Origin of the sequence: Neobacillus canaveralius (assembly GCF_047237705.1) — a bacterium.
GTDB classification, from domain to species: Bacteria; Bacillota; Bacilli; order Bacillales; family Cytobacillaceae; genus Neobacillus; species Neobacillus niacini_K.
The window spans coordinates 5,295,857-5,353,527 of sequence record NZ_JBDFLL010000001.1 but is presented as its reverse complement, the minus strand read 5'-3'; the positions used below and the strand labels follow the sequence as shown (position 1 = coordinate 5,353,527).

46 protein-coding genes, 3 pseudogenes and 1 riboswitch (2 of these 50 running past the window's edge) are annotated in these 57,671 nt (G+C 38.2%); of the genes and pseudogenes, 36 read left to right on the top strand and 13 right to left on the bottom strand.

Annotation, left to right across the window (positions count from 1 at the left end; genetic code table 11):
* The 5 genes from ABC255_RS26230 to ABC255_RS26210 all read left to right on the top strand — a co-directional run.
* Positions 1-532: the 3' portion of a sugar phosphate isomerase/epimerase family protein gene (locus ABC255_RS26230; RefSeq protein ID WP_412998066.1), read on the top strand. Its footprint begins 356 nt before the window's first position; 532 of the gene's 888 nt are visible here — the last part of the coding sequence; its start codon lies off the left edge, out of view; the stop codon is at positions 530-532.
* Between the two features lie 2 nt (positions 533-534).
* Positions 535-1,695, top strand: coding sequence for a Gfo/Idh/MocA family protein (locus tag ABC255_RS26225; RefSeq protein ID WP_412998065.1), 1,161 nt, complete (start codon positions 535-537; stop codon positions 1,693-1,695).
* A 68-nt stretch (positions 1,696-1,763) separates the two neighbouring features.
* Positions 1,764-2,774, top strand: coding sequence for a Gfo/Idh/MocA family protein (locus tag ABC255_RS26220; RefSeq protein ID WP_412998064.1), 1,011 nt, complete (start codon positions 1,764-1,766; stop codon positions 2,772-2,774).
* Positions 2,771-3,634: a sugar phosphate isomerase/epimerase family protein gene (locus ABC255_RS26215; RefSeq protein ID WP_412998063.1), complete on the top strand. Its 864-nt coding sequence runs from the start codon at positions 2,771-2,773 to the stop codon at positions 3,632-3,634. The genes ABC255_RS26220 and ABC255_RS26215 overlap by 4 nt, the downstream gene beginning before the upstream one ends.
* A gap of 646 nt (positions 3,635-4,280) precedes the next feature.
* A complete protein-coding gene (locus ABC255_RS26210) occupies positions 4,281-5,747 on the top strand; it encodes an MFS transporter (protein WP_412998062.1) in 1,467 nt (488 codons plus the stop codon).
* Between the two features lie 142 nt (positions 5,748-5,889).
* Here the strand turns inward: ABC255_RS26210 and ABC255_RS26205 are convergent, their stop codons facing one another.
* Entirely contained in the window at positions 5,890-7,062 is a 1,173-nt protein-coding gene (locus ABC255_RS26205; RefSeq protein ID WP_412998061.1) for an ROK family transcriptional regulator, read from the bottom strand.
* 268 nt (positions 7,063-7,330) lie between these two features.
* Here ABC255_RS26205 and ABC255_RS26200 point away from each other — a divergent pair, with 268 nt between their 5' ends.
* From ABC255_RS26200 to ABC255_RS26145, 12 genes and pseudogenes are all read left to right on the top strand, one after another.
* On the top strand, positions 7,331-8,599 hold the full coding sequence (locus ABC255_RS26200) for a nickel pincer cofactor-dependent isomerase, group 22 (protein WP_412998059.1): 1,269 nt from the start codon (positions 7,331-7,333) through the stop codon (positions 8,597-8,599).
* A 19-nt stretch (positions 8,600-8,618) separates the two neighbouring features.
* The gene (locus tag ABC255_RS26195; protein WP_412998057.1) at positions 8,619-9,389 is read left to right on the top strand and encodes an SDR family oxidoreductase; all 771 of its coding nucleotides are present in this window, start codon (positions 8,619-8,621) and stop codon (positions 9,387-9,389) included.
* Positions 9,390-9,467: 78 nt separating this feature from the next.
* Positions 9,468-10,268 carry an ATP-dependent sacrificial sulfur transferase LarE gene (gene larE / locus ABC255_RS26190; protein ID WP_412998055.1) on the top strand — a complete coding sequence of 267 codons (801 nt, stop codon included), beginning with the start codon at positions 9,468-9,470 and terminating at the stop codon, positions 10,266-10,268.
* Positions 10,269-10,352: 84 nt separating this feature from the next.
* Positions 10,353-11,825, top strand: a complete 1,473-nt coding sequence (locus ABC255_RS26185) for a gluconokinase (protein WP_412998053.1) — start codon at positions 10,353-10,355, stop codon at positions 11,823-11,825.
* A gap of 736 nt (positions 11,826-12,561) precedes the next feature.
* Positions 12,562-13,332 (top strand): nickel pincer cofactor biosynthesis protein LarB, encoded by a 771-nt coding sequence (gene larB, locus ABC255_RS26180; protein WP_412998051.1) that lies wholly within the window; start codon positions 12,562-12,564, stop codon positions 13,330-13,332.
* Positions 13,313-14,932 (top strand): annotated as a pseudogene (larC, locus tag ABC255_RS26175) (nickel pincer cofactor biosynthesis protein LarC). Before larB ends, larC begins: the two are co-directional and overlap by 20 nt.
* A 313-nt stretch (positions 14,933-15,245) precedes the next feature.
* Positions 15,246-15,743: a TRAP transporter small permease gene (locus ABC255_RS26170; RefSeq protein ID WP_335530525.1), complete on the top strand. Its 498-nt coding sequence runs from the start codon at positions 15,246-15,248 to the stop codon at positions 15,741-15,743.
* Position 15,744: 1 nt separating this feature from the next.
* Positions 15,745-17,040, top strand: a complete 1,296-nt coding sequence (locus tag ABC255_RS26165) for a TRAP transporter large permease (RefSeq protein ID WP_412998049.1) — start codon at positions 15,745-15,747, stop codon at positions 17,038-17,040.
* A 50-nt stretch (positions 17,041-17,090) separates the two neighbouring features.
* Positions 17,091-18,119 carry a TRAP transporter substrate-binding protein gene (locus ABC255_RS26160; protein WP_412998047.1) on the top strand — a complete coding sequence of 343 codons (1,029 nt, stop codon included), beginning with the start codon at positions 17,091-17,093 and terminating at the stop codon, positions 18,117-18,119.
* A 98-nt stretch (positions 18,120-18,217) separates the two neighbouring features.
* Entirely contained in the window at positions 18,218-20,047 is a 1,830-nt protein-coding gene (locus tag ABC255_RS26155) for a sensor histidine kinase (RefSeq protein ID WP_412998045.1), read from the top strand.
* Positions 20,044-20,814 (top strand): response regulator transcription factor, encoded by a 771-nt coding sequence (locus ABC255_RS26150; RefSeq protein ID WP_412998043.1) that lies wholly within the window; start codon positions 20,044-20,046, stop codon positions 20,812-20,814. Before ABC255_RS26155 ends, ABC255_RS26150 begins: the two co-directional genes overlap by 4 nt.
* Positions 20,815-21,027: 213 nt before the next feature.
* A complete protein-coding gene (locus ABC255_RS26145; protein ID WP_412998041.1) occupies positions 21,028-23,322 on the top strand; it encodes a glycoside hydrolase family 3 protein in 2,295 nt (764 codons plus the stop codon).
* A 51-nt stretch (positions 23,323-23,373) separates the two neighbouring features.
* On the opposite strand, the gene ABC255_RS26140 is transcribed toward ABC255_RS26145, so the two are convergent.
* Positions 23,374-23,859 (bottom strand): QueT transporter family protein, encoded by a 486-nt coding sequence (locus ABC255_RS26140; RefSeq protein ID WP_412998039.1) that lies wholly within the window; start codon positions 23,857-23,859, stop codon positions 23,374-23,376.
* Positions 23,860-23,867: 8 nt separating this feature from the next.
* Positions 23,868-23,912: riboswitch (PreQ1 riboswitch) on the bottom strand.
* Positions 23,913-24,193: 281 nt separating this feature from the next.
* On the opposite strand from ABC255_RS26140, the gene ABC255_RS26135 reads away from it, so the two are divergent.
* The 6 genes from ABC255_RS26135 to ABC255_RS26110 all read left to right on the top strand — a co-directional run bounded on the left by ABC255_RS26135 (position 24,194) and on the right by ABC255_RS26110 (position 28,515).
* Complete coding sequence (locus tag ABC255_RS26135) at positions 24,194-25,054, top strand: energy-coupling factor transporter ATPase (protein WP_412998038.1); 861 nt, start codon at positions 24,194-24,196, stop codon at positions 25,052-25,054.
* Positions 25,055-25,942 carry an energy-coupling factor transporter ATPase gene (locus tag ABC255_RS26130; protein WP_412998036.1) on the top strand — a complete coding sequence of 296 codons (888 nt, stop codon included), beginning with the start codon at positions 25,055-25,057 and terminating at the stop codon, positions 25,940-25,942.
* Positions 25,932-26,774: an energy-coupling factor transporter transmembrane component T family protein gene (locus tag ABC255_RS26125; protein WP_412998034.1), complete on the top strand. Its 843-nt coding sequence runs from the start codon at positions 25,932-25,934 to the stop codon at positions 26,772-26,774. The genes ABC255_RS26130 and ABC255_RS26125 overlap by 11 nt, the downstream gene beginning before the upstream one ends.
* Before the next feature lie 110 nt (positions 26,775-26,884).
* Positions 26,885-27,436, top strand: coding sequence for an ECF transporter S component (locus tag ABC255_RS26120; RefSeq protein ID WP_412998032.1), 552 nt, complete (start codon positions 26,885-26,887; stop codon positions 27,434-27,436).
* A gap of 211 nt (positions 27,437-27,647) precedes the next feature.
* On the top strand, positions 27,648-28,034 hold the full coding sequence (locus tag ABC255_RS26115; protein ID WP_412998030.1) for a VOC family protein: 387 nt from the start codon (positions 27,648-27,650) through the stop codon (positions 28,032-28,034).
* Between the two features lie 88 nt (positions 28,035-28,122).
* Positions 28,123-28,515: a globin domain-containing protein gene (locus tag ABC255_RS26110; protein ID WP_412998028.1), complete on the top strand. Its 393-nt coding sequence runs from the start codon at positions 28,123-28,125 to the stop codon at positions 28,513-28,515.
* 455 nt (positions 28,516-28,970) lie between these two features.
* Here ABC255_RS26110 and ABC255_RS26105 read toward each other — a convergent pair whose 3' ends face one another.
* From ABC255_RS26105 to ABC255_RS26090, 4 genes are all read right to left on the bottom strand, one after another.
* Positions 28,971-29,726 carry an SDR family oxidoreductase gene (locus ABC255_RS26105; protein ID WP_412998641.1) on the bottom strand — a complete coding sequence of 252 codons (756 nt, stop codon included), beginning with the start codon at positions 29,724-29,726 and terminating at the stop codon, positions 28,971-28,973.
* Between the two features lie 73 nt (positions 29,727-29,799).
* Positions 29,800-31,092, bottom strand: a complete 1,293-nt coding sequence (locus tag ABC255_RS26100; RefSeq protein ID WP_412998027.1) for an ABC transporter substrate-binding protein — start codon at positions 31,090-31,092, stop codon at positions 29,800-29,802.
* Positions 31,093-31,178: 86 nt separating this feature from the next.
* Complete coding sequence (locus ABC255_RS26095; protein WP_179602352.1) at positions 31,179-32,006, bottom strand: carbohydrate ABC transporter permease; 828 nt, start codon at positions 32,004-32,006, stop codon at positions 31,179-31,181.
* On the bottom strand, positions 32,006-32,974 hold the full coding sequence (locus ABC255_RS26090) for a carbohydrate ABC transporter permease (protein WP_412998024.1): 969 nt from the start codon (positions 32,972-32,974) through the stop codon (positions 32,006-32,008). The genes ABC255_RS26095 and ABC255_RS26090 overlap by 1 nt, the downstream gene beginning before the upstream one ends.
* A gap of 238 nt (positions 32,975-33,212) precedes the next feature.
* On the opposite strand from ABC255_RS26090, the gene ABC255_RS26085 reads away from it, so the two are divergent.
* The 3 genes from ABC255_RS26085 (at position 33,213) to ABC255_RS26075 (ending at position 37,612) form a co-directional block, all read left to right on the top strand.
* Positions 33,213-34,994, top strand: a complete 1,782-nt coding sequence (locus ABC255_RS26085) for a sensor histidine kinase (protein WP_412998022.1) — start codon at positions 33,213-33,215, stop codon at positions 34,992-34,994.
* Positions 34,991-36,580: a response regulator transcription factor gene (locus tag ABC255_RS26080; protein ID WP_412998020.1), complete on the top strand. Its 1,590-nt coding sequence runs from the start codon at positions 34,991-34,993 to the stop codon at positions 36,578-36,580. Before ABC255_RS26085 ends, ABC255_RS26080 begins: the two co-directional genes overlap by 4 nt.
* Before the next feature lie 204 nt (positions 36,581-36,784).
* Positions 36,785-37,612 (top strand): glycerophosphodiester phosphodiesterase, encoded by an 828-nt coding sequence (locus ABC255_RS26075; RefSeq protein ID WP_412998018.1) that lies wholly within the window; start codon positions 36,785-36,787, stop codon positions 37,610-37,612.
* A 45-nt stretch (positions 37,613-37,657) separates the two neighbouring features.
* On the opposite strand, the gene ABC255_RS26070 is transcribed toward ABC255_RS26075, so the two are convergent.
* A complete protein-coding gene (locus ABC255_RS26070) occupies positions 37,658-38,434 on the bottom strand; it encodes a helix-turn-helix domain-containing protein (protein ID WP_412998016.1) in 777 nt (258 codons plus the stop codon).
* Positions 38,435-38,562: 128 nt separating this feature from the next.
* Here ABC255_RS26070 and ABC255_RS26065 point away from each other — a divergent pair, with 128 nt between their 5' ends.
* From ABC255_RS26065 to ABC255_RS26045, 5 genes are all read left to right on the top strand, one after another.
* Positions 38,563-39,321 (top strand): sugar phosphate isomerase/epimerase family protein, encoded by a 759-nt coding sequence (locus tag ABC255_RS26065; RefSeq protein ID WP_412998014.1) that lies wholly within the window; start codon positions 38,563-38,565, stop codon positions 39,319-39,321.
* A 109-nt stretch (positions 39,322-39,430) separates the two neighbouring features.
* The gene (locus ABC255_RS26060) at positions 39,431-40,153 is read left to right on the top strand and encodes a ThuA domain-containing protein (RefSeq protein WP_412998013.1); all 723 of its coding nucleotides are present in this window, start codon (positions 39,431-39,433) and stop codon (positions 40,151-40,153) included.
* A 2-nt stretch (positions 40,154-40,155) separates the two neighbouring features.
* On the top strand, positions 40,156-41,187 hold the full coding sequence (locus ABC255_RS26055) for a Gfo/Idh/MocA family protein (RefSeq protein WP_412998011.1): 1,032 nt from the start codon (positions 40,156-40,158) through the stop codon (positions 41,185-41,187).
* Positions 41,188-41,256: 69 nt separating this feature from the next.
* Entirely contained in the window at positions 41,257-42,225 is a 969-nt protein-coding gene (locus tag ABC255_RS26050; protein ID WP_412998010.1) for a sugar phosphate isomerase/epimerase family protein, read from the top strand.
* Positions 42,226-42,248: 23 nt separating this feature from the next.
* The gene (locus ABC255_RS26045) at positions 42,249-43,919 is read left to right on the top strand and encodes a glycoside hydrolase family 13 protein (protein ID WP_412998008.1); all 1,671 of its coding nucleotides are present in this window, start codon (positions 42,249-42,251) and stop codon (positions 43,917-43,919) included.
* 61 nt (positions 43,920-43,980) lie between these two features.
* Here the strand turns inward: ABC255_RS26045 and ABC255_RS26040 are convergent.
* Positions 43,981-45,336, bottom strand: a pseudogene (locus ABC255_RS26040) (MATE family efflux transporter).
* Positions 45,337-45,523: 187 nt separating this feature from the next.
* Between ABC255_RS26040 and ABC255_RS26035 the strand changes: the two are divergent.
* Positions 45,524-47,728, top strand: a complete 2,205-nt coding sequence (locus ABC255_RS26035) for a sensor domain-containing protein (RefSeq protein WP_412998007.1) — start codon at positions 45,524-45,526, stop codon at positions 47,726-47,728.
* A gap of 270 nt (positions 47,729-47,998) precedes the next feature.
* On the opposite strand, the gene ABC255_RS26030 is transcribed toward ABC255_RS26035, so the two are convergent.
* Complete coding sequence (locus ABC255_RS26030) at positions 47,999-48,382, bottom strand: YuzC family spore coat inner layer protein (RefSeq protein ID WP_412998005.1); 384 nt, start codon at positions 48,380-48,382, stop codon at positions 47,999-48,001.
* A 189-nt stretch (positions 48,383-48,571) separates the two neighbouring features.
* Between ABC255_RS26030 and ABC255_RS26025 the strand changes: the two genes are divergently transcribed.
* Complete coding sequence (locus ABC255_RS26025; protein ID WP_412998003.1) at positions 48,572-49,552, top strand: bile acid:sodium symporter family protein; 981 nt, start codon at positions 48,572-48,574, stop codon at positions 49,550-49,552.
* A gap of 141 nt (positions 49,553-49,693) precedes the next feature.
* On the opposite strand, the pseudogene ABC255_RS26020 reads toward ABC255_RS26025, so the two are convergent.
* Positions 49,694-51,138 (bottom strand): annotated as a pseudogene (locus ABC255_RS26020) (RNA-guided endonuclease InsQ/TnpB family protein).
* 344 nt (positions 51,139-51,482) lie between these two features.
* On the opposite strand from ABC255_RS26020, the gene ABC255_RS26015 reads away from it, so the two are divergent.
* The 3 genes from ABC255_RS26015 (at position 51,483) to htpG (ending at position 54,329) form a co-directional block, all read left to right on the top strand.
* Positions 51,483-51,902 (top strand): SRPBCC family protein, encoded by a 420-nt coding sequence (locus ABC255_RS26015; protein WP_412998002.1) that lies wholly within the window; start codon positions 51,483-51,485, stop codon positions 51,900-51,902.
* The gene (locus ABC255_RS26010; protein WP_412998000.1) at positions 51,903-52,268 is read left to right on the top strand and encodes an ArsR/SmtB family transcription factor; all 366 of its coding nucleotides are present in this window, start codon (positions 51,903-51,905) and stop codon (positions 52,266-52,268) included.
* Between the two features lie 180 nt (positions 52,269-52,448).
* The gene (gene htpG, locus ABC255_RS26005; protein ID WP_412997998.1) at positions 52,449-54,329 is read left to right on the top strand and encodes a molecular chaperone HtpG; all 1,881 of its coding nucleotides are present in this window, start codon (positions 52,449-52,451) and stop codon (positions 54,327-54,329) included.
* A gap of 57 nt (positions 54,330-54,386) precedes the next feature.
* On the opposite strand, the gene adhE is transcribed toward htpG, so the two are convergent.
* The 3 genes from adhE to ABC255_RS25990 form a co-directional block, all read right to left on the bottom strand.
* Positions 54,387-56,990 carry a bifunctional acetaldehyde-CoA/alcohol dehydrogenase gene (gene adhE / locus ABC255_RS26000; RefSeq protein ID WP_412997996.1) on the bottom strand — a complete coding sequence of 868 codons (2,604 nt, stop codon included), beginning with the start codon at positions 56,988-56,990 and terminating at the stop codon, positions 54,387-54,389.
* Positions 56,991-57,081: 91 nt separating this feature from the next.
* Complete coding sequence (locus tag ABC255_RS25995; protein WP_412997994.1) at positions 57,082-57,309, bottom strand: hypothetical protein; 228 nt, start codon at positions 57,307-57,309, stop codon at positions 57,082-57,084.
* Positions 57,310-57,478: 169 nt separating this feature from the next.
* Positions 57,479-57,671, bottom strand: the 3' portion of a protein-coding gene (locus ABC255_RS25990) for an SET domain-containing protein (RefSeq protein WP_412997992.1). The gene runs 197 nt beyond the window's last position; the window shows 193 of its 390 coding nt (coding positions 198-390); the start codon falls outside the window, past its right edge — the gene reads right to left on this strand; it ends in the stop codon at positions 57,479-57,481.

Sequence of the window (57,671 nt, the reverse complement as noted above, 5' to 3'; positions counted from 1 at the left end):
GGATCAATATCGTAGCCTAGTTGTTAGCAAGCTAAAAGAATATGCTGCAATTGCAGAAAAATACAATGTGATATTACTGCATGAAAATGAAAAGGATATCTTTGGTGATATCGGCACACGCTGTCATGAAATTTTAACAGAAGTTGGATCTCCTTACTTTAAAGGAATATTCGACTTCGCTAATTTCGTACAGTGCGGTGATGACACACAGGAGTGTTACGATCTCTTAAAAGATGAGATTGTTTATATACACATAAAGGATGCTGTAACAACTGATAGCCAAAATGTTGTCTGTGGAACTGGTGATGGCAAAATTCCAGAACTCTTAGCTAAATTTATTAAGAGCGGCTATAAAGGCTTTTTAACTCTCGAGCCACATCTCGTTCTCTTTGATTCTCTAAAGGATTTAGAGCTCGAGGATGCGACCGAAATCATCAAGGACAACAAAGGGTTGGATGGTGCCGGCGGATACAAGCTTCAATATGAAGCTTTACTAGAAATTCTTAACAAAATTGAAAGCGAGGGAATGTAATTATGGCTAATGTAAGATTAGGGATTATTGGATTAGGTGCAGAAGGTGGAATGTATGCTAATTTCATTTCTGAAGGCAAAGTTAAAAATATGGTGATTGGTGCGATCTGTGACAATGATCCTGCTAAAAAACAAGTAGCAGAAGAGAAGTATCCTGGTGTTCCTTTCTACGATAATTATATCGAAATGATGGAAAGCGGTGACGTTGATGCGGTCGTTACAACTGTTCCGCATTACCTCCATCCAGAAATGGGAATTGAAGCATTAAAACGGAATATCCATGCATTAGTGGAAAAACCAGCTGGTGTTTATACAAAACAAGTTCAAGAGTTAAACGACTTTGCAGCAACAAAGCCTGAAGTTAAGTTTGCTATCTTCTTTAACCAGCGTACTAATCCACTTTATAAAAAAGTAAAAGAACTTATTGATAATGGTGAGATTGGCAGCATTCGCAGTACCAACTGGATTATTACTACCTGGTGGAGACCGCAAGGGTACTACGATCAAAGTGAATGGAGAGCAACTTGGGGCGGAGAAGGCGGCGGTGTCCTTGTAAACCAAGCGCCACACCAAATTGACTTACTTCAATGGATTTGCGGCATGCCGAAAAAGGTTTATGCAAAAATAAACTATGGCTCTCAGAGAGATATTGTGGTTGAAGACGATGTGACTGCAGTATTTGATTATGGAAATGGTGCTACTGGTGTATTTGTAACTCGTACACACGATGTAGTAGGGACAGACCGTTTAGAAATCGTTGGAGATAAAGGGAAAATTATTGTAGATAAAAGTAGTAAAGTTACCATTAAACGTCTTGTAAAACCTGAAAGTGAAATGAGCGCAACAATGAGCATGCAAGATGTGATGAAGATTTTCATGGGCGGCAGCCAAGATGATGTTTTCTCTGAGGAAGTACTAGATTTTGGTAATGTTTGGGGCGAACAGCACATTGCAGTATTAGAAGACTTTGCTTCTGCGGTTGTGGAAGGAACTCCATTATTAGCTCCAGGCAGCGACGGAATTAATGGTGTCAGACTTGCAAATGCTATGCACCTGTCAAGCTGGTTAGGCAAGGAAATCGAAGTACCATTTGATGAAGATTTATTCCTAGAAGAATTAAATAAACGTATTGCTGAAGAAGGTAAATATCCGGTTAGAAAGTAATCTGACAAATGAAACGAACTCATCGCTAATAGAGCCTTGAGTTCGTTTCAAATGAAGGGGAGAAGCAAATGCTGAAAGTAGCAGTTATAGGGCTGGGGACGATTTCACACATCCATATTCCAGCGATAAAAGCTAACCCAAATGCTGAATTGGTGGCTGTCTGTGATAATGATGAAACATTATCAAATTCAGTACCAGGAGCAAACTTTTACAGTAACTATGAAGTATTGCTAGAAAACGAAGACTTAGATTGTGTTCATATCTGTCTGCCCCATTACCTGCATTACCCTGTTACGAAGGCTTGTGTGGAAAAAGGTGTTCATGTTTTTCTAGAGAAACCATTGGGTCTGAACAGTGAAGAAGGGCTTGCTCTGGTGAAAATAGAGGAAGAGAACAAGAACGTTAAAATCGGTGTCTGCCTGCAAAATCGCAACAATGAATCATTTGAAAAGCTTCAAGAAATCATCCGCTCTGGTGAATATGGTCCTATTAGAGGAGTTAAGGGTCTAGTAGCTTGGTTTAGACCAAAACAATACTATGACATCCAGCCGTGGCGCGGGCAATGGAAATATGCTGGCGGTGGAGTGATGATTAACCAAGCGCTGCATACGTTAGACCTCATGCAGCTGGTTGGCGGTGAAATTGAATCGATTAGAGGTTCAGTTGATCAACTATTGGATTATAACATCGAAGTGGAAGATACGGCTTCCGCACGATTCCAGTTTAAAAGTGGAGCTAAGGGGTTATTCTTTGCTACGAATGCAAATGCAGATAATTCTAGTGTCGAACTTGAGGTTCTTTTTGAAAAAGAAAGGCTCATAATCAAGGATAGCATTCTGACAAGAGTGAATGAAGCAGGTGAAAAGGAAGAGTTGATGGAGGATGCCAAGCTGCCAGGTTCAAAACATTATTATGGAGCTAGTCATGCAAAAACCATTAATCAATTCTATTCCGCAATCGTCAAAAAAACAGAAGACTATATTCATGCAAAAGATGCACTAGCTTCAATTGCGATAATTGATGCGATTCATCTGTCATCAGAGAAAAAACAATCAATAAAAATGGAGGTATTTCAATGAATAAGGGAAAAATCGGCGTTCAAATGATGATGCTTAAGGGCAAAGTTGAAGAGCTAGGTGCCTATGAAACAATGAGAAAAGTAAGTGAGCTTGGATATCACGCTGTTGAAGTTTCTCAAATCCCTATGACACCAGAGAACGTAGCGGAGATAAAAAGGGCGAGCGAAGATTTTGATATTAAGATTGCGGCTCTTTCTGCTGCGGTAGAGCCAATGCTTCCTGGAATGCCTGGTGAGACATTAACAAATGACTTTGAAAAAATCGTAAACGATTGCAAGACCCTTGATTGTAATTATTTGCGAATTGGCATGATGCCGTTAATGGCTATGGGGAATAAAGATACAATTATGGAGTTTATTGGTAAAGCTGAAGCAATGGCTCACAGATTAGCGGAGCACGGAATTGAATTGTATTACCATACACACCACTTGGAATTCCAAAAATTTGATGGTGAATATTTATTGGATATTATTAAAAACAACACCGCTAAGCTTGGATTTGAATTAGATGTTCACTGGATTCAAAGAGCAGGCGTAAATCCTGTGGAATTTGTTAAAGGATATGCCGGCCGTATTTCACTCTTACACTTGAAGGATTATCGAATTGGACAAATGGATTTAAGTGAAATTGACTTCAAGAAGGATATGGCTAAATTCTTTAACATTTTCACGAATACAATTGAATTTGCTGAACTCGGTGAAGGAAACCTTGATATCGAAGCAATCATGGAAGCTGGACTTGAGAGTGGTGCACAGTATTTCTTGGTAGAACAGGATGATACGTATGGACGCGATCCATTCGAATGCCTTGAGGTTTCTGCTAATCACTTGAGAAAGCTAGGATATGCTAACTGGTTTTAACAGAGTGAAATAGGAAAATACACAAAAGGCAGTGCGTATCCGCTGCCTTTTGTGCTGGAATAATTCCACTGAAATATTTGTTTTATCATTAGAAAACAATATGAGTAAAAAAAATAGAATAATAAAGCAGGGTCAGATAATGATTATTGTATCTCGGTGCAATATAATTACCGTAGGTAAACAAAGAATTATATTTAGTAACGCTTACTTCTAAGGTCATTTTAGGGAACTAAATACGCTGATTGGTTTTAATATAGTAAAAAAATAAAAAACAGAAATGAAGTAGAATTTCGCCTCCTTTTTTTATCGGGGAAATTTGGTACCTTTATAGCATTTTTAGGTATTTTCTTACGAAAAAAGGTATTCTATCAATAAAATATTTAGAAAATTAAAAACATATTGACTAAATATAGCCGAGATGATATTCTTAGTTTAATAATTAGTTCATTAAACTAATTAAAAAATAGAATAATATTTTTCTAGCAATTATATTTTTTTATTCATAAATGAAAGGGTTTTCATAGAAGGGAGTGGCATGTAAAGGGGAATTATTTTTTTGATGAAATAAGTATAAACAGGGGAATGGTTGATTAATTTTTCTAACATTCAAAATAATGAAAGCGGTTAACTACAAGGGGGCGCAATTATGTCAAATGTAAAAGTGGATCAATACAACACTGCGAAATTATGGCAAATAGGGTTGTTTACTTTAAATAATACCTCATCAAATCTTCACTTATTTGTATTAGGTTTTGTCACTTATTATGCAACTGGAATAGCTGGACTAGCAGTTATGGTGGTAAGTTCACTATTAATGGCGGCGCGGTTATTCGATGGTATCATCGATCCGGCGATTGGCTATATCATCGATAAAACAGAGGGGAAATTCGGTAAGTTTACGCCGCTGATTGTTATCGGTAATATCATTTCAGCAGGTACAATCCTAATTATCTATAATGTAACGCATCATTTACCAGCGTCTGCACAATTTCTTTTCTTTACTGCGATGTTAATTGTGAATAAAATTGGTTATTCATTGCAAACAAGTGTTACAAAGGCTGCGCAAACGGTTTTAACAAATAATCCAAAGCAGCGCCCATTATATGCAATTTTTGACGGAGTTTATAATGCAGCACTTTTCACTGGCGGACAAATTTGGGTTTCAGCTGTTCTAGTAGCTAAGCATGGCGGGTTTAATCTTGGTTTGTTTACGGAATTAAATGGCTATGGACTCCTTCTTTCTGCAGTATTTGCGGTACTAGCAATCGTAGGGATTTGGTCAAAAGATAAGAAAGAATTCTATGGATTAGCGGAAGAAGGAACACAAACGACTCTTCGTGAATATTGGGGAGTTATTAAAGGAAACAAACAATTACAATTGCTTTCACTTTCGGCGTCTTTTGATAAATTAGCAACGAGTATCGGTCGTTATTCTGTAGTCGGAGTTATGTTGTTTGGTATTTTGCTAGGAGATTACGCACTAAGCGGAAAAATTGGTCTTATTACACTAGTACCAACATTAGTGATTACTTTCTTAGTAGTGGGAATTGCAAGAAAGACAGGTTTAAAGAAATCCTATGTTACTTCAGCATGGATTGGGATGCTTTCCTACTTGGCATTGATTGCTCTATTCTTACTAGTTGATCCTTCAGCGGTTTCACTATCTAGTATTGGAATTTCTACTATATTATTCTTAGCCCTATATTCTTTAGCCATTGGATTTGCAAGTATTCCAACAACGCTTGTTGTTCCTATGATTGCTGATGTTTCGGACTATGAAACACATAAATCTGGACGGTATTTACCAGGAATGATGGGCACGATTTTCTCATTCATTGATCAGCTCGTTTCATCATTAGCACCAACAATCGTAGGTGTAGTGGTTGGTTTCATTGGTTACAAAGAAAAATTCCCTGAGGTTGGGGAAGCGGTAACAACACCATTGTTTGTTGTTACCTTAATACTAGCATTCGGTTTACCAGCGCTATGTTTGTTAGTATCTATTACAGCAATGAAATTCTATAAACTAGATCATAAAGAAATGGAAAAAATTCAATCTGGTATTGCTGAAATGAAAGCAAATGGGAAAAAAGATAATAAAGTTGCAATTTAAATAATTGGAAATTTGAAACCCTGGCGAATGCTGGGGTTTTATTGCATAAAAAAACCAATTCACATTTTATTTTCGTGAATTGGTTACGATTGGTTTATGCTTTTCAAGTGGTAAGTAATCTGTGTTTTTCTCACGCTAACTTTTAATTTTGTGATTCATCAAAAGCTAAACTTAACTCTTTAACATCTAAAAAGTTCTTAATCGCTAAGGCACATGCACCCATACTGCAAGCATTTTTACCGAACTCTGAAATCTCTAGTTTTCGATATTGACCCACGGTAGATGTTAAATGGGCTTTAATTTCTTCTAATGCATTCGGATATAATCGAAGCAATTCACTATTAATTACTAAAATCTCTGGATTATAGAGGTTGATAATATTGTTAAGCCCATATGAAAGAAACTTAATATAATCTTTCATTAACTTTTTTGTAGCGGGATCCTCTTCGCTTAACCAATGATCAACTTCATCATAGGAGACATACTCTTCATGATGAAGTTTTGACAATTGCTTCAAAAAGCTTGATTCCGAAGCGTATTGTTCCCAACAACCGTGATTTCCGCATCTGCAGGGAAGACCATCAGGTACAATAATCATATGACCAATTTCACCAGCATAGCCATCGCAGCCCTTTAGCAGCTTACTATTTACCATAATTCCCAGCCCGATACCTGAATACAAACTAACAGATAATAAGTTTTCACTTTGATAATGTTTATAGACGATTTCAGCAAATGAACATAGGTTTGCGTTGTTTTCAATATAAATATTGATACCGGTTTCATTTTGTAAATCTGCCTTTAATTTTTTATTATGCCATTGATGATGTGGGACAAAATAAATACTTTCATCGTTATTGACGATACCATGTATTCCAATTACTGCTCCTATTAATCCATAGGGTGCATGGGAACATCTTTTTTTATAGTGTGCGATTCGTTCCACCAACAGTTCTACAATTAGGTTGTAATCAGATGCTTCTATTTCATTAGACTGTGTATCCACCGATGTGCCACTTAAATCAGATAAGGTGAATGTTATGACCCTATTATCTAAGTCTATTCCTAAAGAATATCCTGCTTGCTGATTAATCGATAACATAATAGGTCTTCGTCCTAGATTCTTATGTTCTTGGTGGGTTTCAATAATTAACTCTTCTGCTATTAATTCTGCTGCCTGCACAGAAATAGTAGCTTTGTTTAAGCCGGTAATTTTTGCTAAATCTGCTCTAGATATCATGCCATGTTCAATTATTTTACTAATAATTATGGATCGATTTATCTTTTTAATATATGAAGCATCTCCCGTGACCATATTAATCACATCCTTTTAAATTTCTAGAGAAAAGATAAATATTTTGGTCTGCATATTTATTGACGTAAACTATCCATAATGATATTATACAGGTAATTAGTTTGTTTGGTAAACAAATTAAATTGCTATTTTAAAAATTATTTTCCAAACAAATCATTTTTAATTCCTTTTGTAAGGGATTACACAATTTTTATTAGATGGAAAAAGTAAATACATGGAATAATATCCCTTGAGGAACACTTAAGTAGAAAAGGAGTGAAACAGATAAATGGGTATTCTGCAGGACTTATTAAAAGATATTCCAGTGCCAAAAATGGCAAAGGTAAAAGTGAGATTTGATGATAAGAAAATCGATAATTTAGAACAAGCTTTGATGGGGAAATTACAACAAGAGCATATTCAGGCATCGGTTCAGCCTGGAATGGAAATAGCTTTAGCAGTTGGAAGCAGAGGACTTGATCGTCTCGTAGAATTAACTGCAGTTACAGTTAAATTTCTAAAAGAACTTGGTGCAAAGCCATTTATTGTTCCTAGTATGGGCAGTCATGGCGGTGCCACAGCTGAAGGACAGCGTGAGGTACTGGCACATCTTGGTGTAACTGAAGAAAGTGTTGGCTGTGAAATTCGTTCTTCCATGGAAGTGGTAAAAATCGGGGAACTGCCAAATGGATTACCTGTTTATGTTGATCAATATGCGGCAAACGCAGATGGTATTGTCGTGATTAACCGCATTAAACCGCATACTGCATTTCGAGGCCCGGTTGAAAGTGGCATTATGAAGATGATCAGTATTGGGTTAGGGAAGCAGAGGGGTGCCGAGGCTTGTCACCAATTAGGCTTCAAGTATATGGCTGAAAACGTACCTGCGATGGCAAAGATGATTATGGAGAAAAAGCCATTTCTTTTTGGTGTAGCCACGATTGAGAATGCATTTGATAAAGTCGCAGTGGTGGATGTGCTTTCTCCTGAAGAAATTATTGAGAGAGAAGCAGACCTGCAGGCGAAGGCGAAAGAGTTATTACCAAAACTTTTCTTTGAACAATTAGAGGTTCTTGTCATTGATCAAATTGGAAAAAATATCTCCGGTGATGGGATGGATCCGAATATTACTGGTCGATATCCTACTCCTTATGCCCACGGAGGACCAGACGTAAACAAAATGGTCGTCCTCGGCTTAACACCGCAAACAGAGGGAAATGCCAATGGTGTCGGAACTGCTGATTTTACAACACAGCGTTTAGTTGACCGTATGGACTTGGAAGTAACTTATGCAAATGGGTTAACTTCTACTGTTGTAGCACCAACAAAGATTGCTACTACATTGCCAAATGATCGTGAAGCGATACAAGCGGCTGTTAAAACAAGTAATATCTTAGATTTTACAAAAGTAAAAATGGTCCGCATTAAAAATACGTTAGAGTTGAGTGAAATTGAAGTATCAGAAGCGTTAGTGGACCATGTGAAACAACATCCAAACATGGAACTCATATCAGAGCTTTTTGAACTTCCATTTGATGAAAAAGGAAACTTATTTTAAAACTAGGGAGAGTTGAAGCATGACAAATTTATTCGATTTATCAGGGAAAACCGCGGTAGCAATTGGAGGAAATGGCGTATTAGGTTCAGCGATGGCAAAAGGCTTGGCTGAACACGGAGCTAAAGTTGCCATCGTTGGCCGTAACTTAGAAACAGCAGAAAAAGTCGTTAAAGAAATCGTAGAAAATGGCGGAGAAGCAAAAGCATTCTCAGCAGACGTAAGCTCAAAGGATTCTTTAGTACATGTTGCTAATGATATTGAACAATGGTCTGGCGGCTGGGATATTCTATTGAATGCACCAGGAACAAACAGCCCAACACCGTTTTTTGATTTAGATATGGACGAATACGATAAAATTATGGATATTAACTTAAAAGGTATTGTAATGACTTGCCAAATCTTTGCAAAACGCATGATTGAGCAAGAAAGAAAAGGAAGCATTATTAATATTTCTTCTGTTTCTTCTACGACGCCATTATCAAGAGTATTTACCTATTCTGTTTCAAAAGCTGGACTTAATAGCGTAACTCAATTTTTAGCTCGTGAATTTGCTACAAGCGGAATCCGTGTAAATGCCATTATTCCTGGATTTTTCCCCGCAGAACAAAACCGTAAAATTTTAGACAAAGAAAGAATTGAATCCATCATGGGTCATACTCCAATGAAACGCTTTGGTGAAGCGGAAGAACTTCAAGGTGCTACCGTTTTCCTTGCATCTGATAAAGCATCAAGTTTTGTTACAGGTGCATTACTTCGTGTTGACGGCGGTTTCGGAGCGATGACAATTTAATTCTTGGACATATGGTGAATGTCCATTTAATATGTTAAATAGTGGATTATTCAGAAAGTACGTGGGGGAGATGAGACCTTGCTAACAGAGAAATATAATAAATTACAGTCCATTCTCCGGGACATGGAATCAGTCGTTGTAGCATTTTCAGGTGGCGTAGATAGTACATTTCTACTAAAGGCAGCTGTTGACACATTAGGGGAAGATCATGTCTTAGCTGTCACAGCAGATTCGGAAACCTACCCTTCCAGCGAATTGGAAGAGGCCAGGGTTTTAGCTGAAAAAATTGGTGTTCGGCATCAAGTCATTGAAACCTCTGAATTAGCGATTCCTGGTTATGCAGAGAATAACAAAAATCGTTGTTACTTTTGTAAAAGCAGCCTATTCGATCATCTGCTGCCAGTAATGGAAGAAAAGGGATTCCATAATGTGATTTATGGGGTTATCGCCGATGATATGAATGAACATCGACCAGGAATGCAAGCAGCGAAGGAGAAGGGCATACGAGGCCCGCTGCTAGAGGCAAATTTGTTTAAACAGGAAATCAGAGAGCTTTCACAGCAGTTTGATTTGCCTACATGGGATAAACCATCCTTTGCCTGTCTATCTTCAAGGATCGCTTATGGGGAATATATTACAAAAGAAAAGCTGACAAAGGTTGAGCGAGCAGAAAGCTTTTTAAAAAGTCTTCGTATTCGCCAGGTGCGTGTTCGCACCCATGATGAGATCGCTAGAATTGAAGTAGAACCAAATGATATGAAAATAGTTCTGGAAAATCATGATTCCATTGTTCAGGAGCTTCAGGATTACGGATATAAATATATTACTTTGGATTTGCTAGGGTATCAGAGCGGCAGTATGAACAAGGTGTTATCGTAATAAAAGAAGAAGGCTTTGGAAATTTCCAAAGCCTTTTCTAACATAAATGTCAACATTGATAGTTGAAAAGGAAGATGAAACGTTATGTCAAGAGAGTTTGTAATGGGACTAGATATTGGAACTACAAGCGTAAAGGCGTGTATATTTGATATCAAAGGAAAACTAATAGCGGAAACCGAGAAAATGAACAGCTTTCATTATCCAGAGCCAGCTTGGTCTGAACAAGATCCAATTGAAATCGAACGGTCTGCCGTTTTGGCCATTAAGGAAGCGATTGAAAAAGCAGGCATTAATAAAGATGAGTTAATTGCACTTGGGTTTTCAGCAGCAATGCATTCACTTCTTTGTGTGAATGAACAGGGTAAGCCGATTTCTCCTGGGATCATTTGGGCAGATGGAAGAAGCTATGCTCAGGCACAAGCAGTAAAAGGGACGATTGGGAGCAGCGTTTATTCAAAAACAGGAACACCTATACACCCAATGACTCCATTTAATAAGCTCTTATGGATGAAAGAAACAAACTATGAACCCTATAAAGAAGCGGCGTATTTTATGTCAATTAAGGAATATTTAATCCAATGTTGGTTTGGTCAAAGAGTCATTGATTATTCAATGGCTTCTGCTACAGGGTTATTTAATCCTGCTGCGCTTGATTGGGAGTCTGAATTGCTAGAAATGACAGGGATTACTAGGGACCAGCTTTCTGAAATCGTGCCGCCTACTAACGTGTTGTCCGGTATTAAAAGAGAAATTGCCGATGAGATGGGGATTAGTCCAGAAATGCCATTTGTAATGGGTGCGGCGGACGGCCAACTGGCAAACTTAGGAATTGGCGCCATTTTACCTGGAGAAGTGGCGGTTTCCGTTGGGACAAGCGGCGCAATCAGGCAAATCAATAAAGGGGTAAAAATTGATGTAAATCAAGAAACTTTTTGTTACTCCTTTACGGCTGATTCAACGATTGTAGGAGGACCGACGAATAATGGCGGCATCGTCTTACAATGGTTAAAAGATCTTCTCAATGACAAAAGGGATTTTTCAGATTTCTTAGGGGACGCAGAGAAGGTAGCTCCTGGTGCAGAGGGTATTCTGTTTCTGCCTTATTTGAATGGAGAAAGAGCACCAGTTTGGAATCAAAAGGCAAAAGGCAATTTTTATGGAGTTTCGATTACCCATAAGAAAGAACATTTTATCCGCGCTGTCCTAGAAGGGATTACCTTTAATCTTTATCAAATCGGCAAAGCGCTGGAAAGGTTGGCTGGCGAACCGGAAAAAATCTACGTTAACGGCGGATTGGCGAGGTCACCACTTTGGCTGCAAATGATGGCTGACATCTTTGAAGCGGAGATTTATGTATCCGAAAGCCACCACAGTGCCGCATGGGGAGCAGCCTGGACCGCTTTAGTTGGCATTGGCAAAGTAGATTCTTTTGAAGATATCAAAAAGAATATACCGATGGGTGATCCAGTGCTACCAGATAAGGAAAATAGTAAAGTGTACAAAGCGCTTTATGAAAACTATGAGAAGCTTGCTAGGGATATGGTGAAGTATTTTTAAATGAGCGTTATTGTTAAAAACTTTTTAGGGACAAATCTCGTATCGCGTGGTGGAGATTAGTCCTCAATAAGGGGTCTTGATGACAAATCTGTTTCGGGGGACTGGAGATTAGTCTTTAATAAAGGGTCTTGGGGACAAATCTTGTATCGCGTGGTGGAGATTAGTCCTCAATAAGGGGTCTTGAGGACAAATCTTGTATCGCGTGGTGGAGATTAGTCCTCAATAAGGGGTCTTGAGGACAAATCTTGTATCGCGTGGTGGAGATTAGTCCTTAATAACTGGTCTTGAGGACAAATCTTGTATCGCGTGGTGGAGATTAGTCCTCAATAAGGGGTCTTGAGGACAAATCTCGTATCGCGTGGTGGAGATTAGTCCTCAATAAGGGGTTTGAGGACAAATCTGTTTCGGAAGACTGGAGATTAGTCTTTAATAAAGGGCTTGGGGACAAATCACGTTACGGAACCAAAAGATTTGTCCTTCATCAAGATAATGAAGGACAAAACCCATCAAGAAACCCAAAGATTTGTCCCTCATTAAGGTCATGAAGGACAAAACTCATCAAGAAACCCAAAGATTTGTCCCTCATCAAGGTCATGAAGGACAAAACCTATCAAGGAATCAAAAGATTTGTCCATCATCAAGGCAATGAAGGACAAAACCCATCAATAAACCAAATGATTTGTCTTTCATCAAGGCTAATCTATAGAATCACATTAGAGTAAAAGGGGGGAATTCAATGCTTGAAGAGATTTTAAAACAAGTTCAAAAAGGAACCCTCAGTGTTGCGGAAGCAAAAGATCAATTAGCGACGTTTGAGAATTTGGGATTTGCAAAAGTTGACCACCACCGAAAGAAACGACAGGGCTTTCCAGAAGTGGTCTATGGCGAAGGGAAAACGGCTGAACAAATTATCTCCATCATCACAGCATTAAGGGCTAGAAACAATCAAGTCATGGTAACAAGAATTTCAGAAGAAAAAGCAGCAATCGTCCAGCAAGCTTGTCCTGAATTTACATATCATGAAATCTCTCAAATTCTTTTTTGGAAAAATCAAAAGGAAGCGATAGAAAACACTCAAGGTTACATTGCAGTTGTCGCTGCAGGAACCTCTGATTTACGGGTAGCAGAAGAAGCAGCGGTTACTGCAGAAATTCTAGGAAGTAAGGTCCATCGTATTTATGATGTTGGTGTAGCAGGAATCCATCGCCTATTAAATCATGCCGAAGAAATTCAAAAAGCCACAGTTTCTGTAGTGGTAGCTGGTATGGAAGGGGCACTGCCGAGCGTGGTTGGAGGACTTGTTTCTCATCCCGTCATTGCCGTCCCTACAAGTGTCGGCTACGGGGCTAACTTTAATGGGTTATCGGCTTTACTGACGATGCTGAATTCATGTGCTTCTGGAATTAGTGTTGTAAATATTGATAATGGTTTTGGCGGAGGATATAACGCTGTATTAATTCATCAACTTGCACAAAAAGGGGAAAGAAATGAAGACACTTTATTTTGATTGTTTTTCAGGAGTAAGCGGAGATATGGTGATTGGTGCACTCATAGACGCAGGTGCTGACCCGGTCAAATTAGTAGAAGAATTAAAGAAGCTAAATATTGAAGATGAATACGAATTAGCATGGAAAAAAGTCGTTAAAAATGGGATTACGAGTACAAAATTCGATGTGCTGCTAAAAAATCAACACCACCATCATCATGACCATGGACATTCACATAGCCACGATCACGATCATGACCATGGACATTCATTTAGCCACGATCACGTTCATGATCATGACCATGGACATTCGCATAGCCACGAACACGCTCATGACCATGACCACGAGCACGCACATACACATGATCATGCTCATGACCACGAGCACGTACATACGCATGATCATGCTCATGATCACGAGCACGCACATACGCATGGCCATGCTCATGACCAAGGGCACGTTCATACACATGACCACGATCATGACCACGGACACGCGCATACGCATGATCACGAGCATACCCATGACCACCATCATGACCATGCACACACACATACGCATGATCACAATCATGACCATGATCACCACCATCATCATGATCACCGATCATATAAAGATATTGTTCAATTAATTGAAGAAGCTGATTTTTCTCAACAAGTAAAAGATATTGCGTTAAAGGTATTTAAAAAGATTGCTGAGGCGGAAGGGCATATTCATGGTGTTCCATTGGAGAAGGTTCATTTCCATGAAGTGGGTGCAGTAGATTCAATTATTGATATTATTGGTGCTGCCATCTTAATTGATCAATTACAAATATCCGTCATCAAATCATCACCGATTCCTGTTGGCACAGGGAAAATTCGCATCGACCATGGAATCTATCCAGTCCCAGCACCAGCAACACTCGAGATTTTAAAAGGAGTCCCGATTGAACATTCAGAGGTGAGATTTGAGCTTACCACACCAACCGGAGCAGCAATCGTGGCTGTATTGGCCGAGGAATTCTGCTCTATTCCTTCAATGAAAGTTCGCTCAATAGGTTATGGTGCCGGGACAAAAACGTTTAAAGACCATCCGAATGTAGTTCGAGTCATCATTGGCGAATAAGAGTAACTGGGGATATCCCCACCTTGAAATGAGAGGAGTATTTAATTGAGTTCTCATCCTCCTAATTTTGAACATATAGATGACCAGATGATCAAAATGGAAGTTAACCTAGACAATATTCCTGGAGAATGGCTAGGTTATGTCATGGATTTGCTTTTTGAAGCAGGGGCAAATGATGTTTTTTATACCCCGATTTATATGAAAAAGAACCGACCAGGTATCTTGCTTCAGCTGCTTTGTTCTGTTGAAAATGTAAGTAAAATGAAGGAAATACTTTTTAAAGAAACAACCACACTTGGTGTACGCTATTATCCTTTAACGGTTCACCGCTTAGAAAGAGTTTTCAAAAAAGTGGAAACTGAGTGGGGACCTGTGACTGTAAAAGAAGGGATACTGAATGGAATTGCCGTGCAGCGTGCACCGGAGTATGAGGAATGTAAGAGCCTTGCACAACTCCACGATATCCCTTTAAAAAAGGTCTATGAACAGGTTTGGAAGAAAATCGATAGCTAACATAAACACAGAGGCTGTCCCAAAATATTTGGGGCAGCCTTTTGTTTTTAGCAATGTCACTTTTTACTGGATTTCCCCCTTTTAGACCATATTGACGCTATTGAAGGTGAATGTTAAACTGAAATTAATTAATTAGTTTATTAAACAAACAATAACTGTTCAATTCTGATTATAAATGAAAGGGTTTTCTGAATTTTCCCTAAACCTAAAAAAATCACAAATTTATCTAAAAAAACAATATTTTAAATCACCCCCTCGATTCGTAAAATGTTAAGTAAGAAGTAAACGTTTTCAAAGAGAAGGGGGGATTCACTTGGATTATATCAAAAAGCTATTTAAAGTTATTGACTCTATTTTCGAAAAATTCACTTTACTATTTTTAGTAGCGTTGATTTTTGTAGTAACAACACAAGTTATGACACGGAAATTATTTAATTTTGTATTCTTTTGGTCCGAAGAAATTACATTACTCCTGCTTGCTTGGTTTGCCTTTATGGCCATTGCAATAGGCTTTAGGGAATATATTCATTTAGGTATTGATTCCTTCACAAACCTATTTCCTAAATCGTTTAATAAAGTCTTAGATAAAATCATTAGTGCTTCTATTTTTGCTTTTGGTTTTTACCTGGTAGTTCAGGGGTGGGAATTTACATTGTTGACGGCAGAATCAACTCTTCCAGCAACAAAACTTCCAAGTAGTATCACATATTTGGCTATGCCAGTTACGGGTGTTATGATTTGCGGTTACTCGCTCCTGCAATTCTTCAATATTAACACAACCAGACATAAGGATTTGGAGGAGGGTTTATAAAATGGACACAAACACAATCGGAATTATTATCTTACTCTCAAGCTTTGTTATTCTAGTTCTGCTTCGGTTTCCGATTGCTCTTACGCTTGTGGCATCGTCCTTGCTAACAGTAATCTATATGAAAATTCCGCTTCCGGTTATTGGACAGCAAATGGTTCAAGGAATGAACTCCTTTTCCCTGCTAGCCATCCCATTCTTTATCCTGACAGGACAAATTATGAGTGAAGGGGGACTGGCATTAAGAATCGTAAATTTTGCGAGTTTACTAGTGGGTAGAATACGCGGTGGACTTGCAATGGTAAATAGTGTGGCTGCCTTGTTCTTTGGCAACATCTCAGGGTCTGCAGTCGCAGACGTTTCATCAGTCGGATCTGTCATGATTCCAATGATGAAAAAGAAAGGATATGAAGCAGATTATGCTGTTGGTGTTACCATCGCATCTGCTATCCAAGGTGTAGTTGTACCTCCGAGTCATAACTTGGTTCTTTACTCGTTAGCAGCCGGGGGCGTGTCCATCGCCAGTCTATTTATGGCAGGTATTGTACCTGGATTCATTATGTTAATTTCGCTTATGATAACAGGCTATATTATTGCTAGAAAAAGAGGATATCAGAAAGCGGACCCAGTGCCCAAATCACAAATCGGCGGTATTCTCCTTCACGGTCTTTTATCCTTAAGTCCAGCTGTCATTATCCTAGGCGGAATCATGAGTGGCTGGTTTACAGCCACTGAGTCAGGTGCGTTAGCATGCTTATATTCTTTTATTCTAGCATTTGTCATTTATAGAGAAGCACCAATCTCAAGTATTTGGAAAATACTCACAAATACAATGAGGACGGTTTCAATGGTATTTTTCTTAATAGCTGCATCCGCCTCCTTTGGCTGGATACTAGCCTATTTGCAAATCCCTGCTATGGTGACAGACCTGTTCTTAAGTGTTTCTGATAATCCAATCGTTATTTTATTGATTATTAATCTCTTATTGCTTCTTCTAGGTGCACCAATGGACATGGCTCCAATGATTTTGATTATGACACCTATTCTTCTTCCTGTTGTTACAAGTTTTGGGATGGACCCTGTCCATTTCGGGATTGTACTTATCTTAAACGCAGGTATTGGCTTATTAACACCGCCAGTTGGAACCGTTTTATTTGTTGGAGCGGCGATTGGAAAGGTCTCGATCCAGCAAGCAACGAAAGCGATGATGCCATTTTTCTATGCTTTACTAGTTGTTCTGTTAATTATCACCTATATTCCAGAGGTTGTTATGTGGCTGCCAAATATGTTAGTCGAGTAGCCTGGGAAAAATGGTGAAGATTATATAAAAAATTAAAAGGGGTGTAGATTTTGATCAGTAAAAAGTTTACAGGTATTTTAGCCGCAACACTTTTAATGGGCTCAATCCTTGCTGCATGCGGCGGGAAAGAAACAACTAATACAAAGAGCGAAGGGAACAAGGAAGAAGAAAAACCATCCTATACATTCCGTTTAGCAGACAATCAGCCGCCAGATTATCCGACAGTCCTTGGTGACAAAAAGTTTGCTGAATTAGTAGAGGAAAGATCAGAAGGCCGTATCAAAATTGAAGTCTATCCATCTGCGCAATTAGGCGATGAAAAATCAGTACTTGAACAGGTACAGCTTGGGGCTATTGAGTTTACTCGAATCAATTCCAGTCCACTTGCTGAATTCAATAATCAGTTTACGCCACTAGGACTTCCTTATGTATTTGAGAGTGAAGACCACCTTTGGAACTTCTTAAATGGAGAAATGGGAACTAAATTACTAGATGGACTTGAGCAATCTAAGATGAAGGGTCTTGCCTTTTATGATTCAGGATCACGTAGTTTCTACTCGACTAAACCACTTAAAGGTGTAGAGGATTTAAAAGGACAAAAGATTCGTGTACAACAAAGTAAAATCAATATTGATTTCATGGCGGCATTAGGAGCAAGTGCTACTCCAATGCCTTATGGGGAAGTATTCAGTGCCCTTCAAACTGGAATTATTGATGGAGCAGAAAATAACCTGCCAAGTTTAGACTCTTCTAACCATTATCAAGAGGCTAAAAACCTGATACTTGACCATCACCAACGTATCCCTGAAGTTCTTTTAATTAGTAAAGTAGCTTGGGATAAGCTTGACGCCGAAGACCAAAAGCTTATTAAACAAGCAGCTCTTGATTCTGTTGAAACACAAAGAGCAGAGTGGGATAAGTATGAAGAACGTTCTGAAAAGAAATTAAAAGATGCAGGTGTTACATTCACTGAAGTCAAGGATCTTAAACCTTGGACAAATGCTGTAAAGTCTATGAATGAAGAATATACAAAAGAATTTAAAGAAGTAATGGATGCAATAGAAAAAGCACGTCCATAATCCGAATCAATAAAAATGCCTAGCTGGTAAGTTTCACCAATTCCCGGCTGGGTCTTTTCTATTTTGATTTTAGGTAAGAATAGATAGGAAGTGAAAAAATGCAACAGCATAGGGGAAAAATAGCAGAATTTATTAAAGAGTATGTTCTCTTAAAGAATCAAACATTAATGGTGAAGCTTTGCATTTTTTCTAGCTTTCTCGTGATCTTGCCTGTTCTTTCAGTAGGAATTATCTCCTATCATCGATCCTCCGCTGAATTGGAAAACGAGCTCCGGCAATATAGCGGCCAAGTTATTGGTCAAGTAGAATCACATATTGAATATTATTTTCAAGAATTTGAGATTACAAGCTTAAAAATTATAAACTCTCCGGAATTATCCAGCCTATTTAAACATGAAAAAAGTGACCATATAGTGGTATCAGCCAGGGACACACTTAAGTATGCTGCGTATTCTCGAGCAGATATTTCTAACATCACTGTTTTAGTAGATGACGATATTGTTATCGATACCCTCGGGGTAAATAACTTCTATCCTTCTACGAAAATAAAAGAAGAATATTGGTATTCATCGGTTCCTATGAACGGGATGCCTATGTTAGTAACTAGAACCCTTAAACTAAAAAATAAAGATCAGCCGGTTATTTCTCTTGTTAGGAGATTATACAACCCTGATACTCTCCGGCCAGTGGGAATGCTCGTTATTGACATAAATTTTAGAAGAATTGAGGAGATCTCCAACAAAGTAACGATTAGTAAGAACGGATATTTCTTTATTTTGGATTCAAAAGGACATTATGTCTATCATCCTGATTATTCGAAGCTTGGAAAAAAAGTAGAATTTAGCCAGCTCTTACAACTCGAAAATAACGAAAGCAGCACGCAAATTTTACAGAACGAGAGGGAGGATTTTGTCACTTATACTTATTCCTCAAATATAGGATGGAGGTTTTTTACAGCCGTACCATATAAAGATTTAACGGGAGGAATTATTCAAATCGGAAGAACCATTGTTTTGACAATAATCATCTCGTTAATGATTGCCTACACGATAGGATTTGGATTTGCAACAAGTCTGATCCGCCCGATTCGGCGCCTGAAGAGGTTTATGAAGGAAGTTGAAATTGGAAACCTTAGCGGTCGAGTCCCAGTGGATTCAAACGATGAAATTGGACAGTTATCTGCTGGATTCAATCATACGGTTGAAAAACTATCAGATTTACTTGAAGAAGTATACGTTTCCAAATTGAAAGAAACAGAAATGTCCCTTAAACAGAAAGAGATTGAAATAAAAATGCTTCAGTCTCAAATGAACCCTCACTTTTTATATAACTCTCTTGAAACCATTAGAGGGATGGCATTAGAAGAAGGTCAGGAAAATATTGCAATTATGTCCTTTTCCCTTGCGAAGTTGCTTCGGTATAATCTTAAAAATGATTCTTCCACCGTTAGTCTTGGAGAAGAAATTAGGTTTTGCAAGACGTATCTTCAGATTCAGAAGTTTCGATTCGAAGATCGATTTGAGTATGAGTTGGATATTCCTGAATGGGCAATGGAGCTTCAGGTAGTAAAGTTCTCACTTCAGCCAATAGTTGAAAATTGCTTTGTTCATGCCAACGGCCGAGGCTGTCAAAAGTTAAGAATTACGATAGCAGTCGTTCCCCATTCTAAATCTTCTTTTATGATTGCAGTAAGAGATACAGGCGTAGGAATTCCGGATCACATTTTAGATGAACTTACTAGAAAGCTTGAACAGAAATCGACAAACTCAGATGGGAAACATATCGGCTTATTAAATGTCCAACAGAGGATTCATTATGTGTTTGGCGCAGGTTTCGGACTTAGTGTTAGAAGTCAGTTGGGAGCAGGCACGGTGGTCGAGATGGAGCTGCCAATGAGGGAAAATACAGAAGAAAGGGAGATTGAATGAAAAAGATCTTGTTAGTTGATGATGAGAGATGGGTACGTACCGCTCTTAAGTGGACGATAAATAAATTGCATCTTCCCTTGCAGGTTATCCATGAATGCCAAAATGGATTAGAAGCATTAGATTGGATAAAGATGAATGAAGTGGACTTAATTTTAACGGATATCCGAATGCCGGTGATGGACGGTCTTGCTTTGGTTAAGGAACTTAATAGTCTAAATGGGGAATACGATGTGATTGTTATCTCTGTCCATGATGAGTTTCAGTTTGTTCAGCAGGCAATGCGAAGCGGTGTCACGGATTACCTGCTAAAACCGATCGAGGAGAATGAAATAAAGGTTTGTCTAGAGAAATGGCTAAATAAAAAAAGCAATGAAAGTAATACGAGTAAGCAGATGCTATCTGAGAATGAAAATCTTCCTTTATCAACAATCGATCGAATCTTGGAATATTTAGAGAAAACACCTTTAGATCAAATCACTTTAAAAGAAGCTGCAGAAAGTATTCATATCAATCCCAGTTACCTCAGTCAATTGTTCAAACAACAGCTTAATAAAAAGTTTGTTGATTATATTACGGAACTAAGAATTGAAGAAAGTAAGCGATTATTGCAAAATACAACCTTAAGAATGTCAGAGATTGCCGAAAGAGTGGGATATTCTGATTTAGCTTACTTTAGTAACAATTTTAAGAAGATAGTAGGAAGTTCACCATCAGAGTATCGGAATAACAACAGCAAAACCGGTGATGGTAATTTAATTAAAAGATAAGGTAGAGTCAGAAAGTATATTTCTGATTCTTTTTTTTATAAAAAGGGAAGAAAGTCATAGGTATTATTGACTAATAATTCAAAATATTAAAATATCACAAAAATACCTAAAAAAACTCGCTATTTAGCAGGATGCTTTGAATTATATCATTATACATAGATACGCTAACTTAGTTTTTGTAAACGCATTCAATTAAAAAAGGGGGAAGAAAAAATGGCTTCACTATCAAAGCAGATTAGAAAATCTTCAAAACTAAGAAAAAAACTCCTCGCAACTGCACTAACTCTATCATTAGTTGCGCCAGTGATTGGACCGCAGGCAGGATTTGCGGATGACCAAGGGTACACAGGTGATGAAGGGGAAGCAACTCCGTATGTTGGCCGAGGTGCAATAACAACTTTTAAAGTTGCAAAAGCTGAAGGCCAGCCAGAAATTGAAGTAGCAACTCAAGATAGAATTCTTGAAATCAGTGGCAAATATTTTAGAGATGCAAATGGAAATAAAAGCTTAGATGGTTATGAAGATTGGAGAAAGCCCGTTTCAGAGCGTGTAGCAGATTTGATTAGTAAAATGAGTCTTGAGCAAAAAGCTGGATTGATGTATATCAATACTCACACTCCAGTAGCTGATCCTGCAGATGGGAAATTTGTAACTGAGGCTAATGCTAGTATTGTTATTAACAAGAAATTACGCCACGTAATTTACCGTCTATCTCAAAACTTAGGCGATGTTGCCAATTATAATAATCAAATGCAGCAATTAGCAGAGGGTCTAGAGCTAGGGATTCCAGTGGTTATTACTTCAAATCCGAGAAACTCTGCCTCAACCGATTATACAAATATTACGAACACTCAAGACCAACATACTTTCTGGCCAGGAACATTAGGTTTAGCAGCAGCTGGAGATGTAGAAGCTGTTGGTGAATTTGCGGAAATTGCCCGCCAGGAATGGAGAGCTGCTGGTATTCGTAAAGTTTACGGATACATGGCTGACGTTGCAACAGACCCACTATGGGCAAGAATTGAGGAGACATTTGGCGAAGATCCAAAAGTAGTTGGCGACATGAATTATGAAATCATCAGAGGGTTCCAAACTGAAAAACTTGGTACAGACAGTGTAGCTATCACAGTTAAACACTTCCCTGGCGGTGGAGCTCGTGATGATGGGCAAGATCCTCACTTTGCAAACGGCAGCTTTAACATTTATCCTACTGAAGGAAGTTTGGAGAAGTATCATATTCCTCCTTTCCAGAAAGCGATTGAAGCTGGTGTAGCATCGGTTATGCCTTATTACGCTTATCCAAGTAATGATAGTGCTGATCAAGGGTTAGAACCATATAGTGAAACGCAGCAATTTGAAGAAGTTGGTATGACTCTAAATAAAGGAATCATCGATTACTTGCGTGAAGGTCTTGGTTTCAAAGGATATATTAACTCTGACTCTGGTGCTGTAGCTGGCAGTGCATGGGGTTACCTAGTAGATGAAAATGGAAATCCAATTCCAAATGTACAAAAAGTGGCCAAAGCATTAAATGCAGGAACCAATATTATTTCAGGTGGGTCAACACCAGAGCTAGTAATTCAGGCTGTTAACGAAGGTTTAGTAGATATATCAAAGGTTAACGAATCCATTACTTATACCCTATCAGAAATGATGACTCTGGGTCTATTTGAAGACCCATATGTAAATCCTACAGAAGCCATTGCTGCTGCAAACAATGAAGAACACAGAGCATTAGCCTATGAAGCGCATCAAAAGTCAGTCGTTTTAATGCGTAATGATAAAACCAAAGGTGAAAAACTATTACCGTTAACAGAAAAAAAGTTAGAAAATGTTAAGCTTTATGTTGAAGGATTTATTGGGGTTGCTCCAGGAAGAAATAATCCTAATCCCCAAAAAACTATTAATGAAGAATCAGCAAAACAAACTGCTGCATTTAATGCAGACTTAAAGAATATGCTCAAAGAAAAATTCCCTAACATTACGTTAGTAGATAGTGTTGATCAAGCAACTCATGCATATTTATATATTAAACCAACGCAATCTAACTGGGATAACAACCCACGTATTGATGTTAATGAAACAACAGGTATTCTTGAATTAGATCGAATCATTGAAATTCAAAAAGCTGTTCCGACCATTACTGCGGTAAACTATACTAACCAATGGCTAATTAACGAGCTTGAACCAAATTCTGCAGCATTAATCGGTACTTTTGGAACGCTTCAAGAGGCGGTATTCGATGTAATCACTGGAGAATTCAATCCTGTTGGTAAGCTTCCATTCGCTATTCCAGCCAGTGCGGAAGCAGTAGAAAAAGAAGTCGGGGATGTTCCAAGCTTTGCTCCTGAAGAATATAAACATTTCACTTATAAGAATAAAAGTGGTGACAAGTACGAATTCGGATTTGGTCTTTCTTACAACCAGAAAGTACCTGCTCATGCGGGTGAAACAGGAAAGCCTGACCATGCAGGTGAAACAGGAGTGCCGGCTCATGCAAAAAAATAAGAATTAGGTTGATATAAAAAAGAGATGCTCATTGGTATTGAGCATCTCTTTTTATACCATTTTTTCGAAATTAACGCGCTTGTTAATGTAATAAATAATCGGCATACCTACAGCCATTACAACAAATTCTCCTATTGCCACTGTTAGCCAAGTAAATAAGAATGGCAATTCGAAGGCAAGGTTTAATTCCCAAGCAATCAAGAACATAGTAAAGGTGAAGACAACGGTATTTACAATCATACGAGCCCAAATTCCTTTAATGAAACGTGCAGATACAATTGTAATCGATAAGGCTAATAATGATTGACCGACACCAAAGACGAGGTCATAGGCGACCATCGGTGAAAAGAATAGATTGCTCAAAAACACCCCAACGATGATTCCGAATATATACTTCTTATTGAAAACAACAAGATGATTAAACATTTCTGAAACACGGAATTGAATATTCGTAAAGCCAAAGGGAGCGATTAAGCCAGATACAGCAATATATAAAGCTGCTAATATCGCATTTACGACAAGTGTTTTTATTTTCATATATAGTTATCTCCTTAGTTTTTTTACGTGGGAGGTTCTCGAACCACGTTTTACTGACAAAGTAATATAGTAGTATAAAAGTAATTGCTAGTCAATTTAAAGTCTGAGATAATCTTTCAGCAAGGTATATTATATGCATTAATTATGGATAATATTTCCCCTTTCGAACATTCTAATAACTAAAAAAGGATATTCAATAAATCGATATAAAAAGAAAGATTATTACTTCAGGATATCCCCTTTTAAGTCTTCGTGCTATTATATTTGTGTGAATCATTTACTATGGTTGGATAGTATTCAGAATATTGATAAAATAGAAGGAGAGGGGGATCTAATGGAACCAATTATTGCTTTAGAAAATGTATCATTTTCATATAAAATCAATGAGACCCATGAAGTGTCTGTTCTTAAGGATGTCTCTTTTTCCATTTTTCCAGGTGAATATGTGGCTATTATTGGACATAATGGTTCGGGGAAATCCACATTATCTAAGCATTTAAATGGGCTCTTAACACCTGGCTCAGGAGATGTTTGGGTCCGTGGTCACAATACAAAGGACGGCAGCAGGAAGCTGGATATCCGCAAAGGTGTTGGAATGGTTTTTCAGCATCCTGATAATCAAATTGTTGCGACGATTGTCGAAGAGGACGTGGCATTTGGGTTAGAAAATATTGGCGTCCCTAGGGAAGAAATGAAGCAAAGAATCGATGAGGCTTTAAAGGTCGTGAAAATGTCTGAGTTTCGGAAAAGGCCGCCGCACCATTTATCAGGAGGGCAAAAACAGAGAGTTGCTATTGCTGGAGTGCTTGCCATGCAGCCTGAGTGTATCGTATTCGATGAGGCGACCAGTATGCTGGATACCTTTGGTAGAAATGAAGTCCTTCAGGTTATGAGGAAAATGAATAGAATGGGAATGACTATTATTACCGTTACCCATCGTATGTCTGAGGCTGCAGAAGCAGACCGCATTATTGTGGTGGAAGACGGGAAGATTGTGATGGATGGAAAACCTCGTGATATTTTTAAACATAAAGAGGTTTTAATGGAACTGCAATTAGATATTCCGGCTGTGAGTCAGATAGCTGAAATGGTTCATCATCAAATTCCAACTTTCTCCAAAGAGGTAATCCAAGAAGATGAACTGATTAACGAAGTAAAGAGAGTTTCAAAAGCAAGGAGTGGGGAGGTGGTCTAAATGCCAGGGAAGCAGATCATCGAAATAGAAAATCTAATACATACATATATGCAAGGAACGCCTATGGAACATAAAGCCTTAAAGGGGACAAGCATGGTGGTCAATGAGGGGGAGTGCATTGCCATTATTGGGCACACAGGCTCAGGGAAATCCACCCTCATCCAGCATTTTAATGGGCTGATTCGGCCAGATTCAGGGAAGGTCATCATTGATGGAGTAGATTTATCGAAAAAGCGTATTGATTTGAAAGCATTGAGGAGAAATGTAGGACTAGTTTTTCAAAATCCGGAGGATCAAATATTTGAAAAATTAATTGGTGATGATATCGCTTATGGTCCTTTTAAACTAGGATTACCCTTGAAGGAAGTCAGGGAACGGGTTAAATGGGCAATGGACATGGTCGGCTTAGACTTTGAGGAAATGAAGGATCGCCAGACGTTTGCCTTAAGCGGCGGGCAGAAGCGTAAAGTTGCATTAGCTGGTATCCTTGCGTTAAAGCCAAAAATATTAGTTCTTGATGAACCTACAGCTGGGCTTGATCCAAGGTCTCGAAATGAGTTGTTGGATAAGATAAAATCCTTAAATAAAATTGAAAACTTAACCGTCATTTTCGTATCCCACAATATGGAAGAAGTCGCTTATTTAGCAGATAGAGTTTATGTAATGGCAAATGGCAAGGCCGTGTTATCAGGTACTCCGGAAGATATTTTTACTGATAAGGAAAAATTGCAGCGTCACCAAATTGGTACACCAGAAACCGTACAGGCGCTGTACCGGCTCAAAGACCTTGGATACAACGTAGATACTTCTGCTTTTACGGTTTCGGAGGCAGCTGACGAAATCATAAAGGTTCTTACCAAGGGAGAGGTGGAGAATCATGGCAAGTGAATTTGAACTGTCTAGGAATATTACGATTGGTCAGTACGTACCGACTGGTTCTTTTATTCATCGGCTGGACCCAAGAATAAAGCTGCTATTGTTCACGATTCTTGTTTTAGCCATAGCCCTCAATACTAGTTATGTAGGAAATGCGCTTGGTCTGCTATTATCTATTTATTTATTCTGGGTCTCCAAAATACCAGTCAGTTATGGGTTATCGGGTATAAAACCTGCTATTCCTTTTATTATTATATTGGCAGTATTGCAGCTGATCTTTCAAGGCAATGTTTTTTCTGGTGGTACTGTATTCATTGAATATGGGTTTATCTTGATTACTAGTGAGAGTATTCGACTCGTAATCGTTTCGGCCGTGCGTTTTGTGGAAATCATTTTATTAAGCAGCGTATTAACGCTATCCACATCAACAACAGAATTAACCCATGCCATCCAAAGTCTATTAAGTCCATTGAAAAAAGTAAAATTTCCTGTCCATGAAATTTCCTTGATAATTACCATCGCGATACGCTTTGTGCCAACCTTTGCGATTGAAATGGAGAAGATGATGAAGGCTCAGGCATCAAGAGGGGCAGATTTCGGGTCGGGGGAATGGTGGAGAATCATTCAAAGAACGAAGGACATGCTTCCGATTATTATTCCTTTATTTAATATCGCGTTATCTCGAGCAGAGGATCTCATCTTGGCCATGGAATCTCGCTGCTATACTCCTGGAAATGAAAGGAGTGCCTATTCGGTTTATAAGGCAATCGGGCGTGATTATTTAGTGTTAATTATTGGGTTATTATTATCGTTACTATTACTTTTTTATCCGTTTCCATTTTAGAAGAAGTAAGAGTGTCAGAAGAAATAGAGGATGGATTCTGACATGATTTACTAAAGAAATCAACAAAGTTTCAGAAAAGAGCCTAGAAAAAGTAGAGGAGGAGAAATGAAATGAAGGGTACATTAACAATTCGAAATATTGTTATTGCTGGTGTGCTAGGTGCGGTTGCGATTCTTTTAGGTGTAACTCGGCTAGGATATATTCCCGTCCCTACCGCAGCTGGAAATGCAACGATCATGCATATTCCTGCGATAATTGGGGGGATAATGCAGGGACCGATTGTAGGCGCGATTGTCGGAATTATTTTTGGTGTGTCCTCTTTCTTAAATGCTACAGTTCCACTATTCAAAGATCCATTAGTGGCAATCCTGCCTAGAATTTTTATTGGAGTTGTCGCATGGCTTGTATATGTAGGAATTCGTAGGAAAAGTGAGTATCTGGCTATTGGGACTGCAGCCTTCCTGGGGACCCTTACAAATACGGCCCTAGTATTAACAATGGCAGTAGTTAGAGGTTACATGGGGGCAGAGGTAGCTTGGACGGTTGCTCTAACAAGCGGTATTCCAGAAGCAGTCGTTGGTACGGTTGTGACACTAGCAGTAGTTTTGGCATGGAAGCAAATAGGTAAAGGGAAAAAATCTAGGATTTCAGAAGATATATAAAATAAAAAATTAACCCATTGAGGCTTAGACTTCAATGGGTTTTTGATAAAATTGGGGAGTTGAACGGTGTGAAGCTTGTTAATTTTGAACAATCCATCGACAATCGGATTCTTAAGCGCGGACGTGAAGGGAAAATTAGATAATAAGAGCTAGGTTCTTTTTGTACTAATCAGTTTCACAAAAGAGATGAATTCAGAAAATGAGGGAAACTATGCTGCATCATGTTGAGATATATGTTTCAAACCTTGAAAAAAGTGTTGAATTTTGGAGTTGGCTGCTAACTGAACTTGGGTACGAACAGTATCAAAAATGGAAATTAGGGATTAGCTGGAAGTATCAAGAAACCTATCTCGTGTTTGTTCAGGCTGAAGAGAGGTTTTTGGATGTTCCTTATCACCGTTGCAGAGTAGGGTTAAATCCTCTTGCCTTTCATGCAAGGTCTAGAGAACAGGTCGATGAAATAACCGAGACACTAATAAAGAAAGAAATTCCCATCTTATACAGGGAGAAGCATCCATATGCTGGAGGATCAGAATATTATGCTGTTTTTTTCGAAGATCCAGACCGAATAAAAGTAGAAATAGTTGCCCCTAATTAAATGAAGGAATTTTTAAAATGTGATGTAAATCACGAAATTTCATCGCTTTTATCTTTATAATCAGTAATAAATAAAAGGGGTGTATGACATGGATTATAAATTTAAGTCTCTTTATAGTGAAATTGGCGGGCAGGAAACGATTGATAAACTTGTTGCAGCATTTTATCCGCGTGTATATGCGGATCCTGAATTAAGACCGTTGTTTGAGGGTGACATGGAGGAAATTATGAGGAAGCAAAGCATGTTTCTTCCGCAATTCCTAGGTGGTCCAGCGCTTTACAGTCAGGAATTCGGACCACCGGCGATGAGACACCGTCATCTTCCTTTTGAGGTTACACCAAGAAGAGCGCAATGCTGGCTTCGCTGTATGAAGGAAGCCTTTCAGGAAATAGGACTATATGATAAACCAGCGGGGCTTGCTTTTTATGATCGGTTAACACAAGTTGCTGGGATTATGGTTAATAGTCCTGATAGAGAGTAAAGGATCAAAGGGTTGTCCACAAAACTTGGACACCCTTTTTTTGCGAATAAATTTTGAGTGTTGACTTTGTGTGCGTTGAATTTGTTAGGCAGATAAACAACTCAAAAATGCAGGTAAAATGAGAATTATGCAGATAAGCGAATGAAATCCGCAGGTAAAGGAATCATTTTGGCAGGTAAGATAAAAAAGGTAATTAAAATCCATACTTGAATCCAGAATCTGGGTCTAATTTCAAGTGTAATTCCTATAAATAGGAATTTTAAATACCTGAGCCAGGCAGCACCTGGCTTTTTCAATGTTGAGTTTGGTACGTTGAATTTGTTAGGCAGATAAACAAGGCAAAAATGCAGGTAAAAGAAGAACTATGCAGGTAAGCGAATGAAATCCGCAGGTGAAGAAACCATTTTGGCAGGTAAGATAAAACGAGTATATAAACTCTATACTTAAATTCAGACTCAGCCTCTTAGGAATCCCCCTTCAGAATTCAATACCTGCCCTGTAATCCACTCTGCTTCTTCACTGGCAAGGAATGCAACGAGGCGTGCTGCATCTTCAGGAATTCCAACACGCGCTAATGGAAACTTAGGCAAGATCGCTTGCTTTATTTCTTCATTCATCCATCCAGTATCCGTCGGTCCAGGGTTTACTGCATTAACTGTAATACCAAGAGGAGCAAGTTCTGCGGATAAGGAAAGGGTAAAGGCAGATATAGCCCCCTTGGTTGCCGCATAAGCTAATTCACCAGGCATTGGACCAAGTGCTTGTCCGGATGTCAGGTTAATGATTCTGCCAGCAGGCATTGGGGAGTGTCTAAACCGACGGGCAAATTCTACAGATAACAGAAAAGTAGCTCTCATATTTACTGCATAATGGTCATCAAGTGTTTTTGCGTCTAAATTCATATATCCATCTCTTGTAGAATGAGCTGCATTATTTACTAGAATAGCAGGTAAACCCATTTCAGCAGTGACGGCCTCCAATACATTAAATGGTGCGCCCGGATCAGCCAAATCAATTTCTAAGTTGCCACAACGAACGCCATATTCCCGAATGTTGTCCTCAAATGTTTTTACCCAATCAGCATTTGAACCAAAATGGGTAAAGAAAATATCTGCACCTTCTGAGGCTAATTTTTTGCATATAGCGGCACCAATTCCATTTTCATGACTTACACCTGTAATTAGTGCAACATTCCCATTTAGTTTATAAATAAAAATCCCCCCATAATTTATAAAAAGCACATTAGAATTACAAGTGAATTCTAATGTGCCTTTAGTTATAATATTATTTTTTCAACTTAGCCCATGTTTCGTCAAGTGCTTTCATAGCTTCTTCTTTAGACTTTTGGCCGCCTACATATGCTTGAAGAGTTGCACCAAATTCCTGGCCAGCTCCATCAGGATATTTCATGAACTGCCATTGATATGCTTTGCCTTCTTTAGAATATTTAAGAAGGTCCGCACCTAGAGCACCGATATCTTCAGGATTGGCGTCAATCGTTTTAAAGGCTGGAATGTACTTGAATTCCTTTGTTAATGCTGTTTTACCTTCTTCAGATGTAACCATCCAATTTAAGAAATCTTTTGCTGCTTCTTTGTCAGCTTCTGGTGCTTTGTTGTAAAGAACCCAGTTACTAGGAACATCAATCATTAATTTATCAGATTGAGCCGGATCATCGCTAAGTGCTAACGGAATGAAACCAACTTCTAAGTCTGGATCTAATTTATCAAGCATTGGCTGAATCCAGTTACCTTGCTGGATCATAGCTGCTTCACCTGTAGCAAATAATGTTACTTGTGTATTGTAGTCAGTTGTTAAAGGATTCTTGTTGCCGTATTTCATTGTAAGATCTAAAAGCTTAAAGTAATTATCGAATTCTTTATTGCCTTCAATTTTAGCTGTGCCTTCATTTAGACCTTTGATAAAAGCATCTGGATCTTCTTGATAAGCAAACGGAACGTTCATGCCGTGGTTTGCTAATACCCACCATTCAGCATAACCGATTGAGAATGGTGTAATGCCGGCAGCATCTAGCTTTTTCGCTGCTGCTTCTAACTCAGAAAATGTTGTTGGAAGTTCCTTAATTCCAGCTTTTTCAAATAATTTTTTATTGTAGGCAAATCCGTAACCTTCCATATTAAAAGGCATACCGTATACTTTACCATCAAGGGTCATTCCGTCTAAAGTACCTTCAAAGGCATCCTTGATCCAAGGCTGATCAGATAAATTTTCAAATTTATCTTTCCACACTAGAGCTTCCTGGTCACCGCCATTTGTAAAAATATCAGGTGCTTGGTTAGAGGCGAATTTTGCTTTAAGAGCTGCAGCACCATCCGCACCGCCGCCTACAGTTTCAATGTTAAAGGTAACATCTGGATGCTGTTTCGTATATTCATCTGTTAACGCTTTCAATTGGTCTGCAATTTCAACTTTCCCTTGGAAGATATCAACTACTACTTTATCGTCCTTACCACCGCTGCTTTTTTTATCTCCAGAAGTACTGTCGCTAGAACATGCGCCTAAAAGAAGTGAAGCGGATAGTACACCTGCAGCCAATGAATACTTTTTGAATGCCATTTGGTTTTCCCCCTAAAATGATAATTATATATTTTTAAATCTCTGCTGTCTGTATGTAAGACAGCAGAATGTGTTCCCCTAAAAAATTACTTGATAGAACCGCTGGTAATTCCTTGGATAATGTGTTTTTGCATAGTGAAGAAGAAGATTAATAATGGAATAATACCGATTACTAATGCTGCAAGTGCTAAATCCCATTGCTTTGTATACTGCCCAAAGAAGAAGAATGTTGCCAATGGAATCGTTCTTAATTCTGGATCTTGAAGCACTAATGATGGTAATAAGAAGTCATTCCATATCCATAAGCTGTTTAAGATGACGATGGTGACTGTAATTGGTTTTAAGAGCGGAAAAACAATTCTCCAGAATACGCCAAACCGTGTACAGCCATCGATAATCGCTGCTTCTTCAAGCTCTAAAGGAATTCCTTTAATAAATCCGTGATATAAGAAGATGGTCATACCTGATCCAAAACCAAGGTACATGAAGACAAGTCCCCACATACTGTTTAATAGTCCCAAGTTACCAGCCGTTTTAATAAGCGGAATCATGAGCGATTGGAACGGAATGATCATCGCAGCCACGAATGTCATGAAAATGATATTGCTGATTTTCTTTTTGGTTCGAACTAACATGTACGCAGCCATCGAACAAAAGATAACGAGAACGATATTACTGCCAATTGTAATGATTAACGAGTTTTTAAATACAGTTAGAAAATTTAATTTTTCGAATGCGTTAACATAGTTATCAAACATCAACACTTTTGGCAGGGCCGATGTGTTGGTTAGAATCTCTGCAAATGGTTTCAAGGAGTTTGAAATCACATAATAGAATGGGACTAAAAAGACTAGACCGAGCAGGAGCGCAAGGATTTCAACAATAGATGTTCTCCATGTATACCTGTTGCCCATTAGGATTCAACCTCCTTTTTCTTCGAAATCGTAACTTGAAGGACGGTAATCGCTGCTACGACAATGAAGAAAATTAATGCTTTTGCTTCACCGATACCATATCGGTTATTAACGAATGCTTCTGTATAAATGTTAAGCGCCAGCATTTCTGTTGATTTAAATGGACCGCCGTTTGTCAATGACAGGTTAGCATCAAAGACTTTAAAGGATGAAGCGGTTGTTAAAAATAAACAAATCGTTACGGCTGGTGCAACAAGCGGCATTGTAATATGACGTAGAACTTGAAAGCGATTCGCTCCATCAATTCTTGCTGCTTCAATTAATTCCTGCGGTACGTTCTGCAGGGCAGCAATATAGATAATCATAATGTAACCTGCACCCTGCCAAACACTGACAATGACGATTCCCCAAAACGCAGTCTTTGCATCTCCTAACCATGCCAGCTCAAATAAAGGAATTCCAGTTAACTGACCAATGGAAACAAATCCTTTTACAAAAATAAACTGCCAGATAAATCCTAGGATTAATCCGCCGATTAAGTTAGGCATGAAGAAAACGGTCCGTAAGACATTTTTTGTTTTCAACTTCTGAGCAACCAATAAGGCTAATCCAAATCCAATTAGGTTTGTTAAGATGATGGCTACAACTGTGTATTTTGTTGTAAGTATGAATGACTGTTGAAATTGCTTGTCCTCTGTAAATAAGTATTTGAAATTATCTAGTCCGACCCATTTGACGGATCCTGTTACACCGTTCCAATCGGTAAATGCATAATAAATACCGGTAAAGAAGGGGATTAAAACAATTAGGATAAAAGCTAATAGGACTGGCCCGACAAATAGGGTAAATAATCCAGCGTCTTTCCATTTCTTCTTATTCAGAAAAGAAACAGAGTGAGAAACTTTCGTGCCTTTCTGATTTGTGAGGGCTGCCCCCTTAACTGTATCCAGCTTACTTTCGTTATTCATTCCCTGCACCTCCATAACCTTATTTTAGTGATTGTAGAAAATTATGAAACGGCTTACATTGACCACTAGGGTGGAAAATATTGAACAGGTCAAAATAATGAACTATTAATTGCTGCTTAAAGTTGTGCTACAATGTTCTAAAAATGCTGCAAGGGAGGACAGGTTAGTTTTTGAATAAATCAAGACTAACCAGGATTATATGCGATGGGGTATTCGGAAAAAGCTTATTATATTTTTAATGCTTGTAACCGTTCTCCCTTTTGGGACAGCGATTACCGTCACTTATTTTTATACGACCAAGTCACTTAATGAACAATCTGTTTCAACAAATCATAATTTGATTGTTAAAGGCAAGGAAGAGCTCTCGGTTTATTTGAACGATGTAGCACAAATGTCATCGGTCCCTTATCGATATACACCTTTTATGAATGTAATGCGGAATGGGGTCTCCTCCAACTTGGCTGTTAATCAGGAAGAAGTGCGCAGAGTGCTTGCCTATTTATTTAATACACGTCCCGAAATTGAACAAATGCACCTTTATATACATGAAGAAAAGGAATCTTTCACCAACTACCATTCTAGAATCAGCGGAAGGGCAACTTACGAAAATATATTTTCACACCCTTACTATGGGCGGTTAACAGCCATTGAGGGCTATTCTCTTATTGAACCTCCGCATGAGATTTATAGCTATAACAATATTTCCGTTATACCTAATTCGCAGAAGGTGAATGTATTAAGTTTTCATAATGTGATTCGCGATGTCCCGTTAGCGGATGTTTTGGGCTTTTTATCGATAGATATTAATCTTTCTAGAATCAGTGCAATCTCCGAACGATTATATACGAAAGACGACGAAGACCTCTATATAATGAATGAAAAGGGAATGATTATCTATTCTTCCAATGAAAATGAGATTGGAATGGAAAATAAAGAAACGTGGTTTGAGCAAGTGAAGAGGGAGCCGGAAGGAGGGAAAAGTTTTGAGTGGAAGGATGAGCAGTTTTCTGGTGTCATCGTCCATGAAAAATTTACAGATTCGTACAAGGACTGGTCAATCGTGAAACGAATCCCTTATGATGTCCTTTATAAAGGCGCCAGAGAAACCGCTATCATTAACATCTTGATTGGATTGGCTACACTTGTCTTTGCTTTACTGGGGACCATGTTTGTTTCCTTTAAGCTGACAGCTCCTATAAAAGTGTTAATCGGCAATATGAAAAAAGTGGAGAAGGGTGAATTCAAGGCTGATTTCGAATCATTAGGTACCGATGAAATTGGTATGTTGGGAAGGCATTTTAAATTAATGATTGCTAAAATAGAAGAGTTGATAGAGAGTGAATATAAATTGGAGATAGAAAATAAAGCATCGCAGCTCCGTGTATTGCAATCACAAATTAATCCCCATTTCCTTTATAATGCCTTTCAGTCTATTGGTACATTGGCACTAAAATTAAATGCGGTTCCGGTTTATTCATTGCTGACATCATTATCAACGATTATGAGATACAGTATGAATATGAAGGATGATATTGTTCCATTTACGTCCGAGTTGAATCATGTAAAATCATATTTATTATTACAAAAACAGCGGTTTGAAGAGCAGTTTGAATTTAAACTGAATATTGAAGAAGAAGTCAAAGCGATACTACTCCCAAAAATGATTTTACAGCCCGTGGTTGAAAATTGTTTTAAACATGGCTTTGATCAGTCGATAGAGAAAGCATGGATTCAAATTGAAGCATATCACGAGAATGACAAGATGATCTTAATTAGTATAAAAGATAATGGAATGGGTCCCAGCGATGAACAACTTGAAAAAATTCGCATGGAACTATTTTCCAACAATTCAAAAGCAGACATGCAAAGAGAAGCGATAGGGTTAAAAAATATTTATGACCGATTGCAGATTTATTATCATAATCAGGCAAACCTGTCAGTTAACCGGAATGAAGAAGGTGGTTTTACGGTTACCATCCAAATCCCAACAGTAATACCGAAAGAGGTGGAACATTCATGAAGGCGTTAATCGTTGATGATGAAAAACATGTGCGAGATGGAATTAAGATACTAGCACATTGGGAACAAGTTGGAATACGAGAAATATATGAGGCAGCAAACGGTGAAGAAGCTATTCAGCTTATTCAAACCATCCGTCCTGAGATCATTTTCTCTGATATGAAAATGCCAAAAATGGATGGAACTCAGCTTTTAGAGTGGATTAAAGAAAATCAGCCCAGCAGTAAGACGATTGTGGTGACAGGTTACGATGATTATCATTATATGAGAAAAGCCATCCATTTCGGCAGTACAGACTATCTCTTAAAGCCTATCGAACCGGAGATTTTAAATCAAACTTTGGAGAAGGCGGTTGGTGAATGGAGGAAAGAAGAAGCTGAAAGGCAGAGGAAAGAAACTAGCTCACTGCTCATTAATGAAATGGCGCCTGTTTATCGAGATCGCAAACTAACACAGCTAGTGAATAGTGACTATTTGCAAAAAGAACTATTCGAAGAATTCGGCTGGTTAAAGCAGTCTCGTGATTATATGGTAGCTTTAGTCCGAGTTAATGGAAAAACAATGAAGGCGTTTCAAGGAGATCGAGATTTAACTTACTTTATGATTTTGAATATTATTAATGAGATTATGAAGGAAAATAGCAGTGGAATTGGTTTTCGGTACTTATCTAAAAAGGGTGAGATCGTACTGATCTTTTGGGACAAGTTCGAGTTAGTAGAACGGATTTTAGTCAGCATCTATAAGACACTAAAAAATATGTTAGATATCTCTTGTCCAATTGCTGCCGGGAAACCTGTAAATACTAGTTCCAAGTTAATAGTCTCTTATCACCATGCCAGAAATGTTTTATTAAATAGAAATATATTGACAGCTAGTGAAAGAAGAGTCTATATGTCGGATATAGTGACAGCTCCCTCATTAAAGAGTTTGATTGTATATTCTTCAGATATAGAAATGGCAATTCAAACGGGAGAAATTAGGGCTTTTGTAGAATTAATGGATCGAATTGAAAAGGAAATTACAGAAAAGGAATATTTATCTGTAAGACAGGTGATAAATTTAGAAAATGAGTATATGGTCATTAGCAACAAATGGTTTAAGCATTACAATATTTCATTTAAGACATCAGAAGATATTGAAGAACGGGTTGATTTATTTTTCGATTCAAACGGCACGTTTAGCTTAGAAGAGTTTAAAAAGAGAAAAAAGCGGGAAATTGCCGTATTTTTGAAAAAGGTAAAGAAAAGCACACTGAAAAAAAATAATAATATCATAAATGATATTGAAAAGTACCTACAGGAAAATTTTGACCGGGATGTAAAGCTGCAGGAGATTTCAGATCATTTCTATATCAGTAGAGAATATATCTCTAGGAAATTTAAACAGGAATTTAACGAGAACATTTCCGATTACATTGTAAGAATCAGAATGGATAAGGCAAAATCACTACTGAAGAATAGTCAGTTAAAAATCTATGAGATTGCTAATATGATTGGCTATCAGGATGACAAGTATTTTCGAAAGGTATTTAAAAAGGTTGAGGGTATTACTCCGAATGAGTATCGAGCAGAAAATGTGAAACAGTGATAAGCAGAGTTAGGTTACTCTTTCTCTGCTTATTTTTTTTTCAATAGGAAAAAGAATGAATTTTTTGTAAATTAATATATGAATATTTCACTATGTTTATTTACATGACTTTAACCAAGTCTAAATGGTAACTACATAAGCGCTAAACATTTCCCCCGTACAATTTTATTTGTAGTAACAAACATAAAAAGGGAGATGGGAAAAATGAAAAAAGCATTTGTAATTGGAGCTGGCCTGACCTTTAGTTTATTGTTTAGTCCTTTTCAACAGGCCTTTGCAGCAGAAACAACTGGGGAGTTACGAAAAGTGGATAATGTAGCTCACCGTGGTGCAACAGGGTATGCACCGGAAAATACGATTGCCGCTTTTGATAAAGGCGTCGAAATGAAAGCAGATTATATTGAAATCGATGTCCAAAGAAGTAAGGACGGAGAATTGGTTATCATTCATGATAATACGGTTGACAGAACAACCGATGGTACGGGGTATGTGAAAGACTTGACCTTTGAACAGATTAGAAGTCTTGATGCAGGCAGCTGGAATGGCGAACAATTTACAGGTGAGAAAATTCCTACATTTGATGAAATTCTTGACCGCTATCATGGGAAAACGGGTATTTTAATAGAATTAAAATCACCTGAGCTTTATCCTGGAATTGAGGCACAGGTCGCACAGGAATTAAAAGATCGCAACCTTGATAAACCGCAAAATGAAAAGATTATTATTCAATCGTTTAATTTTGAATCTATGAAAATAGCAAACAGCTTGCTTCCAAAGGTGCCTATTGGTGTCCTTACATCCAATAGAGTCCACACAACAGAACAAGCTTTGCAAGAATTTGCAACTTATGCTGATTACTTTAACCCAAGCTATGGAATCGTATCAAAAGAATTGGTTGATCAAGTGCACGCACTTGGAATGAAAATTCAATCATGGACGGTTCGCAGCCATGAAGCAGCTCAATTTCTATTAGATATGAACGTGGACGGAATTATTACCGATTATCCTGATTTTGTAGATCCAAGAAAATAGGACAAACTATCGACAAAAGAGGGAAATCTTTCATCCCTCTTTTGTCTAGTATTCCTGACGTCTGTATACCCCTGGAGCAACGCCATACCTCTTATGAAATACTCTATGAAAATAAGGATAGCTTCCGAATCCACAATCCTCGGCAATTTGCTCAAGTGTCAAGGATGTGTATTTCATTCGTTCAATTGCAGCGGATAAACGGATTTCAAGGGCATATTCAATCATCGTTTTTCCAACGCTGCTTTTAAAAAGATGAACGGACCGAGAGATACTAAGACCAGCATGCTTAGCCACATCCTCGACTTTCAATGCGGTTGTAGCATGTTCTTCTATGTATCGCAGCATCCTTGTCACAGTATAGGGAACGTTGAAAGAAGGCACTGTTTCATTAATGGCCCGTTCTAAAGTTAAGCAGAGAGCTCGCAGCAAATAGCTTGTGAGCTCTTCGTTTTGGCTGGAGGTTGGACGGCGTTTTTCAATCATGATATGGCGCCATAGAACCAGCAGCTTATCATCCAAATCGATTCTGGAGACATCAGGCTTCTCGGAACGGTTCCACCATTCGTTCACCCATGCACCTTCACATACTAAGTGATAGTCGCCGCTTTTTTGGCCAGCATTTACTAGTAGTTCATAGTGATCCCCTGGTTTTATGAGCAGCAGGTCTCCTTTCTCGAGCTCCATTTTTCTCCCCTTCACTACTACCTCACATATGCCTTCTGTTTGCAGGCGGAAAAGATAAGAGGGGTATCCAGACTTATGCTGTGAGTGATATCCATTTGTGTGATAAGAATAGCCGCAAAATAATATGTTCGTTGTCATAAACAATCCTCTTTTTTTATAAAATAGCAAAATAGTAGATGTTTTGATTATATCATCTATGTTTAATTACTTTAACACCCTTTAATATGTAATCAAATAAGGAAGGTTTAAAGAAATGGGGGATAAGATTGAAAAATATTCCAATAGCTGTGCAAATGTTCACATTGCGAGAAGAAAGTGCCCAAGATTTTGCCGGAACGTTAAAAAAAGTAGCTGAGCTTGGATTTGATGGTGTTGAATTTGCCGGTTATGGCGGATTAACAGCAAAAGAAGTAAGAGTATTATTGGATGAGCTCGGTCTGCGAGCAGCAGCCAGCCACGTGCCGCTGGAAGAATTGGAAAACAATCTGTATCAAGTCATTGAAAATCAGAAAGTATTAGGAAGTAACTATGTGGTCTGCCCGTACTTAATGCCAAATAGGCGCAGCATTGAGGATTACAAAGCACTTATAACATTTTTAGATCAAGCTGGTGAAAAATGCCGTCAGGAAGGCATCACCCTTTGCTACCATAATCATGATTTTGAATTGGAGCGGTTGTCTAATGGCCAAACGATACTCGAAACCATTTTCGATAAAACACACTCTATTAATGTAAAGGCAGAGCTGGATGTGTATTGGTTGACAAAGGCCGGTGAAAACCCGGTTGAGTGGATCAATCGTCACCGGAATCGTACACCGCTTATTCATTTAAAAGACATGACAACAGACGAAGAGCAATTTTTTGCAGAGCTGGGAACAGGCGGGGTAGATATTGAAGCCGTACTGCAAACAGGCAAGGAAAACGGAGTCGAGTGGTGGGTAATTGAGCAGGATGTTTGCCGCCGTTCACCATTTGAAAGCATTGAAATCAGCATGAATTACTTAAAATCATTGAAGGATAATTAGGTCACTGAGTTCAATATTTTACACCCTATGTGTCAATGTAAGCCGTTTCATTATTTATCTCAATGATTAAAATAGAAGATAAAGTAAACTGAAAAGGGAGTTGCTTATATTGGTTCAAGTTACAGTATGGAATGAAAACCGTCATGAACAAAAAAATCCGGTAGTAAGGGATATATACCCTAACGGAATTCATGGTACAATAGCAGAATTTTTAAAAGAAAACGATCATCAAGTAAAGACCGCTACTCTAGACGAGCCAGAGCATGGCTTAACGGATGAAGTTCTTGCCAATACAGATGTATTAGTTTGGTGGGGCCATTTAGCACATGGTGAAGTAAAAGATGAAATTGTACAAAAGGTGCAGCAGCGTGTTCTTGACGGCATGGGACTGATTGTTCTTCACTCCGGGCATTTCTCCAAAATATTTAAGACATTAATGGGAACAAGCTGTGATTTAAAATGGCGCGAAGCAGACGAGAAGGAAAGACTTTGGGTCGTTAGCCCAAGCCATCCTATTGTAGAAGGTATCTCAGAGTATATTGAATTAGAAAAAGAAGAAATGTATGGGGAGCATTTTGATATCCCACAGCCAGATGAACTGATTTTTACAAGCTGGTTTGAAGGAGGGGAAGTGTTTCGCAGCGGATGTACATACAAACGCGGGAACGGGAAAGTATTCTACTTCCGTCCAGGTCATGAAACATATCCTACTTACCACAACAAAGACATTCAAACTGTCATTAGTAATGCAGTAAAATGGGCAGAGCCGGTAAAGCGCGAACGCCCAGTCTATGGAAATGCTAAACCACTTGAAATAATTGGAGGGAAATAAACATGGAAAAATTAAGAGTAGGTGTAATCGGCTGTGGGAGTATTGCCCAGCACCGCCATTTACCTGAATATAAATCTAATAACAATGTAGAAATTGTTGCTGTTTGTGATATCAATGAGGAGCGCGCACAAGCTGTAGCAGAAAAATATGGTGTAAAAGCCTATACAAACTATGAAGAGTTGTTAGCAAGCGGTTCAGTTGATGCAGTCAGTGTTTGTACTCCTAACTATCTTCATGCACCGATTTCGATTGCAGCATTAAATGCGGGTCTGCATGTTCTTTGTGAAAAACCAATGGCTACTTCAAAACAAGAGGCACAAGAGATGATAGCAGCAGCGAATGAAAACGGCAAAAAGTTAATGATTGGTCATAATCAACGGTTTGTACCTTCCCATCAGAAGGCCCGCAAGTTAATCGAGAGCGGGGAGATTGGTAAAATCTATAGTTTCCGCACGGCATTTGGTCATGGAGGACCAGAAGGCTGGAGTGTAGATGGCAAAGAAAGCTGGTTCTTTCAAAAGGAAAAAGCGTTTGTTGGTGCAATGGGCGATTTAGGCGTTCATAAGACAGACCTTTTACGATTTGTATTAGGTGAGGAAATTACTGAGGTCGGGTCTTTTGTTGAAACAAATGCGAAAGATTACGCAGATGTTGATGATAACGCAGTATGTGTCTTAAAAACAGAAAGTGGAGCTATCGGAACACTGGCTGCCAGCTGGGCTTATGTTAGTAAGGAAGATAATTCTACCATTATTTATGGAGAGAAGGCTATTCTTCGTTTAGAAGATGATCCAACTAATTCATTAGTGGTTCAATACGTAAACGGAGAAGTAGTGAAGTATGAACTTGGAAAAATACAGTCAAATGATGAGGGCGGTCAAAATAATTCCCATGTGATTGAGAAGTTTGTCGAATCTGTTATTTACGACCAGGCACCACCAATACCAGGTGAAGAAGGTATGAAATCACTTGAAGTAATTTTAGCAGCACTTCAGTCTAATGAAACAAAACAAATTGTAAAAGTAGGCGAATGATAAATAAACTACCGATCTTGATTATCGGGCAGATTATAATCGAATAGATGAGAGTGAGGGGAATCATTTATGAAACTAGGTGTTTTTACTGTATTATTTGCGGAAAAGTCGTTTGAGGAAATGCTCGATACTGTCAAAGAAGCTGGACTTCATGCTGTTGAAATCGGTACTGGCTGTTATCCAGGGAACAGTCATTGTGACCTAGACGGTTTATTAGAGAGTGAAGAGGCACGCAATCAATTCATTCAAAAAGTTGAGGAACGGAATCTAATTATAAGTGCGTTTAGCTGCCATGGCAATCCGATTTCGCCTGAAGCTGCATTTGCTAAAAACTCACATGAAACACTATTAAAAACGATTAAGTTAGCTTCGCTTCTGGGCGTACCTGTTGTAAACTGTTTTTCTGGTACGGCAGGAGATCATGAGGGAGCCAAATATCCAAACTGGCCGGTCACCCCGTGGCCGAATGAATATGGCTCAGTCTTACAATGGCAATGGGAAGAAAAATTAATCCCATACTGGAAAGAAGTCGGTCAGTATGCGAAGGAGCACAATGTGAAAATTGGGCTGGAACTTCATGGCGGCTTTTTAGTCCACACACCTTACACACTGTTAAAGCTTCGTGAGCAAACTTGTGATGCAATTGGTGCCAACTTAGACCCAAGCCATTTATGGTGGCAGGGAATTGACCCCGTTGCCGCAATCAAAATACTAGCAAAAGAAAATGCCATTCATCATTTCCATGCGAAAGACACATACATTGATCAGGAAAATGTGAATATGTATGGATTAACGGATATGCAGCCATATGGAGAATTAAGAACTCGTGCTTGGACATTCCGATCAGTTGGCTGTGGACATAGTTTAAAAGAATGGTCGGACATGATGAGTGCGCTTCGCACATATGGATATGATTATGTGGTGAGTATTGAGCATGAAGACGCAATTATGTCCATTGAAGAAGGATTCAAACGTGCCGTAACCAATTTGAAGTCAGTGTTAATTGAAGAGCCTGTTTCTCAAATGTGGTGGGTTTAGACATCAAGGAAAGGGTTGCATCTATGAATAAAAAATGGTGGAAAGAAAGTGTCGCTTATCAGGTATATCCCAGAAGTTTCATGGATAGCAATGGAGATGGGATTGGTGATTTAAAAGGAGTTACCTCCAAATTGGATTACCTGAAAGAATTAGGAATTGATGTGATTTGGCTGTCGCCAATGTACAAATCTCCTAATGATGACAATGGTTACGATATATCCGATTATCAGGATATTATGGATGAATTCGGAACAATGGCCGATTTTGATGAGTTGCTCGAAGGAGTTCATCGCCGCGGAATGAAGTTAATTCTTGACTTGGTCATTAATCACACAAGTGATGAGCATCCGTGGTTTATTGAGTCCCGCTCTTCAAAAAACAATCCAAAACGGGATTGGTACATTTGGAGTGAGGGCAAGGATGGTAAGGAGCCGAATAACTGGGAATCCATTTTCAGCGGGTCTGCATGGAAATATGATAAGGCAACTGATGAATACTTCATGCATATTTTTTCTGAAAGGCAGCCTGATTTAAATTGGGAAAACCCTGAGGTCCGGAATGCTTTATATGATATGGTGAATTGGTGGCTGGATAAGGGAATTGATGGCTTTCGTGTTGATGCGATCTCTCATATTAGAAAAGAACCTGGTTTCCCTGATTTGCCAAACCCAAATAATTTAGATTATGTCCCTAGTTTTCCTTACATGATGAACGTCGCAGGAATCGATGAATGGTTAACGGAGTTTTCTCAGAATACGGTTAAAAACTATGACATTATGACTGTTGGGGAAGCAAATGGTGTAGGAATAGATGATGCAGATAAATGGGTTGGTGAAGAAAACGGTTATTTTAACATGATTTTTCAATTTGAATTTTTAGGCCTATGGGATAAAAATGCAGAGGGATTTATCGACATTACAGCGTTGAAAAAGAACCTAACCAAATGGCAAAAAGGATTGGAAGGTAAGGGCTGGAATGCCTTGTTTATCGAAAACCACGACCAGCCTCGCCGTGTTTCAAGCTGGGGAAATGACAAGAAATATTGGAAAGAAAGTGCTAAAATGCTTGGCGCCATGTATTTCTTGATGAAAGGCACTCCATTTATCTATCAGGGTCAGGAGATAGGGATGACCAATGTCCAATTTCCTTCTATTGAAGATTACAATGATGTTGGGATGGTTAACTTTTATAAGGTGGAAACTGCAAAAGGCCGACCACATGATGAAATTATGAAAATTATTTGGAATCAATGTCGTGATAATGCGCGGACACCTATGCAATGGGATTCTAGTAACAAGGGCGGATTTACAACAGCGGACCAAACCTGGTTGGGGGTAAATTCAAATTACCGAGAGATTAATGTTGAAGCACAGTTAAATGACCCAGATTCTATTCTTTCCTTCTATAAGAAGATGATCGAATTACGAAAAGAAAATCCATTGTTTGTCTATGGAACATATGAATTGTTATTAGCGAACCATCCTAAATTGTTTGTCTATACCCGTAAATTAGGCGGAAAAAAAGCAATCGTCATTAACAATTTTAGTGACAAGCCAACAAGGTGCCAAATTCCAAAGAGTGTGTCTTATTCAAAATCGGCGCTAGTGCTTCAGAATTATTACGTTGCCGATAAAAAGCTCCGAAAAGAATTCACACTTAAGCCTTATGAAACTAGGGTATATTTATTGAAATAAAAAAGGGATTTAACATATGAAAAACGTAAGGAGTCAAGTCCTTACGTTTTTTTGTACGCATTTATTGTTCTATTGCTGTTTTAGTAAACCTCTCCCAAGGCTTTGACAGCCAGCGCTTTAAAGCGAAGCAGCCCCGGAGCCACTCATCAGCACCTTGAGCAAGCCATATTCCTAAAAGCCCCAATCCATAATGAACGCCCAATAAATAACTTAAGGATACTGCTACACCCCACATTGAAATAATACCGATAATCACGGGAAACCGAACATCCCCCGCAGACTTCAATGAGTTCATTAAGACGATATTCATGGCTCTTCCAGGTTCAACGAAGACAATGGCCCATAAAACAGGTAATCCAACCATAATTATTTCTGGATCCTTTGTAAATAAATCCAATATGGTGCCCCCGCCGATGGCGATGACTAATGATGTCAGTGTTGAAGCAAGCATAGCTATCTTCAATGTGCGAATTCCACGTTTTAAGGCACGATTAAATTGTTTACCTCCAATATATCGTGCTACTAAAATTTGAGTACCTTGTGCAATCGCCACTGTGAATAAAAAGCATAGCATGCTAATGTTTAATATATACACTCGCCCTGCTAAGGAGGCAGTTCCCATCCCAACAACAAAGCTCGTAATGACCACCTGTGATAATTGGTAGGAAAGATTTTCCCCAGCTGAGGGAATTCCGATCTCGAGCAATCCCCGAATATCTTTTTTTCGTGCGTTGAAAATGTCCTTGAACACTATTTTCAAAGAAAGTCTGCTATATAATAAATATAATAGAGCGCAGACAGCATAAGCTCGTGCCGCAAAAATCGCCCAAGAGACACCAGTCACACCTGTAATCGGAAGCCCGAATATTCCAGTAGTTGCAATGATGTTTCCACCAATACTTATTAAATTCATAATAATGGTAACCATCATTGATTCCTTAGTGTATCCATGACTGCGGAGAATCGCACTTAAAGCAAGTGATAAAGATTCGAAAAAAAGTGAAAGAGCACATATACGGACAAAGGTAAGTCCATAGTCGAAAACCGCTCCATGAACATCATATAATCAGAGCAGGTGTTCTCCCAAGAAAAACACAAAAATGGCAATCGTTATTCCAAACCAGAAATTCAGTCCGAATACGGAATACGATAACTGCCTTGCACGCTGAAGCTTTCCTGCACCAAGGTTTTGACTAATTAACACCGTTGCACCAATAGATGTAACATTAAAAACCAAAATGAAGATATTAAGCAGCTGGTTGGCAATACCAACACCAGCAACGGCTTTATCGGAGTAATGACTTAACATTAACGTAGCCACAATCCCCATGCCTAAATGAAGAACCAGCTCAATAAGGAGCGGCCAGGTAATACTGAATAAAGTCTGTTCTTGATATTTGTTGTTCTGTTCCTCCACGATAGTCTCCTGATTCCTATTGTATTTAAAAAAGTATGTTTAATTTTACTCTTATATGGATCAATTAGAAATAGGAAAATGGAAAAATAATAAGATTGTTATAAAGCCTTGGATTTGCTATTTTAAAACTATAACAATATTAAAATGGGAGACAACCATGCTAATAAAAGGGAAACTATATAGGTTTTTGTTAATCCTCATTTTTTGTTTATTGGTCTCTTTGGAGGCTGCTGATATTTTATTACCTAATTTTTTTCATTCTATAAAAATAACAGGCTACGTAACCATAGGTATATATCTGGTAGCGATCTTCACCCTGTTTCTTCTTACAAAAGAATTTGATCAAAAGGCAAAGGAACTTCAAAATAGTCAGCAAAAAATGAAAAATATTTTCGATACTCTAGATGTGGCAATATGGTCACATGATTTAAAAAGCGACACGCTATTAATTACTCCTGGGATTGAAAAGCTTTATGGCTACAAGTTGGAAAACTTCTATGAAAATACATACCTTTGGAAGGATGTTATTTATCCCGAAGATTTGCATGTTTTAGAAGAAAGGTCCAGGAAATTAGCGATTGGTGAAAATGTGACTAGCCAATATCGAATTGTCCGCCCCGATGGTGAAGTACGCTGGATTCAGGATAGCGGGATACCCACCTTTGATTCAAAAGGAGAGTTTGTTGATTTTAGTAGTGTATTATTCGATATTACAGACCGGAAAGAAAGTGAAGGTCTCTATCAAAGTTTAGTAGAGATGTCACCTGATATTATTGCCGTCATTTATGATGGGAAAATTGAATATATAAATGAAGCGGGCTGCAAATTAATAGGTGCTGAAAGTCAGGAGCAATTGATTGGTCAATCAGCAAAGAATTTTGTCGCTTCGCAAATCACGGATTTAATTAAAAATAAAGTATTCTCTACTGATAAGGTGGAAAATGAAAGATATAATTTTGAATTTCAAGTAAGGCGAATTGATGGTGAAAGTATTGATGTGGAGATGGCGGCTAGGTCGATTCTTTACGAAGGCCGATTTGCCATTCAGGTAGTAGGCAGAGATATAACTCAAAGGAAGAAATCGGAGCAAACGATAAAATTCATGGCCTATTATGATAGTTTAACTGGTTTGCCAAATCGCAATCAGTTTAGAAACCATCTAAATGAAGTTTTACAACAACAACAGAATAAAATGCACGCCGTTTTATTCTTAGATCTAGACCGCTTTAAAATCATTAATGATACAAAAGGTCATTCGGTTGGCGATAGTATTCTTCAAAAAGTAGCAGGCAGATTAGAGAAAGCCGTTCAAAATGAAGGACTAGTTTCTCGCCAGGGCGGGGATGAATTTATTATCGTCCTAGAAGATGTTGATAAAGAAAATGCTTCGCAAGTAGCTAAACGAATACTCAATGAATTTTCACTTCCATTTGAAGTTAATAATGAAGAGTTTTATGTCACGCCAAGTATCGGAATCAGTATTTATCCAACAGATGGAAACGATGAAGAAACCCTGATTAAAAATGCAGATACAGCTATGTACCAGGCAAAAGATCGTGGAAAAAATAACTATCAATTTTACTCAAATAATCTTGATGGAATCTCTACTTGGAAAATGAAATTGGAGAATTGGTTAAGAAGAGCAATGGAGCAAAATCAAATGACACTCCACTATCAACCCCAGTTTGACTTAGTTACAGGTAAGATTGTCGGGGTAGAGGCATTAATCCGATGGAACCATCCTGAATATGGCTATATTGCACCGTCTGAATTTATACCCTTAGCGGAAGAAACAGGACTTATTGTTCCGCTGGGCAAATGGATATTACGAGTGGCATGTGAACAGAGAAAAGCTTGGAAGGATGCAGGGTTCAATGATTTTCCTATTGCTGTAAACGTTTCAGTAAGGCAATTTCAGGATGAACATATCATTCACTTCATTTCGGACATGCTCAAGGAAGTTGGACTAGAGGCAAATTATTTAGAACTCGAAATCACTGAGAGTCTTATGCAAAATCTAGAGAACTCCACCATCATTCTAAATCAATTAAAGAGCCTGGGCGTTCTGTTATCGGTAGACGATTTTGGAACGGGCTACTCCTCATTAAGTTATTTAAAACATCTTCCCATTGATAAAATAAAAATTGATAAATCTTTTGTTGATGATATTATCTCTCATTCTAATCAAGGAATGATGGTGAAAACGATTATTGATATGGGTGTAAATTTAAAATTCATTGTCATCGCAGAAGGAATCGAAACGGAAGAACAAGTTAAGTTTTTAACACGGAATGCTTGTCAGATCGGACAAGGCTATTACTATAGTAAACCATTGTCTGCAGAGAAATTGGATAAACTTCTAATTGAGGATAAGGGTCATACACCATCATGAATGTAGGAAAAAGCTATATGTTTTAAAAGAGTCCTTCAATCTGAAGGTCTCAGGCTGTCGAGAAAGTTTCGACAGCCATTATTTTTCAATGCAGAAGTGCTGGAGTGACCGGAACTTATCTTGAAAAGAGATTTGAGTCGATGCAGCGGTGCTGGAGTGACCCAAGCCCGGCATGAAAAGAGATTTGGGTCATTGCAGAAGTGCTGGAAATATAAAAATGCCGAGAAAATACCTTTCTCGACAATCTGAGACCTTCAATCTGAAGGTCTTTTAATTTCCCCATTTTAAATGTATGGATAAGGTACAGCAACTCATTTGGCTGCTTGGATCTGGTTGTGTTGTAAGTTCAAAGGTCACACCGGTTGGCGTATATTTTGTCTCCACAGGTACTTTTAGACCAATCGTTTTCATTAACCTATCCACTTCGGCTTTATTCCCCAGCTGAGCAGCTGCCATTAACTTAACGTCAAAATCTTTATCGTCTAACCGGTTTAGCAAGATACTGCCCTGGCCAATTAATAACCGATAGGACTTAATGGACTTCGTGAAAACATTTACATCCACCGGTGGATATTGCCTGGTTATTGGGTAGTGGTAATGGTAACCAGGGTAAGCGGGGTGCGGCGGGTAAGGATAGTGGTAATAATACATCATAGTGCTCCTTCCATATTCAAGTCACACAAGGCATTATACGATATGAGTATTAGACTATTTTGGTTACATGGAAAGACATGGATAAGCGTCTTCTAGGAAATGTGGAAACTATTTTCGATGACCGAAATAATAAAAGTGTGATATTCTTATATAAAATAAAATGTCGAAGCTGCCTTAGGAGAAACAACTATGCTGATAAAGCTAAATAAACAACTAGAAAAAATTATGCCCTTAATTACTCCCACAAGTGTAGTATTGGGAGTTTTACTTTCTGTTTATATAAAAGATTTTTCCTATTTGATTCCTTGGATTTTTGCGTTTATGACATTTGCAGGAAGTTTGAACTCGAATTTCAAATCTCTATCAGATGCAGTCAAACATCCGCTTCCAATACTTGCTACGATGGTGTTACTGCATATCCTGATGCCAATATGGGCCTGGGGTGTCGGTCATATAACGTTTCAAGAGGATGTTTTTACGATTACAGGCATTGTGTTAAGCATGGCTATTCCTACTGGGATAACCAGCTTTATGTGGGTTTCAATTTATAAAGGAAATCTCCCATTGACCTTATCCATTATTCTTATCGATACTATTCTATCCCCATTGATTGTTCCGTATTGTTTGTCTTTCTTAATAGGGGAGAAAATTGAAATGGACTTTATGAGTATCATGCAAGGATTAGTTGGAATGATTGTACTGCCTTCGATTCTTGGAATGATGCTAAATCAGCTTCTAAAAAGGAATGTGACGAAAAAGTTAAGTGCAAACTTGGCACCTTTTTCAAAAATCAGCCTTGGCTTTGTAGTCATGCTAAATGGGGCAGTCATTGCACCTTATTTAAAAAATATTAATCTAAAACTAGTTAGTATCATCCTAGTGGTTTTTTTTATTGCATTAACCGGTTACCTATTTTCGTTTCTAATCGGTAAACTAATCAGAAGTGATCGAGAAACAGTCGTTTCTTTGACTTTTTCAGGTGGAATGAGAAATATAAGCGCCGGGGCTGTTATTGCTGTTACCTATTTCTCCCCGGCAGTTGCTGTACCGGTAGTTGTTGGAATGCTATTCCAGCAAGTCCTTGCTTCCTTAACCGGCCATTTTTTAGCCCGTTATTATGACAAGAAAACGATATATCTAGAACAAAGTCATGAACACTCCCCCACCTAAGCAAGCTTTGAGGAGGGGGGTTCTAATGTATCGAACCCAAAAAAACGGAACGATTAACACTAGCGGAGTTGACACATCGGCGATCTTTTTACGTCCAACCCCTCTATCCCATTGGTCTTTCCTTTGGGACTTCTTTTTTTATTAAACGGTCAATGTTTGTGGATGTAACAGCTGAACGGAATTTAATGTGATTTCCTTTTCAAGCAATCGCAAAATTCCCTTTTTCATTATGTTCGAAGCTCCATTTACATCTGCATTAAGAAGAGTGCCTTCTTTGGTTCGATATAATCCTCGTTTCTTTCGTTTTCCAGAAAAGGAGTGCTTCTTTCCATTTTCGTAAACAGGAACGTGATCTCCATCAAGGAAACTCGCTTTTGATGTGTAGGATTCTTCTGTCACCATGACTCTAATTCCACATTCCCTAGCTTTATATGTGATCATGCTAATAAGAGTACTGTGAGGAATATGAACAAACGATTGGTTGTTTTTCTTGCCAATGTTCACTTCTTGCTTCCAATCCTTATTTTGTCCAATGATGATAACAGAAACTTTTTCTTCTATCGCAGTTTTGACAATATGGTAACTAGCTTTATGGAATATGTCTTTAAGTTTTAAACTTCTATTTTGATGTAATTTCTCCAATCTATTGGAAGTAAAAGGTCCTTCCTTACTTTTCTTACCCTGATGTAAAATGCCAAGATAATGAGCTTTCATTTTGTTGTAGTATTGATTAATGGATTTAACGTTTTTGCCCTTTACCAAAATAGGTCTTCGACCAGTGTTGGTAACAATGGTTGCAAGGTTATCAATTCCAATATCAATCGACATATATCTTTCGTTTACCATCATTTCTTCTTTTGATTTAGGGACATCCACAACTAATTCCACTACATATTGACCATATTTAGGAATCACTCGAACCTGCTTTAGTTTTCCATTCATAACGCCTAGATTACCAATGTTTAGTTGTTCCTTTGTCTTTGGGAATTTCAAATACTTATTGTTTTTAACAACACAATCTTGGTTGGTAAATATCACTTCTTTTTCTTGAGACCGGCTGTATCCAGGAATTCTTGGTTTTCCTTTGAACTTAGTCGGATTTATCTTATACTCTTTTAAACTTTCAAAAAACGATTTCCAATTTTGAAACACTGTTTTCATCACGCCTTGGCTTGATTGAACAGGGAGTGACCGGTAATCATTTTGAACGATCACCTTAAAAAGAGCATCTAAAAAGTTGTAATCTACATATGGATTTCCTTTCGTAGGGGTCTTAAACAGATTGCACTTTACATCTTTTCTTGTTTCAGCCGATTTCAACTTTTCTATTTCCCTTTTCTTTTGAAAGCAAGTAATTGGACATCATTCATTTTGCCAATATTATCTTGAATGGTTGATAACACTTCTTTTTGAAGTGGTTGAAGTTCTTTGATTTGAGTTAAAGCTGTATAAACTTGTCTGTAGTAGAAATTTGTCGTGTTGTACATATTCTTCGCAAGCGCGCATGAAGTTTTAAAATAGGAATGCATACGATGCCCATTTTTTATCCGAATTTGATAAGTTTTATAGTGCTTTTCCATTATCATATTTTTCACCTCTAGAACATGTGTTTGTAGTTATATTTTACCAAAAACTACATCAAATGTCTCGTAGTATCACCTTAATTTTTAAGTTATTTAAATATTATAAAAAGTACCAATTCACCCCCTCCTTAAAACTTTCCGTTTTTGAAGAATTGGTACTCTTGATAGAAATGATTGAATTTAAAATTTTGGCACTTCCTTATAGAAGTGTCATTTTGTATGGCAAAGGGTTGTAATGGGAAAAGTAAACGAGAAAATTTTCGTTGACATGAAACCAAAAGGTTTTATATAATTCAAGAAGTGAAACCAAAAGGTTTTATATTAAAATGTGAAGGCAGGAGAAATAATTGGAGAATACATTACAAGATATTAAACAAACAGTTGTCATTAACGCACCAATCCAAAAGGTCTGGGAACAGGTATCGTCTGCAGAGGCTATTTCTGCATGGTTTATGCCGAATGACTTCAAACCGGAAGTGGGAGCAGAGTTTCATTTACAATCCCCATTCGGTCCATCTCCATGTAAAGTGACTGAATTTAATCCGCCTCATTCTCTTTCGTTCAAGTGGGATACGGAAGGCTGGTTTTTATCGTTTAGTTTAAAAGATTTGGGGGATAAAACAGAGTTCACCCTTATTCATGGCGGCTGGCCGCAATCAGACGCAATCATTGGCAAGGCTAACCAAAAAGCTTCTGATATTAGAAATCATATGGCTCAGGGATGGGAAGGTATCGTTCAAAAACTGCGCAAGCTTTTGGAGGACTAAGTGTCATCCTCAGCACAAAAGCATGATGTATTTCAAGCGATTGCAGACCCAACTCGAAGAGAAGTACTGCGATTGCTCGCAGAAAAGGAGCGCCCCATCTCAGAAATAACGGCCCATTTTCCAATGAGCAGGACAGCGATTGCTAAACATCTTCAAGTTCTTTCGGAAGCTGAACTAGTGAGTGGACAAAAGGTAGGGAGAGAAAAAATTTACCGGCTCCACCCAGAGCCGCTGACAGAGCTAAAGCAATGGCTATCCTTCTACGAAAAGTTTTGGGAGAACAAGCTGTCTATCCTTAAACATATAGTTGAAAACCCAAGCGATCATTCAATTGGGCTCATAGAACGCGAAGACCGACATAAGTAAATTGTCGGTCTTTTGTGTTCTGACAAGGCTGGGGTGGATGACATTAAAAAGAGTGCCGCTATTTTATTGACATCGTATAAGGATATATGATATTTAATTAATGTCGGGATTAGCACTCTTCGGGTAAGAGTGCTAATCGAAGTAAAATCTATCTAACAATTTGAATAAGGAGAGGTTTCTATGTCCAAAAAACAATTTAAAGCTGAATCTAAACGACTATTAGAAATGATGATTAACTCTATTTATACACACCGTGAGGTATTTTTAAGAGAGTTACTCTCTAATGCCAGCGACGCGATTGATAAAATCTATTACAAAGCATTAACGGATGACTCGTTAAACTTCGATAAGGACAGTTACTTTATAAAAGTAATTCCTAACAAAGAAACTAGAACATTGAAAATTATTGATACCGGGATAGGTATGACGAAGGAAGACCTTGAGAATAACCTTGGTACAATTGCGAAAAGCGGATCGTTAGCCTTTAAAAAGGAAACAGAACTAAAGGATGGCTATGACATTATCGGTCAATTCGGTGTCGGCTTTTATGCAGCATTCATGGTGGCGGACGTAGTTACTGTAACGAGTAAGGCATTAGGAAGTGAAGAAGCCTACAAGTGGGAATCTAATGGAGCAGAAGGATATACAATTGAGCCAGCAGAAAAAGACTCTGTTGGTACCGAGATTATTTTAACAATCAAAGAAAATAACGAAGATGAAAATTATGATGAGTTCTTAGAAGAGTACCGTTTAAAGTCTATTATCAAGAAGTACTCCGACTTTATCCGCTATCCGATAAAAATGGATGTGTCTAGCACGAGACCAAAAGAGGGAAGCGATAATGAGTTTGAGGAATATGTTGAAGAACAAGTCGTTAATAGCATGGTTCCAATCTGGAAAAAAAATAAAAGCGAACTAAGTGACGATGATTATGCGAACTTCTACGCAGAAAAACGTTACGGATTTGATAAACCTATTAAACATATCCATATAAGTGTTGACGGGACTATACGCTATAATGCGATTTTATATATCCCGGAAAAAACTCCATATGACTTCTACTCAAAAGAATTTGAAAAAGGCTTGGAGCTCTATTCAAATGGTGTATTAATAATGGACAAGTGTGCAGACCTGCTTCCTGACCATTTTAGTTTCGTAAAAGGAATGGTTGACTCTGAGGATTTATCTCTTAATATCTCAAGAGAAATGCTGCAGCATGATCGCCAATTAAAGCTTATCTCTAAAAATATTAACAAGAAAATTAAGAGTGAGCTGCAAAGCTTGTTAAAAAATGAACGTGAAAAATATGAAGAATTTTATAAATCATTTGGCCGTCAATTAAAATACGGAGTTTATAGTGAATTTGGTGCTAATAAAGAGGTATTGCAGGATCTAATTATGTTCTACTCTTCTAAAGAGAAGAAGCTTGTCACTTTAGACGAATACGTATCAAGAATGCCAGAAGATCAAAAATATATATATTATGCATCAGGTGATTCGATTGAAAGAATCGATAAATTGCCACAAGCAGAGTTTGTTTCTGAAAATGGCTATGAGATTCTTTATTTCACTGAGGATATCGATGAATTTGCAATCAAAATGTTAATGACCTACAAGGAGAAAGAATTTAAATCCATCTCCAGTGGGGACTTAGGAATTGAAGGCGAAGAAAACAAGAGCGATTCCGAATCAGAGGAGAAGGAATACAAAGAAATCTTTGACTATATGAAAAATATTTTAGAGGGTAAAGTCAAGGATGTCCGAGTTTCAAAACGCTTAAAGTCTCACCCTGTCTGCCTTGCAACTGAAGGCGACATCTCCATTGAAATGGAAAAAATCCTTGCTGCCATGCCAGATAATCAAAATATTAAAGCGGACAAGGTTTTGGAAATCAACAAAAATCATGAAGTTTTCCAATCATTAAAGGAAGCTTTTGATAATGATAAAGAAAAGCTAGATCTGTATACAAAGTTGCTTTACAATCAAGCACTGCTTATTGAAGGTCTGCCAATACAAGATCCAGTTGAATTTACGAATGATATTTGTAAGATTATGGTATAGTACGCCTAAAAAGCCATCCGCAGTGGATGGCTTTTTTAGCTTGTTTATTAAACTCTTTTAAACTCCCTTATACGCTTTCCGATAAATTTCAGCTAGTTCTGTTACTAATGGAAGCTTAGGGTTAGCAGTAGTACATTGATCTTCAAAGGCTTTATCTGCGAGGTAGTCAACCCTGCTTTCGAAAGTGTCAGCATCAATATTATTTGCTTCAATACTCATTGGGATTTCAAGCTCTTTTGCCAGGCGAATGATCGCTTGAACAAGGCTTTCAACTCCCTCTTCCGTTGTATTGGCAGGAAGTCCAAGTGTTCTTGCAATTTCTGCATAACGCTTATCTGCTACAAAGTGCGCATATTTCGGGAATGCTGTAAATTTATTCGGTTTAGCTGCGTTATAGCGAATGACATGTGGCATTAATATTGTATTTGCACGTCCATGAGCAATATGGAATTCTGAGCCTAGCTTATGGGCAAGGCTATGGTTGATACCAAGGAATGCATTCGCAAAGGCCATCCCAGCAATTGTTGAAGCATTATGCACCTTTTCACGTGCTAATTCATCATTGCCATTTCGATAGGCTCTAGGCAGATATTCGAATACAAGCTGGATTGCTTTCATCGCAAGTCCATCTGTATAATCATTAGCCATACAAGACACGTAAGCCTCAATTGCATGAGTCAATACATCCATTCCAGTATCAGCTGTAATATGTTTTGGAACAGTCATTACAAACTGTGGATCAATAATCGCTACATCTGGTGTTAATTCATAATCGGCGAGCGGGTATTTAATATTTGCTTCCTTATCGGTTATGACGGAGAAGGAAGTTACCTCCGACCCTGTTCCAGATGTAGTTGGGATCGCTACAAATTGTGCCTTTTCACCTAACTTAGGATATTTCACAATACGTTTACGGATATCGAGAAATTTCTGTTTTAAACCAAAGAATTCAGATTCTGGATTTTCATAGAACAGCCACATTCCTTTGGCCGCATCCATCGCTGAACCGCCGCCAAGGGCAATGATTACATCCGGCTGGAATTTAGCCATCATTTCGGTACCCTTCATGACTGTTTCAATGGATGGATCTGGTTCTACTTCTGAAAAAATTTCACAGTGAACATAATCAGGTCTTTTCCTTAAATAGTATAGTACTTTATCTACATAGCCTAGTTTCACCATTCCAGGGTCCGTTACAATGAATGCTTTAGAAATCTTCGGCATTTTAGCTAAATACTGTGTTGAATTTTTTTCAAAATAGATTTTGGACGGAACTTTAAACCATTGCATATTAACATTCCTTTGGGCTACTTTTTTAATATTGATCAAGTGAATCGCACCAACGTTAGTAGAAACAGAGTTTCCTCCATAAGAACCACAGCCAAGGGTTAGTGAAGGCATATAAGCATTGTAAATATCACCGATGGCACCCTGTGAAGATGGGGCGTTGACAATAATTCTTCCAGCTTTCATTCGGTAGCCATACTGCTTAATGACATTTTGGTCTTGGGAATGGATGACGGCAGAATGTCCTAAACCGCCAAATTCTAACATTTCTTCTGCTCTTTTTAGGCCTTCTTCAAGACTATTAACCTTGTAACAGGCTAGGACTGGGCTTAATTTTTCTCTTGATAGAGGGTATGCTGGTCCGACGCCGTCTAATTCAGCTACAAGTATTTTTGTGTTTTCTGGAACAGTTACTCCTGCCAATGCAGCAATTTTACTTGCAGCCATGCCAACAATATTCGGGTTAACCGCACATGAAATTTCATTAATTACTAATTTTTCAACTTTCGACTTTTCTTCTTCATTTAAAAAATAACAATTATTTGCAATCATCTCATTTTTGACTTGAGAATAAATCTCTTGATCAATAATAACGGCCTGTTCAGAAGCACAAATCATTCCATTGTCAAAAGTCTTTGATAAAATTAAGTCATTTACTGCTTGATGGATATTGGCTGATTTCTCCATATAGCAAGGGACGTTTCCAGGTCCAACGCCGAGAGCAGGTTTACCAGAGCTATAAGCAGATTTGACCATTCCCGCGCCGCCAGTTGCAAGAATCATAGATATTTTAGAGTGATTCATTAGTGCTTGTGTAGCCTCAATAGATGGCGTTTCAATCCATTGGATGCAATTCTCAGGAGCGCCTGCCTTTATCGCTGCATCCCTAAGGATTCTTGCCGCCTCGCTGCTGCATTTTTGTGCGGATGGATGAAAGGCGAAAACAATTGGATTTCTCGTTTTTATAGAGATTAGTGCTTTAAACATTGTTGTGGACGTTGGATTGGTTACAGGGGTAACTCCTGCAATTACACCAACTGGTTCTGCAATTTCAATGATTCCTTCATGCTCGTTTTCGTTTACAATGCCGACGGTTTTATCATATTTGATATTATGATAGACATATTCAGTTGCAAACATATTTTTAATGATTTTATCTTCATAAACACCTCGTTTGGTTTCCTCAACAGCAAGTTTTGCAAGCTGCATGTGCTGATCAAGACCAGCCAAGGCCATTTCCTTCACAATCGTATCAATCATTTCTTGATCAAAGCTGCGGAATTCCTCTAAAGCTTTTCGTCCGTTTTCTACCAAGGTATCAATCATGGATGTTACACTTTGCAATTCCTTGCCGGTTTTTTCTGCCACTGCCATTTTAATTCCTCCAATTATTCAAGACTTTGTGAAATATTTCACAAGATTATATAAAAAATAATAACTAACTAATTGATAGGGAATTACCTTGTTACTCACAAACTGGATTTCGCGGTATCTTTTCAAAAGAGATATCATTAAGTACTTTAGAGTATTTTTTTACGATGATGACAAAATTCACTGTCCAAATATAACATGGAATATTTTCATTATCTTTAAACATCATTGCCTCAAATTCATCACCAACAGTCTCTTCGAAAATTTCTTGTGTATAGGTTTCAGAATCTGTTGAGAAGGATTTCCATTCACATAGCATCATGTCTTATCACTCCTTGTGCTCTTTATGAATTTATAATAACACTGATTTTAGATAAAAGTTTGTGAAATATTGAACAAACTTTGAACTATTAACGATAATACCGAAAATGGTCCTTTTTACCTAAGTAGGGGGGAGAAGGAAAAAAAAACAGCCCTTAATCGTTGGGCTGTTAGTCTTCTAGCTTTTCTTTATCAAACCAAAGCAGTTCTTGATCCTCTTCATCGCCATTATAGTTGATAAAAATCTCTTCGCCTGCTTTTATGTCTTTGTAAGCAAAGAAGTCAAAGGAATGGTTTGGAAAATTAATCTCATAAGTGGCATTTGGCTGATAGGAATGATTAAATAGCATCCCATAACCTAAA

Bases quoted from the DNA above. Each gene is read 5' to 3' on its own strand.
- ABC255_RS26225 (WP_412998065.1), top strand. From the start codon at position 535: ATGGCTAATGTAAGATTAGGGATTATTGGATTAGGTGCAGAAGGTGGA.
- ABC255_RS26220 (WP_412998064.1), top strand. From the start codon at position 1,764: ATGCTGAAAGTAGCAGTTATAGGGCTGGGGACGATTTCACACATCCAT.
- ABC255_RS26215 (WP_412998063.1), top strand. From the start codon at position 2,771: ATGAATAAGGGAAAAATCGGCGTTCAAATGATGATGCTTAAGGGCAAA.
- ABC255_RS26210 (WP_412998062.1), top strand. From the start codon at position 4,281: ATGTCAAATGTAAAAGTGGATCAATACAACACTGCGAAATTATGGCAA.
- ABC255_RS26205 (WP_412998061.1), bottom strand. From the start codon at position 7,062: ATGGTCACGGGAGATGCTTCATATATTAAAAAGATAAATCGATCCATA.
- ABC255_RS26200 (WP_412998059.1), top strand. From the start codon at position 7,331: ATGGGTATTCTGCAGGACTTATTAAAAGATATTCCAGTGCCAAAAATG.
- ABC255_RS26195 (WP_412998057.1), top strand. From the start codon at position 8,619: ATGACAAATTTATTCGATTTATCAGGGAAAACCGCGGTAGCAATTGGA.
- ABC255_RS26185 (WP_412998053.1), top strand. From the start codon at position 10,353: ATGTCAAGAGAGTTTGTAATGGGACTAGATATTGGAACTACAAGCGTA.
- larB (WP_412998051.1), top strand. From the start codon at position 12,562: ATGCTTGAAGAGATTTTAAAACAAGTTCAAAAAGGAACCCTCAGTGTT.
- ABC255_RS26165 (WP_412998049.1), top strand. From the start codon at position 15,745: ATGGACACAAACACAATCGGAATTATTATCTTACTCTCAAGCTTTGTT.
- ABC255_RS26155 (WP_412998045.1), top strand. From the start codon at position 18,218: ATGCAACAGCATAGGGGAAAAATAGCAGAATTTATTAAAGAGTATGTT.
- ABC255_RS26150 (WP_412998043.1), top strand. From the start codon at position 20,044: ATGAAAAAGATCTTGTTAGTTGATGATGAGAGATGGGTACGTACCGCT.
- ABC255_RS26145 (WP_412998041.1), top strand. From the start codon at position 21,028: ATGGCTTCACTATCAAAGCAGATTAGAAAATCTTCAAAACTAAGAAAA.
- ABC255_RS26140 (WP_412998039.1), bottom strand. From the start codon at position 23,859: ATGAAAATAAAAACACTTGTCGTAAATGCGATATTAGCAGCTTTATAT.
- ABC255_RS26135 (WP_412998038.1), top strand. From the start codon at position 24,194: ATGGAACCAATTATTGCTTTAGAAAATGTATCATTTTCATATAAAATC.
- ABC255_RS26130 (WP_412998036.1), top strand. From the start codon at position 25,055: ATGCCAGGGAAGCAGATCATCGAAATAGAAAATCTAATACATACATAT.
- ABC255_RS26125 (WP_412998034.1), top strand. From the start codon at position 25,932: ATGGCAAGTGAATTTGAACTGTCTAGGAATATTACGATTGGTCAGTAC.
- ABC255_RS26120 (WP_412998032.1), top strand. From the start codon at position 26,885: ATGAAGGGTACATTAACAATTCGAAATATTGTTATTGCTGGTGTGCTA.
- ABC255_RS26115 (WP_412998030.1), top strand. From the start codon at position 27,648: ATGCTGCATCATGTTGAGATATATGTTTCAAACCTTGAAAAAAGTGTT.
- ABC255_RS26110 (WP_412998028.1), top strand. From the start codon at position 28,123: ATGGATTATAAATTTAAGTCTCTTTATAGTGAAATTGGCGGGCAGGAA.
- ABC255_RS26100 (WP_412998027.1), bottom strand. From the start codon at position 31,092: ATGGCATTCAAAAAGTATTCATTGGCTGCAGGTGTACTATCCGCTTCA.
- ABC255_RS26095 (WP_179602352.1), bottom strand. From the start codon at position 32,006: ATGGGCAACAGGTATACATGGAGAACATCTATTGTTGAAATCCTTGCG.
- ABC255_RS26090 (WP_412998024.1), bottom strand. From the start codon at position 32,974: ATGAATAACGAAAGTAAGCTGGATACAGTTAAGGGGGCAGCCCTCACA.
- ABC255_RS26085 (WP_412998022.1), top strand. From the start codon at position 33,213: ATGCTTGTAACCGTTCTCCCTTTTGGGACAGCGATTACCGTCACTTAT.
- ABC255_RS26080 (WP_412998020.1), top strand. From the start codon at position 34,991: ATGAAGGCGTTAATCGTTGATGATGAAAAACATGTGCGAGATGGAATT.
- ABC255_RS26075 (WP_412998018.1), top strand. From the start codon at position 36,785: ATGAAAAAAGCATTTGTAATTGGAGCTGGCCTGACCTTTAGTTTATTG.
- ABC255_RS26070 (WP_412998016.1), bottom strand. From the start codon at position 38,434: ATGACAACGAACATATTATTTTGCGGCTATTCTTATCACACAAATGGA.
- ABC255_RS26055 (WP_412998011.1), top strand. From the start codon at position 40,156: ATGGAAAAATTAAGAGTAGGTGTAATCGGCTGTGGGAGTATTGCCCAG.
- ABC255_RS26050 (WP_412998010.1), top strand. From the start codon at position 41,257: ATGAAACTAGGTGTTTTTACTGTATTATTTGCGGAAAAGTCGTTTGAG.
- ABC255_RS26045 (WP_412998008.1), top strand. From the start codon at position 42,249: ATGAATAAAAAATGGTGGAAAGAAAGTGTCGCTTATCAGGTATATCCC.
- ABC255_RS26030 (WP_412998005.1), bottom strand. From the start codon at position 48,382: ATGATGTATTATTACCACTATCCTTACCCGCCGCACCCCGCTTACCCT.
- ABC255_RS26025 (WP_412998003.1), top strand. From the start codon at position 48,572: ATGCTGATAAAGCTAAATAAACAACTAGAAAAAATTATGCCCTTAATT.
- htpG (WP_412997998.1), top strand. From the start codon at position 52,449: ATGTCCAAAAAACAATTTAAAGCTGAATCTAAACGACTATTAGAAATG.
- adhE (WP_412997996.1), bottom strand. From the start codon at position 56,990: ATGGCAGTGGCAGAAAAAACCGGCAAGGAATTGCAAAGTGTAACATCC.
- ABC255_RS25995 (WP_412997994.1), bottom strand. From the start codon at position 57,309: ATGATGCTATGTGAATGGAAATCCTTCTCAACAGATTCTGAAACCTAT.